This window comes from Flaviflexus ciconiae (assembly GCF_003971195.1).
GTDB lineage: Bacteria > Actinomycetota > Actinomycetes > Actinomycetales > Actinomycetaceae > Flaviflexus > Flaviflexus ciconiae.
Window position 1 is genome coordinate 1,153,002 of the sequence record NZ_CP034593.1, and the last position, 57,000, is coordinate 1,210,001.

Sequence of the window (57,000 nt, forward strand, 5' to 3'; positions counted from 1 at the left end):
TCGAGGCTCCCTGATCCTCCCCGGCAGAACGCCCGACCAGGTGAGGGACGGGGTGGACCAGCGATGGCATGCAGACGAAACCGACCGCACCCTCCAAGAAGCAGCGGTCAAGACGATCCTCACCCATGGAGCCTCCGGCGACCGACTCGCCGCCGTCTCCTTCTCCCACGAGGAAGAGATCCACCAGGTCTGCGACGGACCCGACGCCCGCTATCTGCTCGCAGTGGACGCCCTCCACCGGCCCACTTCTCTGATCGAGAACCAACCGATTGGGCTCACGTTCTCCATCATCGAACGATCAAAGGAAGGCGGCCCGGTTACCGAGGGCGAGTTCCTGCGCTCGGGGCACGACATTCTCTGTGCGGGGCTTGCCCTGTTCGGGCCCGCTACCATCCTCCTTGTCAGCACGGGTGAGGGCGTGGACGCATTTACTCTCGACCGAGAGGTAGGAAACTTCGTTCTTACGAGCGCCGACATGACGCTCCCGTCGGGTTCCGACGTTCTCGCCATAGACCTGTCGCACGCCGATACGTGGAGCCCCGCCGTACGCAGGTATGTGGATGAACGCATCCGGTCCTCGCAGACTGGCGAAGGCCGCCCCGCGATCATGCGGTGGAACAACTCGGCCGTTCTCGGGGCGTTCCGGGCAATCATGAACGGCGGCATCTTCCTTCTCCCCCGCCTTGCACCAAGGGAGCCGGGTCCAAAAGACAATCCGAGTTCGCAATCGGTACAGCACTCGGCAGATTCTCAAGGAGACCAGGGGTCTCACGAGCTGGAGAGCGCGGAGTCAATGCCAGACGTTGCCGACGCAGGGGCTTCCGAGGGCTCTGCCGATTCGCAAGCTACCAAGGACTCAGCTCCACACCGGTGGTCGCAGTCTGTGCGGAACCCGCTTGGTACACCCGAGGAGGGCGTTCCCCTGATCCACACGGCGGGTCCGATCGCCATGCTGATCGAGCAGGCGGGAGGGGCAGCGACCAACGGTGGGTCTCGGATCGCTGATCTCGTACCCCAATCGCTACACGAGCGGGTTCCGATCATGCTCGGCGCTACCGGAGACGTGTTTCTCATCGAACGGTACGCGGACGAGTACGAGAAGGGTTACGCAACCGAAGTCGAGTACCCGCTGTTTCACAATCGCACACTATTCATTCAAGGCACCTAGGAGGAACCATGTCGCGCAAGCATCCCATCATCGCGGTCACCGGATCATCCGGTGCCGGAACCAGCACAGTCACCGAGACCTTTCAGCAGATATTCCGCCGCGAAGGCATCACCTCAGCCATCGTCCCCGGTGATTCCTTCCACCGATACAATCGGGCGGAAATGAAGGCGGTCCACGAGGAAGCGGTCTCACAGGGCCGCCTGCCACCCAGCCATTTTGGCCCCGAAGCCAATGACTTCCCGAGCCTTGAGAAACTGTTCGCTCAATACGGTGAGGACGGCACCGGGCAAACCCGCACCTACGTACACGACATCGAGGAAGAAGCAATATACGGAACCCCTCCCGGGACCTTCACGCCATGGCGACAGATTGAGGAGGGCACGGACCTCCTCTATTACGAGGGCCTCCACGGGGCCGTGCACACCGAGGAGGTGGACGTGGCACGCCACGTTGATCTCTGCATCGGTGTCGTTCCCATCATTAACCTCGAGTGGATCCAAAAGATCCACCGGGACCGGTCAAGCCGCGGATACTCGGCCGAAGCGGTGACCGACATGATCCTGCGACGCATGGACGACTACGTCCACTACATCTGCCCGCAGTTCAACAACACCCACGTGAACTTTCAGCGGGTCCCCATGGTCGACACATCCAACCCCTTCACGGCCCGCTCAATCCCCACCGCCGATGAATCTATGACGGTCATTAGGTTCGCAAACCCACGTGGTATCGACTTCCCGTACCTATCGTCCATGATCGCGGGATCTTTCATGTCCCGCGCCAACTCCATCGTGGTTCCCGGCGGGAAGACCGATTTGGCCATGCAACTCATCCTCACCCCGATGATTTGGCGGCTGATCGATAAGTCAAGAAAAGCAAAGGGCCTACCCGGCCTCACGTACAAGAGCGCGTTCTAGCGGCAAACAAAAGCGGACGACTGCCTCCACCAGGAGGGGAGCCGTTCTCAACAAGTCGGGGCGGTCTTCACCGACTCCGGGGCCCTCGTCACCGGGTCAGCTCACATCTTCACCAAGTCGCGACCCGTCTTCAACCAACTAGGGACCGCGTCCACTACCTCGACACCTGCCCACGCATCTCATTCAGCAACTGTCACCGGTAGCAAGACCACCAACTCCGCCACGAACCCATCGTACTGCTGGCCCGGAAGCCCACCACCGCTTCCGGGCCGGCACATGTTCGATGCTCCATTGGGTCGATTCCCTACGCGCCTGTGTAGGTGTATTCGTAGAGGATGTGGTCGCGGCGTTCGCCGGCGATCTCCATGTAGTTCTTTGCTTCCCCGATCTTGGTGAATCCGTTCTTTTCGAGAACACGGATCGACGGGATGTTGCTGGGCAGTGTGGCTGCCATGATCCGCTTGAGGCCGAGTTCCTCGCAGGCGAAGTCGATCGCTTGTGCCACGGCTTCTGTAGCGCAACCCTTGCCGCAGGCTTCTTCGGCAATCCAGTATCCAATTTCGCAGGACTGATAGGGACCCAGTTCGATCCGGTCGAGAACAAGCTGACCGATGATCTTGTCTTGGTCCAGGACGACAAAGGGAACTTCGGATCCCTGTTCGTGGTCTGCCAGCTTGGCAGTCATGAGCTTCTTCTGGAAGTCCAGGTCGTAGTAAGAATCCTCGCGCCGTGGTTCAAACGGCGCGAGGAATTCTCGTGATGCCACGATGAGGTCCGTCAGCTCTTCGACGTCCATCGCGGTAACGACTCGTATTTTTATCATGGACTCACATTAGGTGAGTGGCGCTTCTCCATCGACGGGACGTGCCGAGACAACTTCCTCAACTGGAAGGGTCTTGACCGGCAGGGTCTTCGGCTTAAACGACGGCCGGGTCGCCTCGAACTCGGTGATCTTGTCTTCCTGACGCATGGTGAGCCCGATGTCGTCAAGGCCCTCCATGAGGCGCCAGCGCGTGTAGTCATCGATCTCGAAGGTCGTTGTGAACGAACCGGCGGTGACGGTGCGTTCGACCAGGTCAACGGTTACCTCGGTGCCGGGCTCGGTTTCGAGGATCTTCCACAGCTGCTCGCAGTCATCCTGGGTGATGATGCCGGCAACAAGGCCCTGCTTGCCGGAGTTGCCCTTGAAGATCTCCGCGAAGCGGGGCGCCAGGACGGCACGGAAGCCGTAGTCCTTGAGTGCCCACACGGCATGCTCGCGGGAGGAGCCGGTGCCAAAGTCGGTTCCGGCAATGAGAACGGAACCATTCTTGTAGTCGTCCTGGTTGAGGACGAACTCGGGATCGTTGCGCCAGGCAGCGAACAGAGCGTCTTCGAAGCCGGTGCGGGTGACGCGCTTGAGGTACACGGCCGGGATGATCTGGTCCGTGTCAACGTTGGAGCGGCGCAGCGGGACGCCGATACCGGTATGGGTGGTGATTTTCTCCATGATCGCTCCTTACAGGTCGGCGGGGGTCGAGATGGTTCCGCGGATCGCGGTGGCTGCGGCAACGAGCGGGGACACGAGGTGGGTGCGGCCACCCTTGCCCTGACGGCCCTCGAAGTTACGGTTCGAAGTGGATGCGGCCCGCTCACCCGGGGCAAGCTGATCCGGGTTCATGCCCAGGCACATGGAGCAACCGGCGTTACGCCATTCGGCGCCGAACTCCTTGAAAATCTGGTCGAGGCCCTCGGACTCCGCCTGAAGGCGGACGCGAGCGGAACCGGGAACAACCATGACGCGAACATCCGGGTCCTTCTGCTGTCCCCGAATAACGTTCGCAATGTTGCGCAGGTCCTCGATCCGGCCGTTGGTGCACGAGCCCATGAAGACCGTATCGACACGAATGTCCTTGAGCTTCGTTCCGGGAGCCAGGTCCATGTACTCAAGTGCGCGCTGAGCGGCGGCGCGCTCCGCCTCGTCGGCAAAGTCCTCCGGGTCCGGAACCTCAGCCGAGATCGGCAGGCCCTGGCCCGGGTTGGTGCCCCAGGTGACGAAGGGCTCGAGGTCGTCAGCATCCAGCTCGACAACCGCATCGAACTCGGCGTCATCATCGGTGCGCAGGGACTTCCAGTACTCAACGGCGCGATCCCACTCTTCGCCCTCGGGGGCGTGCGGGCGGCCCTTGATGTACTCAAAGGTCGTCTCATCGGGGGCAATCATGCCGGCGCGGGCGCCAGCCTCAATCGACATGTTGCAGATCGTCATGCGGGCTTCCATGGAAAGAGCCTCGATGGCCTCGCCGCGATACTCGAGCACGTAGCCGGCGCCGCCGCCGGTTCCGATCTTCGCAATGATGGCGAGGATGATGTCCTTCGACGTCGTGCCGGGACGCAGCTTACCGTTGACGTTGATCGCCATGGTTTTAAAGGGCTGTAGCGGCAGAGTCTGGGTGGCGAGCACGTGCTCAACTTCGGACGTACCAATACCCATGGCAAGAGCGCCGAAAGCGCCGTGCGTCGACGTATGGGAGTCGCCGCAGACGATCGTCATGCCGGGCTGGGTGATGCCGAGCTGTGGGCCGACGACATGAACGATGCCCTGCTCGGAGTCACCGAGCGAGTGGATACGAACACCGAAGTCCTTCACGTTCTTGCGGAGCGTATCGATCTGCTTGGCAGAAATCTTGTCCATGATCGGCAGGTCAATATCGACGGTGGGGACGTTGTGGTCCTCGGTCGCGATCGTCAGGTCGGGACGGCGTACCTCACGACCAGCCAGGCGCAGGCCCTCGAAGGCCTGGGGGCTGGTGACCTCGTGAATGAGGTGCAGGTCAATGTAGAGAAGGTCCGGAGCTCCGTCTTCGCCGCGGGCGACGATGTGCGACTTCCAAACCTTCTCGGCCAGGGTAGAGCCCATGACTTTCTCCTTTGTCTCAGATGCGAGTAACACGCGCGCCGATTCGGATTACGCGCTGTGCTTGAGGCAACTGTACACCACTTGCGTATCAAAGGGCGAGATGACAATATCACTCTATGGACACTTCACAGGGATCTGGAGTCGGCGTTCTCGACAAGGCCGCCGCAGTACTTGGCGCACTGGAATCCGGGCCGCACACGCTCGCTCAGCTCGTTACCGCAACCCATCTAGCACGGCCCACGGCGCACCGCTTGGCCGTTGCTCTCGAGTACCACCGCTTCGTTACGAGGGACATGCAGGGGCGGTTTATTCTTGGCCCCCGCATGGAAGAACTAGCGTCGGCAGCCGGTGGGGATCCGCTTCTTGCCGCGGCTAAGCCCGTTCTTATTGCACTGCGGGACCACACGGGCGAATCCGCCCAGCTGTTCCGCCGCCAGGGCGATGTCCGCATCTGCGTTGCCGCTGCCGAGCGCAACCTGGGCGGCCTGCGGGACTCCATCCCTGTCGGTGCCGCACTGTCGATGCTGGCGGGCTCCGCAGCCCAGGTTCTTCTTGCCTGGGAGGAGCCGGATCGCCTGCACCGCGGCCTCCATGGGGCGAACTTCACAGCCACCACTCTGTCGGCTGTTCGCCGCCGCCGTTGGGCACAGTCCGTGGCCGAACGGGAAGCCGGTGTCGCATCGATTTCCGCACCCGTGTGGGGCCCGAGCGGACGCGTTGTTGCAGCCGTTTCCATCTCCGGTCCAATCGAGCGCATGGGACGCCAGCCCGGCCGTCAGCACTCCGTTGCCGTTGTCGCCGCCGCTAACCGGCTCACCGAGGTCCTGAAGAGGTCCGAAGACTACTAATCTGGGAGAATAGCGGCATGAAGCCCACTCTCCTCGTGACCAACGACTTCCCTCCCCGCGCGGGAGGGATCCAGACCTACCTGGAAGGCTTCGCCCGGCAACTCGATCCCGACAAGCTCATCGTTTATGCGTCCTCTCCCCCGGACGGCGGAGCAGAGGAATATGACGCGAACGTCCCCTACGAGGTCATTCGCTATCCCGGCACCATGATGCTCCCCACCCCGAGGTGGAGAAAACAATGATGAGCATCATCAAAGAGAAGAACATTGAGAACGTGTGGTTCGGCGCCTCCACACCGCTTGGCATCATGGCGAAGGCCGCCCGCAAGGCGGGCGCCAGCCAGACCATCGCCACCACCCACGGTCACGAGATCGGCTGGTCCATGATCCCGGGAACCCGGCAGTTTCTTGCCAAGATCTTCCGGGACAACGACATCGTCACCTACCTGACCAAGGCAACCCTCGAGCGGCTCCAGCCGGTTCTTGGCGACACCGAGCTGTTGCGGATGCCGGGGGGAATCAATCCCGAAGTCTTCTCATTCGACGCTGACTTCCGGGTCGAGCTCCGCGAGCGCTACGGCATTGCCCAGGACGCTCCCGTCGTCATCTGCATCTCCCGCCTCGTGAAACGCAAGGGCCAGGACCTGCTCATCAACAATTGGCACCGAGTATCGGAGCAGTTCCCCGAGGCTCGCCTCGTCATCGTTGGTAAAGGCCCGTACCGGGAGAAGCTAGATGCCATGCACGAGGCGTCTCCGGCCAAGGACTCGATCATCTTCACGGGCGAGGTGCCATATGCGGAGCTGGCTGGCCACTACTCGCTCGGCGATATCTATGCCATGCCCTGCCGCACGCGCGGCGGCGGCCTTGATATTGAGGGCCTCGGCATTGTCTATCTCGAGGCCTACGCAGCCGGCCTCCCCGTTATTGCCGGTAACTCGGGTGGTGCGCCGGAGGCAGTGATCCCCGGGGAAACCGGCCTGGTCGTCAACGGCCGTTCGGGCAATGCCCTGGTCTCTGCCCTCACCTACCTCCTCGAGGATCCCGAGCGCGCGAAAGCCATGGGAGCCCGCGGGAAGGAATGGGTGGATGGGGAATGGCGCTGGGAGCACCTCATCAAGCAACTGAAGTCGGTTCTTTAGAGCACTCACTGGGCAAGATTCATTGCCCCAATTCGTTAACGCACCTACTAGCGCAGATCCCCAAGGTTATTAGCGCCAGCAGGTGAGTCTCACCTTCTTGCCTTTCGTAAGTCAATCCACCTAGCGAGACTTTCCGCACTACCGCACGCTTGTTGCGTACTGTGAGCCTAACCACTTGCGACGACAAAGTAGGAACACATGACTAACTGGCGTATCCGCGACTTCCAGCCAAGCGACCTCGATGGTTTTCTCCGTCTTTGGGAGCAGTACATCGCACAGGTCGATATCCCGGTCTATGCCCTCAACGAGGTCATTGCTTCTACCCGGGCCGATACTGCCGTTGTGGCCGTCATTGGGGAAGAGGTCGTTGGTGTCACGGTAGCTAGGGCCGCCCACGATCAGGCGTGGATCGTGTTCTTTGCGGTCGACGCGAAATTGCAACGCCGCGGCATTAGCCGCGCCATGCTCGCCGCTATTGAGCAGCGCCTTGCCTCCACGGGTATCAGCCAGATGTCGATCCTGGTTCCGGACGAGATCGAGAACATCGTGTCGCTCTCCCGTGCAGGCTTCGCCGATCAGCGTCACCTACGCTACTTCGAACGCACCATTCCCATCCGCCAGGAAGAGATCCTCCTGCTTCGGGAGCTGGGCGGGCGAATGTTGGGAAGGGACCGGTGGGATGCGATCGGTGGAATGACGACCGAGAAGGATCTGCTTGAGCGCAGGCTGATCCTTCCACTAGCCAACCCGTCTACAGCTGAACAGTTTGGTGTTGTCCCACCGCGTGCCATTGTCCTCTTTGGTCCGCCCGGTACCGGCAAGACCACCTTCGCTAAGGCCGTGGCTTCACGGCTCGAGTGGCCCTTTGTTGAGGTCTTCCCCTCCCGCCTTGCCGCTTCCCCGAAGGGGCTTGCTGGCGAGCTGAGAGAAGCATTCGAGCGTATTGACGATCTCGATCATGCTGTCGTGTTCATTGACGAGGTGGAAGAGATCGCCTCTCGTCGCGGCGGAGAGCCGCCCTCACCAACTCAGGCAGTCACCAACGAGTTACTCAAGGTGATCCCGAACTTCCGGGAGAAGCCCGGCAGGCTTCTCATTTGTGCCACGAACTTTATTCGGGCTCTCGACCCAGCGTTCCTACGCCATGGCCGATTTGATTACGTCATCCCGATAGGCCTGCCCGATGAGGGGGCACGCCACGCTATCTGGCAGATGTTCATTCCCCCAACCATCAGAGAGAACCTGGATATTGAGCCGCTGGTTCAGGCAACCGACGGCTTCTCCCCCGCCGATATTGAATATGCCGCGCGTAGTGCATCGCAGGTCGCTTTCGAGCGAGCACTCGCCAACGGCCACTCGGCAGAAGATCCAGCCCCGACGATCGGTACGACCGAGGGACCAAGTGTCGATGATTACCTCTCAGCTATCTCGCAGACCAGAGCCACGGTCTCCGCAGAGGTCGCCCGCGAGTTCGAGGAAGACATCGAGGCACTTGCACGGATCTGACCTTGTCAGAGTCAGCTATGCGAGTCGTTCCAGGGCGTCCCGTACCGAGCCGCGAAGGATTTTCTGGATCCTCGTGACGAGCATGTCGGGGTCTTCTTGTCCATCGGTGAGGAGCCAGCGGAGCAGGTGTCCGTGAACGATCGAGGCATAGTGGTCGACAATGAACTGCCGATCAACAGTGCTTAGGACAATGTCGCCTTCTAGTTCGGTGACGATCGCTTCCATCATGAGCTGAAACTGGCCGAGGAAGAAGGCGTCGCGCCTGCGGTGAGAAAGGGAGTTCATAACGGCCTGGGTCTGCTCCATGTTTGCATTCATGTACCGAAGCAGTTTCCGGTAGCCGTCTGCCCACTGGTCGTAGGAGGCGTGCTCCATTATGTGGTTGGCGATCTCCTGCTCAAACACCCAGGCAGCAAGATCGTAGACGTCCGCAAAATGATAGTAGAACGTCTGACGGTTGATGCCGGCCTGAGCAGTCAGGCCCGAAACCGTCACCCGGTTAAGTCGAGTGGTGAGTAGCTGTTCCTTAAGTGAGCGAGCAAGTAGCTCCTTTGTCGCCTGCGACATGGCCACCCCCTCAGAAACGTTTATACCTCCAATCATAGGACGCACGTCCCGGTTCGGCGGTAAAAGGGGCCCTGCCTGAGCTAGTAATTTCAGTGATTGCGACACCTTCGGGTTTCTGTCTATATCGCAGTGTTTAGGGCGGGTCTTAGCGTGAAAGGGAGGCGACGACGATGTCGCTAACAGTTTCAGTGACAGGACAGGAATCATGTTTCTCTTCGAATCTATCCCCTGGTATTCATGGCTCATGTGGTTCGTCGTACTCGGCGCACTCATCGGCCTCAACGAGGTAACGAGAAGATGGAAGGCCGGCGGCATCGCCTTCTTCATTATTCTCCCGATCATTCTCACAATCTTTGTATGGCCAACAACTGCAGGTGCAGATTCTTCTACCGGCACCTGGTTCCACTGGGTCAAGGTCTACTCAGCTCTCGCCGGAGCTCTTGGCTTCATGGCGATCCGTTACTTCCCCAAGCTCGCAGCTAATAAGAAGGTCCTCATCTTCCCGGCAGCTATCCTCGCCATCAATATTGCCGAGGCCTGCATCCGTGACTTCCAGGTGGGAGCCATGAACGCCGACGGCATCGTCGATGGCGTGTACATGCTGTCGGGTTCTTGGAACTGGATGAACGGCGTAGCCGGTCTTCTTAACCTCGTTGCGATTTGCGGATGGGCGGGAATCTTTATTTCCAGGGACAAGTCGAAGGACATGATCTGGCCTGACATGCTCTGGTTCTGGATCATCGCCTACGACCTGTGGAACTTCGCCTACGTCTATAACTGCGTTGGTGACCATTCGTTCTACGCCGGTGGGGCACTCCTCATCTCCTGCACTATCCCCGCATTCTTCATCAAGAAGGGCGCCTGGCTCCAACACCGGGCCAACACCCTGGCCCTCTGGATGATGTTCACTATGGCGGTGCCGACATTTGTCTCCGACTCAATGTTTGCCGTCGAAACCTCCAGGAGTCCCGTCGCCCTCTTTGTCATCTCGGCACTGGCATTGGTCGCCAACGTCGCTCTCATCATCTACCAGATCCGCACAATCCTGAAGAAGCGCCTCAACCCGCTCAAGGATGAGCTGTACACGGATCACCCCGAATACAAGGCAATCGTTGCCGCAAACACCCCGGTTGAGCCTCTGGACAGCCGAATTGCCGCCGACACGTTCGACAAGATGGCGTAACCAGAACACCTGCGGAACATACTAGGTCTCCACAGGACAAGGGAAGGCTATGTCGGACTCAGTGTCCGCCATCGGACGAGAGAATCTGCTGCGGGACCAGTCAAGCCAGTGCCAAATAAATGAATCCGTCATAGAACCCGCGGATTTACTGCGGAAAGGGCGACGCGTCTGTCAGTGTGGAGTGGCCACATACTGACAGACGCTTCGCTCATTGATCCAGGGCTAGTGAAAGAGCCCGACTTCTATGAGGTTACGAGTAGTTGATTGTCGAAGGACTGAACTACTTAGCGGTATTCTTCTCGTTCGACCATTCGATCTGTGGGGTGACCCCAGCATCCTTAATCAGGTTGTAGATGGGGCAGCGGCGCTCAGTCTCATTCACGAGGGTCCCGAACTGTTCAATATCAAGGTCAGCGGTGATCTTCACGGAACCAACAACGGTCTGGAAGTGCGGGGAAACGCCTTCCACACCTTCGAAGCCACGAAGATCCAGGGTTCCGGTGATCTCAATATCGACACCGTCGATCTCGTAGCCACGTTCGGCAGCAACGGTTTCGATGACGACAGCAATGCAACCTTCGAAAGCACCGATGAGGTACTGGAAGGGGTTCGGACCGGAGTTGTTACCGCCAAGCCCCGTGGGCTCGGAGACTCGGAAGTTGAACTCTCCAGCGGTGATATCGGTGCTTGCCTGACCGACCCAGGTTCCGGTCGTGGTGAGGGAAATGAGCTTCGGCTTGGTCTGGGTAGCGAGTGTAGTCATGATCTTTTTCCTTAAGTTCTTAGTTTTTGGGTGCGCTGACGCCCGCCCACACTTCGTGGGAGATTACGGGTACGCAAAACAGCGCCTTTTATTGATTGGCGGTGAGCAATATCGAGACTGCTCCGTTGAGCTCTGTGGCTACTGCGGCCTCACGCCGCGACGAACATTCGCATTCTGTCCTCCATCGAACCTGGCATTAGCACCCGCTCCGAATCTCGAAAGGTTGCTGCAGCGTCATAGAGCCAGGACTCTCGACTGCTCGCGATAGTGGTTCCAGATTAAGGGCGTCAACCCCTGCCGTCTACGCATTCCAAAATTTGAACAAACTGCGCAGAACAGACTTTCCGCCGTACCCAGAACAGCCGTGGACAGGTTTCTAACAACAAGAATTGCTACAGATTCCATCCACTTCCGCCGCATTTACCCCCTCGGCATTCACGTACGATTGGGCTATGAGTAATCCGTGGGCCCTGTATGACAATCTCATTGACGCGATCGATGCGTCGGCCAAGGTTTCCGACTACCAGGTCGGCAACATCTGGACCCGAGTCACAGCAGATGATGGGACAAGCGGCGTTGCGATGACAACCGATGTACGGACCCGACCATCAATCTCCACCGAGTCGCTGATTGGCCGACCGCTGAGGGAAGCCGCAATGCTGGTGCGCTCCTGGAACCTGGCGGAGGCGGGTATTGGCGTTGCCGCGATCAATGCCTGGCACAATCATCCAGGGCGCATCCCGTCCTGCGGTTATCGTTTCCCCGAGAACACCGAAGGAACCGAAGGTGCCTTCGACACCTACGCCGAACTGGTTCAGGGTAAGAAGGTCGCCACGATCGGCCACTTCCGGTTTATCGAGAACCGCTTCGAGGGAGTGGGTGAGCTTTGCATCATTGAGCGCAGACCCCGGGACAACGACTACCCGGATACGGCAAGCGAATACATTCTGCCGGAACAGGACTTCGTTTTCATCACCGGATCAACGCTCGTCAACAAGACACTCCCCCGCCTACTCGAGCTTTCCCAAGACGCCTACGTGGTCCTCACCGGACCATCATCAACCATGTCACCAATCCTCTACGACTACGGCGTGAACGGGCTATCAGGACTCGTGTGCACCAACCCGGAGCACCTCACCGAGATTCTCCGCGGCACCGGACGCGGCTTCCCGAGCGCAGCCGGAACCATGGTCGACTTCGCAAAGGTCAAACCAGAGCTGTAAACCTCGTTCGTTCTGGCAACGCCAGCAGGCATAAGTGCAAAGCAAGACTCACGTCATTGAAAAAAGCCTATGGTCGCGGACCAGTTACAGGGCGGACATAGGCTGTCGGTACTGGCTGACACTACGGAGCTAGGCGCTCCCAAGCCCACGCGCGGTCAACGACGCGGTAGCGGATCCTGTCGTGGAGCCGGTCGGGCCTGCCCTGCCAGAACTCCAGGACCTTGGGCCGTACGAGGTAGCCACCCCAGTTGTTCGGCCGGTGGGGCTCCTCACCGGATCTCTCCAGCTTCTCCACCTCATCGAGGAGCACCTGCCGACTTTCGATCACCTGAGACTGCGGGGAGGCAATGGCGCCCCGACGGGAGCCGACCGGGCGAGAGTCAAAGTACTTATCCGATTCGACATCGGTGATGCGCTCCGCCCGCCCCTCGATCCTGACCATGCGGTCGAGCGAAGCCCAGTGGAAGTTCAGGGCAACCCTCGGGTTGACCTTGATCTCAGCGGCCTTGCGGGAGTCGTAGTTCGTAAAAAAGATGATGCCCTCGGGGGTTACCTGCTTCGCGAGAACAACCCTGCTAGATGGACCACCATGCTGATCCACGGTCGAAAGCACCATCACATTCGCGTCACGCTCGTCAGACTCGACGGCTTCCGCCAGCCACTGATCAAAAAGGGGTTTCGGGGACGAAGGAAGGTCCGCCTCGTTCAGTTCCCCGGACTCGTAGCTGCGTCGCATATCTGAGATGTCCATATGAGCATCCTATGCCCCATACCCGACCCCGAAAGACCAGAATCTCGGGGAAAAATCAGCGAGGAGATCACGTGAGCGGTCTCTTTGCTGGTCGCAATCGTGACGCCACTTTTTGGCTCCCGCCCACATGGTGGATGCTGTTGCCCAAGCCGAAACAACTAACCTACGATTCAGTAACCTACTGATTCGTAACTGTGAAAGGTGGCCTGTGACCACTCCCAACATTGCCGTCGGCGTACTGTCCGACCGGATTCCGTTCTCCCGCGCCCGTGATATCGCTCTTGTCGCGGGCGGTGCGATCTTTGTCGCTATCGCCTCCCAGATCGTGATCCCTCTCGGATTCACGCCCGTGCCTCTCTCCCTTTCAACCTTTGCGGTCATCCTGACCGGCGCAGCCCTTGGCCCGGTCAAGGCCACTCTGTCGCTTTCGCTGTACATGCTAGCCGGAATGGCGGGGGCACCGATCTTTGCGGAGCAGAGTAGCGGATGGGAGTCGGCTTCCTTCGGCTACATCATCGGCTACATCCTTGCCGCGGCGGCCGCCGGCAAGCTTGCCTCCAAGGGCTTCGACCGCTCTATCGGCAAGACTGCCCTTCTGGTTATTGCCTGCTCGGTCCTGATCTACGCCGTTGGCCTCCCCTGGCTTATGGCATTCACGGGGGCAGATCTTGTTCAGGGACTGGAAATGGGAGTTGTTCCCTTCCTCATTGGTGACGCCATCAAGGGAGCCGCCGCCATGGCACTCCTGCCCGCCACCTGGCACCTGATCGGCAAGAGCAAGTAAGCATCCCCGCTCTTCGCACAGCCCTCGGATATTTGCCGGGGCTGTGTTGTTCCCGAAAGCAATCAGGGGGCACACGAGCCGGGAGGCCCGTCCCGGCAAGCATTCGCACGCCTCACCGCCCTGCCTATCCGGGCAAAGCAAAAGGCCCGAGCGCATTGCTCGGACCTTTCCTGTACCCCGTACCGGATTTGAACCGGTGTTACCGCCGTGAGAGGGCGACGTCCTGGGCCGCTAGACGAACGGGGCCCTAGATAACAACGTATGAAATTATCTGTAGACGGCTTGCGCCATCCGTACCCCGTACCGGATTTGAACCGGTGTTACCGCCGTGAGAGGGCGACGTCCTAGGCCGCTAGACGAACGGGGCCTATAAGTCTCCGAAGAAACTTGCTGGGGTACCAGGACTCGAACCTAGACTAAATGAACCAGAATCACTCGTGCTGCCAATTACACCATACCCCAAGGGTTTGCCCGCAACCTCGGTTGCGCGCAGAACTAAACTCTACCGGCTCCCTATTTTGTTGGCAAAACCGGTGGGGGTGAAGGTGGTCACGGTCCGAGAAGCACCGACAGTTTCGTACCAAAAGCCCTCCGCAGCGCCGCTCCTCCCCCGCCACCGCACAGTCGAATTCGCCCTCGTAGAACTGTCGCATTCGTTCCTATAAGAGTCGACCCGGCTAATAAACGGCCCGGCTCATTTCTGAACCGGGCCGTTTGCTTCAGCTTTATGCTCTTTGTGCGGCGTCACCGTGTGACCTCAGCTAATCGCTGTTACCGCTTCACTTACCCTGCGGAACCCAGCTGCTCGACAAGCCGCTTAAGGCGGGTGATGGATTCATCGCGTCCGAGGATCTCCATGGAGTCGAAGACCGGCAGGGAGACGTTTGTGCCGGTGATGGCGACGAAGAGCGGCGCGAAAGCCAGGCGCGGCTTTATTCCCATGCCGTCAATGACGGCGGTGGACATGGCGTCCTTGATGGACATGGCAGTGAAGTCTGCAAGGACAGACAGGTTCTCGATCGCCGCATTCAGAACCTGGGGCGCCGTCTCACCAAGCTTGTTCAGGGCCTTCTCGTTGTACTCGATTTCAGTGGAATTCTTAAAGAGGAATCCCATCATCGGGCCGGCCTCGGAGAGAACCTGGATGCGGGTCTGGGCAAGCGGTGTAGCGGCGTCAACGATCCGCTTCTCTTCAGCTGTGAGGCCGTCGTAGCTATCTGCGGAGACGGAGCCTCCGAGGAAGGGGACGAGGCGGCGGGCCAGGTCGTCGACGCCGAGGCGACGAATGTGCTCGGCGTTGATGGCGATGGCCTTCTTCTCGTCGAAGCGGGCCGGGTTCGGGTTGACGTCATTGACGTCAAAGGCTTCGATGAGTTCCTCAACGGTGAAGATGTCGTTGTCGGGTGCAATCGCCCATCCCAGCAGTGCCAGGTAGTTGACGAGGCCCTCGGGGATCATGCCGTTGTCGCGGTGCAGGAACAGGTTCGACTGCGGGTCGCGCTTGGAGAGCTTCTTGTTCCCCTCACCCATGACATACGGCAGGTGGCCGAAGGTCGGTACCTGCTTAGCGATACCGAGGTCCACGAGGGCCCGGTAGAGAACAACCTGGCGGGGGGTGGAGGACAGCAGATCCTCGCCGCGGAGCACGTGAGTGATCTCCATGAGAGCATCATCGACCGGGTTGGTGAGCGTGTAGAGGGGCTGTCCGTTGCCGCGGACAATGACGTAGTCGGGGATGGAGCTGGGGCCGAAGGTGATCTCGCCACGAACAGCATCATCAAAGGTGACGTCTTCATCTGGCATGCGAATACGGAGAACGGGTTCGCGGCCCTCGGCACGGAAGGCTGCCTTCTGCTCTTCGGACAGGTCGCGATCAAAGCCGTCGTACCCGAGTTTGGGGTCGCGTCCCGCGGCCCGGTGACGGGCCTCTACTTCTTCGGGCGTGGAGAAGGACTCGTAGGCGTAGCCGCCCGCAACGAGCTTCGCTGCGACATCCGCATAGATGTCCATGCGTTCGGACTGGCGGTAGGGTCCGTGGGGTCCGCCGACCTCGACGCCTTCATCCCAGTCCATGCCGAGCCACGTCATGGCGTCAAGCAGCTGGTGGTAGGACTCCTCCGAATCACGTTGAGCATCGGTGTCTTCGATGCGGAAGACGAAGGTGCCACCGGTGTGGCGAGCATAGGCCCAGTTGAACAGGGCGGTGCGGATGAGCCCGACGTGAGGGGTCCCCGTCGGCGAGGGGCAGAAGCGAACGCGTACATCAGTCATAGGGCAAGACTACCGCGACGAGAGTGCGGACGAATCTCCTGGGGCCGTAGAGTTGACGTATGTTCGACAACATCACACCCGAATCTCTCCGTGCCACCGCCTCCGTTAAGTGGACTACCTACCCCAACACTATTGGCATGTTCATTGCCGAATTGGACTTCGGAGTACCCCCGGTTGTCACCGAAGCGCTCACCAAGCGAGCAACGAACGGCGCCCTTGGCTACCTGACAGGTGCCCTGGCAGATGATCTTCGTGACGCGACAGCCGAGCTTGTGGAGCGGGACTACGGGTGGAGCATTAAACCCGAATCGGTTTACCTATTCCCCGATGTGCTGGCAACAATGCGGGAGACTCTCCGTCATCTCGCCACCGAGGGCCCGGTTGTTGTTCCCACACCCGCCTACATGCCGTTCCTTGGTTTGCCGGGAGAAGAGGGCCGCGAGCTCATCGAGGTACCTTCCACGATCGTGAACGGCCGCTGGGAGCTCGACTACGAGGGAATCGACAGCGCCCTGTCGGGTGGCGGACTGTTTGTTCTGTGCAATCCGTGGAACCCGGTCGGACGCGTTCTGGATCGCGATGAGCTTGAGAAGATCTGCGAGATCGTCGACATGAACAACGCTTACGTGTTCTCCGACGAGATCCACGCACCGCACGTCTTTGACGGCACCCACATCCCCTACGCCACGATTTCAACCACGGCCGCCAACCACACGGTCACGGCAACATCCACCTCGAAGGGCTGGAACACCCCGGGCCTGAAGAACGCTCAGCTGATTGTTGGCGAACCGTTCCAGGAGATCATCAAGGCACCGGCGGGCCTAATCGAACGGCAGATCTCCACCGTCGGTGTGGAATGTGCGATCGCGGTGTACCGCGATGACTCCGAGTGGACCAAGAACGTCAGGGATCAGCTCGACCAGAACCGCAAGACGGTCACCGAACGAATCAACAACATCCCAGGCCTGTCCACCATCCAGTCCGAGGGCACCTATATTGCCTGGATCGACGCTTCCGGGATCGCCGACAAGGTCGACTCCCCAGCCCAGTTCTTCCGTGAGCACGGCGTTGCCCTCACCCCCGGTGAGAGCTGCGGCAAGGGCTACGAGGACTATCTCCGCCTCGTCTACGGCACCACCACCCCAATCCTCAACGAGGCACTCGACCTCATGGCACAGGCAGTTGCCGGCCTCAACAGGTAGACCCGTAGCTGGGTGGGCTGACGAGGAAATAGTCGAGGCATGAGTACCGAAACGGGGAGGGTCGCAGTTGCGATTCCCTTCCCGTTCCAGCATGTTCAGCCGTTGTTTTATCGGCAGTTGGTTCTCTCGGCAATAGCTTCTCTCGGCAGCTGCTCGCCGTTGGCCTCTCGGTCGTGCCTGACGTGCACGGTGTCTTTTAGGCCCGGCTCAGCACGAGCTCCACATTGTCAGCTGGTGCGAAGCTGGTTGGTGAGTTCGCCGATGCCTTCAACTTCGACGGTGACGGTGTCGCCCTCGGACATGATGCCAACGCCCGCGGGGGTGCCAGTCAGGATGACGTCGCCCGGGAGGAGCGAGAAGGCGTGGGAAATGTAGGAAACGAGTTCCTTCACGCCGGTCAGCATGTCGTTGGTGTTGCCATCTTGGCGGAGCTCACCGTTGACGGTGGAACGAATGGCCTTGCCCGCCGGGTCGTAGTCAAGGTCGATGACCGGTCCGAGCGGGCACGAGGTATCGAAGCCCTTGGCGCGAGCCCACTGGGGCTCGGCACGCTGAGCATCACGAGCCGTGACATCGTTCGCTGCCGTGTAGCCGTAGATAACATCATCGACGCGGTCCACCGGAACGTCCTTGCAGGGCCGACCAATAACCACGGCAAGCTCGGCTTCGTAGGAGATTTCCTTCGCCCATGACGGAGCAACGATCGGGTCGCCGGGTCCGATCACCGACGTGTTCGGCTTGAAGAAGAGAACGGGAATTTCGGGGGCGTCCCCTCCCATTTCCTTGATGTGGTCCATGTAGTTCTTGCCCACGCCGATGACCTTGGAGCGGGGAATGATTGGGGACAGCAGGCGGGTGCCCTTGCGGGGCAGGCGCTGGCCGGTGGTATCCAGTCCCTGGAAGATCGGGTCGCCAGCAAGGACGATGTATTCGTCCGTGTCGTGGTCGACGATGGCGTAGCGGGGGCCGGACTCTAGTGAAATTCGAGCGATCTGCATGAGGTAAGCCTAGCGTGGCAAGATGGCTTCGATGCTGATCTTGTCTGTAGAAACCTGGTGGGCCCTGTGTCAAAGGCACGAGGCCCGTGCCCGTGCACGCTCAGCGGCCCATGAGCAGCGCAGGAAGAAGCACGAACGGCACGCGGTTGAGGACTTCCTGTGGGAGTATTATCCGCTCCGCCCCGGCATTCTTGCCCGCTGGAACCCCGGCGCCACCGTTGCCATCCAGCGTCCACCCGACGGTCATCCCGCTCTTCCCGAATATGAAGCAAGGTTGGAGTGGCGCTGGCACCGCGAAGAAGACGGGCACCTGTTCCTCGATCTGGAACAGTTTCGAGACGCTCGTGCGCGCGGCATTCGGTTCGTTCACGATCTTGCCAGAGCAATCCTTGGCCGCACTCCAAAGTTTTCCTGCTTTGGTTGGCACGAATGGTGCATGGTTTATGGCGGGGATAAACGGCACGACATTCCGTTGCGCCTCGGACAGGAAGGAACCGATCAAGCGGTCGAAGCCGCAGCGGTTGCCTGTACTCATTACGATGCATTCCGGTTCTTCACCGATGAGGCAGTCCCCCACAACACGCTCTATCCCACCCGGGAGAAGGCTCTTGAGTTGGAGCAGGGCGGGTGCCTGCACGCGAACATGGATGTTCTCAAATGGTGCCTCCAACTCGGTCCCGCAATCCCCGGCGATCTGCTCCTCGATGCTTACGATTTGGCGCGGGATATTCGGTGGATGGACATGGCGGCGGCAGCCTACGATCTCTCCAATCTGGGTGTTGAACCGATCCGGATCGAAACCCCGCAGGGCAGAAGCCAGTATGCGGCGCTGCAGAAGAACTTTGCCGCCAGGGCAAAGCCGCTCCGCGAGCGCCTTCTTGCCCTCACCTCCCATATCGGGGCCGAGGATTTGCCGCCCGCCGAGCCATGGGCCGTGAAGCCGACGTCGATGGCGCCTGCCTGATTCGTTTTTGATGCATACCAAGGGGCCGGGCTCGAGGGTTGATTCCCCCGGGCCCGGCCCTTGCTTGTTATGTGTACGTGTTGGCCCTTCTACCGCCTGAGCGGTGAAGGTGGTGCCCCGGGCCGGCTCGGCTCACTCAGGTGGCCGTGGCCGAGCCGACCGCGGTGCGGTGTGGCGTTTACTCTTCCTTGCGGCGGTTGGTGCCGAGGATGAGGACGCCTCCTGCGAGGGCCGCCATTCCGCCCACGGCTAGCAGCCATGCGGAGTTGGCGCCCGTGAGGGGCAGCTGCGGTGCCGGCGGCTTGGGAGCCGGCGGCTGTACGGGAACGGTTGCTTGCTTGCCGGTTACGTCAACGGTCACGGAGTCGGACTGTTCGGTTTCCTTGATCCAAGCGGTGTTCGTGTATTCGATGGTCTGGCCGGCGCGCGCTTCGAGTTCGAGGGCGTAGGTGAACTCTGTCGCTATGCCCTCCTCGTTCCACATTGCCGTGCCGATGATGACCGGGTCGGCGGTGGTGCGGGTCTTGTCATCCAGAACCGTGATCTCCATGTTCGTCTCTTCGTCGAGTTCGTAGTCGACGGCGTTGACGACCTGAGCGGTCTTCGTTTCGAGACGGGAGTTCAGGTATTCGATAGCTGCGGTGGTCGAGCCCGTGTAGGAGTCGGGTTCGCCGCCACATGCGTAGTCGACGTAGGCGATTCCGTTGACGCCGTCCGCTGCCGCGGGGACGTGAACCTGGAAGCCCGGGGTGTCGAGGTCGACATCTTCGGTGAGGATCTCACAGGTGAGTCCTTCGAAGCTGACGGTCTGTTCGACGGTCACGTAAGCATCGGTGAACTCGTTACGGTTCTCGATCTTGACGCTGCCGAGCAGTTCGTGGTTCGAGTCTTCGAAACCATCGGGGGTCACGGCGACCACGTAGAGGAGAAGGGCATTGCCTCCGCCGTCAACGGTCGCTTCGGACTTGCTGGCTGACTTGTCGATGTCCCAGAGGTATTCGCGGTCGTAGGAGGCCGCGTTCACCGCATCGAGATTAACGCCAACGCTCAGCTCGGCTTCTGTACAGAGCTCGGTGGAGACGCTGCTTGATGCTTCAGCCAGGGCTACTGCTTCGGCGAGCGGGCTGAGCAGGCTGGTCGGGCTGATGACGTCAACCTCGCCGTCACCATCAGCGCCTGCCATTGCGAAGTCGAGCCACGCAGTGTTTTCGATGACGATACACTGTCCGGCTACTCCCTCGTGGGTGAGGGTGTAGGGGAACTCGATGGGCGTGCCATCTTCGTTCCATTCGGCGTCGCCGAGGACAACCGGGTTGGCCGGGTCGGTCTTGTCATCCATGACGGTGACGGTCTTGTCGGTCTCAACGTCGACAACGAAGTCCACGAGGACAAGGTCGGTGAAGAGCTCGCCCTTCGACGTCACCTGTGCCACGTTCGAGGCCTCGTACCAGGGTTCCTCATCGAAGGAACACTCGTAGGAGAAGACCATTGTCGAATCGGCATCGACCATCGCGTCGCCGTCCGTTACCACGCAGGTGGCGCCGGGAATGTCGGTGACGTCAACGACCGAGACGGGAACCGCATGGTAGAGGTTCGGGTTCGTCACGCTGATTTCTCCGAACATTTCCCATCCGTGATCCGTGAAGCCGTCGGGGATGGCCTGGACGAGGTAGTCGAACTCTGCTGAGCCATCTTCCTCATCGATGGTTAACTCCTCCAGGTCAACCGACTTGGCGATATCCCAGTGGAAGTCGCGGTCGTAGGTTGCGAGAACGGTCTTTTCCACGTCGAGGTCGAGGCTGACGCAGAGCGTCGTGTCGAGGCTCGTTTCGGGGTACTCACCTTCGATGTCGATCCAGGCGGTGTTCGTGTAGTCCACGCACTCGCCAGGGATTCCGGTCATGGTGAGATCGTACGTGAACGGGATAGCAAGGCCATCCGCATTCCAGTCCGCTGTTCCGAGGTTCACGGGAGCAGTCGGGTCGGTCTTGTCATCCATGACATCGACCGACTTGTCGAATTCTCCATCGAGCATGAATTCAACGTCCGCGGTATCCGTGAAATCTCCGATCTCGGTGCTGACAGTTGCCGTGTTGACACCGTCGTACTCGGGCTGCGTGGCAAACACACAGTCGTAGTCGAGGGTGACGGAGCCACTGGCTTCGACCACAACGCCTTCGCCGTCAACGACGGTACAGACAGCATCGTCGGAGACATTCACGCTATCGGTGACGTCGACGGTGATGTCCTCAAAGTCGTTCGGGTTGGTGACGGTGATCGTTCCGGACATGGCCCAGTTCGAATCCGTGTAGCCACCCGGGATTGCTTCCACCGTGTAGTGGAAGGTTCCTTGGCCCGTTGCGGAGTCGACATCGAGTTCGGTCTCGTCGGCCGACTTCTCGATATCCCACTCGTAGGTGCGGTCGTAGGAAGCATCGACGGACTTCTCAACGTCGAGCGGTGCATGCATGCAGACCGTCGTCATCGAGGAGTCTTCGGCTCCAGCGCCCTCAATCCAGGCGTTGTTGGTGTAGTCGACGCAGGTTCCGGCAGTGCCCTCGAGTTCAAGGGTGTAGGTGAAGACACCGGGGGTGCCGTCCTCATTCCAGGTGGCCGTACTAAGCAGGTTCGACTCGCCGGCAACGGTCTGGTCGTCGTAGACGTTCACGACGTCGTTGATCGGGGCCTGGCCCCAGTCATCAACATCGATGTCGGCCGTGCCGGTTGCCGAGATGCTCGGCGTCGAGTAAGTATCAGCCCAGGTCACGGTCGCCGTGTTGACGCCGTCGTAGTCGGGCTGGCTGTCGAACGTACACGAGTACGGCAGGGTCACCTCACCGGACTGCGGAACGACGACACTTGTGCCGCCAGCAACCGTACAGGTTGCCCCGCCGCCGATATCGACCGTGTCTGTCACGGTGGCCGTGACATCCATCCACTCGTTCGGGTTGGTGACGGTGATCTCGCCAGACATCTGCCATCCGGAGTCAGTCCAACCATCGGGTGCCGAACGCGGCGTTGCCACGATCGTGTAGGTCACGCTTGCGAGCCCGGTATCGGGATCGGCAAGGATCTCGGTGGCGTCAGCATCCTTCTCAATGTCCCACAGGTAGGTGCGGTCGAAGGAGTGGATGACGTTCTTGGAGACCTCAAGGTCGGCTCCGGCGCAGGCAACCACGGACTCGGTGTCCTCGGATTCCGTCTGAACGACGGTGCCCGTGTTGTCGTAGGTGATGCACTGGCCAGCTACCGCCGCCAGCTCCTCGCTGTACGTGAAGGTCTTCGGGGACTCGGCTACCGTGGCGGTGCCAAGATCCTTCACCTCCGGGGTACGTCCGGTCATCGTGTCGGTCACGTCAACGGTGTCGTTGGTGACACTGTTCGCGGTGAACGTGAAGTCCTCGGTGTAAACCAGTTCTTCCTCACCCCACGACATTGTCATCGTGTTCTCGTACGTACCCTCAACATCTGTTCCCGAAGGAATGGTGCAGGTGTAGTCGAGCTCAACAATGTCCCCGTTATCGAGAGTGATCTGCAGGCCGTCGGCCGTCGTATCCTCGTCGAGTGATGCTTCGTCATCGAATGAACAGACGGCTCCAGCGATGGAGATCTCCCCGTCGACCGTCGCCTGGATTGGGGCGGCCTCCGTGTTCGGGTTCGTGATTCTGACCGTGCCGGTCAGTGCCTTGTTCGTGTCGATCGGGTCCGAAGCGGTTGCAACAACCTCGTAGTCGGCCGTCACGGTGCCGTCACCGGCAACATCAAACCGGGTCTGATCGGCGGTCTTCTCAATATCCCAGTCGTAGTCGCGATCGTATGATGCATCCACGGTCTCGATAAGAGTCAGATCGCTGCGGTCACAGACGTAGATCTCGAACTCGGCTGTCGGATCATCGTCGCCAAGCACCTCCACCCAAGCGGTGTTGGTGTAGTCAACACATTCGCCCGGGGTTGCATCGAAGGTCACCGAGTACTCGAAAGTCATCGGAGCGTCCGCAACCGTTACGTCACCGAGGTAGACCGGGTTGGGCGGATCGGTCTTGTCGTCGTAGACGCTGACCGTTGTGTTGGGTTCGGAATCTACCATGAAGTCAACGTCAACCGGGGCACTCGAAATGGTCGAGCCATCACCGAGAGTAACGGTCGCCGTGTTCGTGTGACCGGTGTAGTCAGCTTCGGCGAGCGACGTGATGTCACAGTCGTAGCCGACAACCGTTGAACCGGAAGCCGGTACGGAAACCTGAACGCCTGCCACCGAGGAATCAATGTCGGCGGTCGGATCGACCACACAGGTGAGCCCACTGATGGAAGTCGCGTCAGAAACGGTGACAACAACGGGAGCGAAGTTGTTCGGGTTCGTCACGGTGATGTCACCGGACAGGCTCCAGTTACTGTCCGTGTAACCGTCGTAGTCAACGGCCACGATGTAGTCGAATGTTGCGGTGCCATCATCACCAACTACCTGACCCCAGTGGTCGCCCGTCGGGAGGTACTTGTCGATCGCCCAGTGGTGTTCGCGGTCATAAGCGGCGGTCGCCGTCTTCGACACGGTCACATCGGCTTCGCGACATCCGGAGATGGTCTCGGAATCGCTGCCAAGGACAACATCGTCGTCACCGATCATTGTCGCCGTGTTGGTGAAGGGCTGGCAGAGGCCGGCCGTACCGACATTCCAAATCACCTCATAGTCGCGATACTGCTCACCCTGGCCCACGCTGACGTTCCACGGCGCCAGGAAGGTGTAGTGGGAGTCCGTGATCTGAATGGTTTCGTTGACCGGGGTCATATCCCAATCAGCATCGACCACGGTCACAACGTCCGAGGTCGAATCAGAGGGCGTGGAGGCCGCATCACTATCCCAGTTCATGACAGCGGTGTTCGTTCCCGTGTAGTTCGGCTGCTGCGAGAACGAGCAGTTGTACTGGAACGTCCACGTCGTATCGCTCGGGATCGTCGTCTGGAATCCGGCCATGACCGGGTCAGCATCAACGATGGCAGTGTTGCCCTGAACGCCTGTGACGGTGCACTGGGCTCCCGGGCCGAAGTCGGCATTGTCGAGAACGGTGACGGGAATGTCCTGCCAGTCGTTCGGGTTGGTGACAACAATCGTGCCGTTCATCATCCACGAGCTATCGAGGTAACCATTGGGAGTGACGGTCACGCGGTAACCAACCGTGACATCACCGGTGTCCGGGTCTGCCATGTACGGGCCAGCACCAATAGCGGACTTGTCGATCTCCCAGTCGTAGGAGCGCCCGAAGCTCTGAGCGGTGGTCTTGTCGATCGTCAGATCGGCACCGGCACAAATATCCAGGCTTTCCGTATCAAACCACGGGGTTCCGCCAATAACGGCCCGGTTTGAGTACGTCGTACAGGTCCCGGAAGGCGGGGTCACCGTCTCCGAGTAGGTGATCGGACGGACCTTGCCGACTCCGGCAGCACCGTCCTCCCAGACAAGATCCCAGTTACCGACCGATTCGCCATTCAAGGCGTCGTGAACGGTGATGCCCTTGTTGACTTCCGTCACGTCGTACGTGAAGGTCACCGGGTCCTCTGCGGATCCGGTGCCGGCAGAACCGGGATTATTGAACTGATCCTCGGTTTGAGGATAGGTCGCACGATCCCATTCAACCGTTACCGTGTTCGTGTCGGTTGCCGTGGTCGGCTCGGTCGTGAGCGCACAGCTGTAGTCGTAATCGCTGGAGCTACCTGCCGCCACCTCGATTTGAATTCCGGCCGTGGCAGGATCAATGTCGGTGAGCCCCATGATCGTACACTGATTGCCGCTCGCGAGAGTGTCGCTCACCGTTGCAACCATGGGACGGTCGTTCGGGTTAGTGATCGTAATCGCGCCGCTGACCGAACCTGAGGTCATGGTGCGGGCTTCCTGAGTCACGTTCAACGTGTAGTTCAGATCAACAGACGTCCCATCGGGAACATTGTGATCCGACTTGTCAACAGACTTGTCAATATCCCACGTGTGGTCGACCGTGTAACTGCCGGCTGCCGTCTTTGAGACGGTAAGCGGCTCGTACAGCGTGACTTCCTCATTGAGGACGTTACAAGAAATAGCCTGGGTTCGACCGGCAGTGAAACTGAAGCCAGTATCGCCCACATTCGTCACCGGTATCGCAGCCTGCGTCGTGTTATCTCGACAGATAGCGTTCTTACCGTTCTGTTGAAGGAGCTGATAGCCAGGTTTCTGTGTTTCTTGAATCTGGACATTCACGGTATCTTCGGTCGGGTGGATCACGTCAAAGTTGACGGCACCATTCGACGCAGCAGTAATTCCTGATGCTGGGTCGAAAGTAGTACCGGAGGTTGACGACGAAGCTGAGAACTCCCATCCACCGGCCGGAGCAGTAACGCCAGCAGCGTTCTTGACTTCCTTAACGACCGATACGGTTCCACGGCAGTCCTCTTCAGCAAGATTCTTCAGGAAGTCCGTCAGATCGCCGTAGTTTGCAACCGTGTAGTAGTAACCGTCACCAGAAATCGCACGAATATTGTTGGCGTCGATACCGAATCCGACACCGACACCAAGAATCGTCGTGCCAGCGGCTTTGAGGTTATTGGCGGCAGTGATTGCCCGGTTAAGCGGCGAGTTATCGCCGGACCCGTTCGGCCGGTTTGGGTAACCGTCAGTAATAAAGAGTGCAATATCGTAATCGGCGTTTTCCTCACGGACGAGCCGCAGCGGATGCTCCCAGTTAGTCAAGTCACCGGGATAGGGAACGTTGGCGATGGTTGTCCGCACGCCTTCCGCACCGGCCGCAGTCGCAACCTCGCGCTTGGCGGCATTTCGATAGCCATTTGTGGAGAACGAATAGACACCTACCGCTGACGGAGTGCCCTCAAGGGCCGTCACAACAGCACTTGCTGCAAGCCTTGAATTACTCACATCCGAAGAAGACAGTGACCCCGACATATCAAGAACGATCGCTACGTCCACGCCACAGCGGTCCGGAAGCGGAGGGTTCGGGGCCGGATTTACCTGCGGTGCCAGGTCGTTGATATTGAGGGGTATCCCCTCGGAATCAAGCGGTCCAAGCACTTCGCGATCATTCAAAGGCTCGCGGTCCTCCCCCTCGTCCTCCACCGGTGGAGTCCCCGGGTTAATTGGAACACGAGTGTCACGAGCTACCACCGGAGCGGGTTCTTCCACCACGGGCTCCGCGGGCTCTTCAACTTCATCAGCAGGTTCCGGGGCAACCGGTTCTGCTGGTTCGGCAGGTTCGGCCGGCTCCGCTGGTTCTTCTACTGGTTCTTCAACGACGACTTCGTCGTCCATGAGTTCATCGAGGAGACTGACTTCGGCCTCCTCGCCGGTGAGGGGCTCTTCGACGTCCCTCGAGTCGTTCAAACTAATATTCTCAACATCGAGAAGGTCATCGGGAAACCCATCGTCGGCCGACGCCGGGATGTAGCCTCCACCAAAGGTTAGGGACGCGACAAGCATTCCGGACATCATTGCCCCGAATGTTGTTTTCACCGCCTTCTTTTTCATTGCGCGAGTCAACATTTGGTGATCGCGCGGCCTCCTTGTCCCACGCGGTCTGCGCGGGGGACTTTCTTCTGATCGTCTATTCAACACGGGATCTCCCCAAGATTTAGGAGTGTATAAATGATAAAAGTGGGCATGCTTGCGCGCACCCAGCTTTATGAGATGGAGCCAAATGTAAAATGCGCTCCACAACGAACCCCGACACGTACCGATCGTCACGTCAATACGGTGCCGTTGCCAAAACATTACTCAGAATCACGACATCCAGACAGCATCCAGACTAAATGTGATGCACTTCACACCTATTTCGCTAGACATCCAATTGTCACTAAGCTATGCGCTGGGGGATAGGCATAACGGTACCCACAAGCAAACTAGCTGAGACGTTTTGGCCGCAATGTGCGAACAATACGCGAGGTCCTGCCCTGTCGTGCAGGTGTGCCCCGGGCATATGCATAGAGCATCCTCCGGCTTCTTTACGCCCACCAGCAAGCAAAGGGAACATAGTTCGACCGGAATATTCCCGTGGCGGAGCCGGTTTTTGGTCGGTGTTGACTGTGCGGAAACCTACGTCAACCCAGGATTCCCCACCGGATTCTCAGGCGGGTCGCAGGATTCGCTTGGGCGGGGACGGATTGTCTCGTTACGGAAACACACATGTCTCGTTCATTCTGCTACTGCGTCGGCTGGAGGTTAGCAGCAGGGATCCATGCCTGCAGGTGCCACTTACCGGCGTTAGCGCCTGGGAGTATCCTCGACTTAATCGACAGTACCGGTATAGAGATATACGCCGAGGGTTTCGCGGTGACTCCCCGGGTCAAGGACAAGGTTCAAGCCCTCACTGGACGCCCGTGTCATGCCTTGCTTGTCGTAGAAGCCGAAAGAGCAGAAAGAGTCGGTATAAAGGTAGAAGTCAGTCCTGCCAAGGCTGCGCAGGTGTTCCACGTAATCGGAGTAGAGTTGCGTGCCAACGCCAAAGCCCCTCATTGTCGACCTAACGGCAAAGAGAGCGTGAGTTCATCCGTGAGGGGACTACGAGCCTTCTTTCGGAGCTTCCGGTAAACGGGCCCGAAGGCAAAGTATTGGCGGATCGAGTTCCACGGCGATAGGCCGGCGATACTGGCGCGAAGCACCTTCTTACCCACAATGAGGCGATTCTTTCCACGGCCGCCCAGGAACGGCCGCCCAGCAACCTGTCCCATGATGGCACCCACAACGTGACCGTCCCTCACGGCAACCCCCTCACGGCAACCCTGGTCCAGGTGCTCGCCAAGAGGCGTTCGCGCAGATATAGCTCAAGGGCAGCATCGAGGAGGAGTTCACCGGTAACATAGCGGTGAATGTGGAACGCGTCGTTGATGATCTGTTTCAGGTCCGCGGCGTCTGCTTCCCGAAAGGGACGGTAAACGATCTCGCTCACAGCACACCCCCTTTCTCCTCGTGACGCGCGGCTCGCAGTGAAGCATCGAGCCAAGATGTCTAAAGCTCTAGAACTCCCTGCCGGTCATCGTCGACGAAATCTTACTCGCGTCGGACCAGGCAAGGATCCATTCGGGCACCTGGCGGTCCGATGGGAAGCCGCCGGCTGCTGCCTCAAGCTCATCGTGCTCAACGCTTCCACCGCTCTTTTTCAGGAACCGGGTGCGGATAATTGCTCGAGCATAAACCGTGTCGCCGCTGGTAAAGGTCTGTTCGAGGAATCCCCACTTGTCATCAAAGCCGATAACGCGGGTGTGAACATCAAACTTCTGACCGAGCTTCAGGGACCTGCGGTAGCTGATCGTCTGTCCTGCGACAACCGGGTACCACCCGCGTTCGCTCAGGACATCCCAGAATCCCGACCTGATCATGAGGTCCATGCGGGCCAGGTCCAGGATCGACAGGTACTTGCCGTTGTTCATGTGGAACAAGATATCCAGGTCCGAAGGAGCGACACGGAACGGTGTTACCGCCGTATCCCACAGCGACAGCCGCGACCTTCGTGGGGATTGGATTCGCAGAGCCAACAGACGTAGCAGCAGGTTCATAGCACCGGGGTCCTTCGCGGCAGGGAACTAATCGTTTCCCTAATCTATCGCCATCTCCACCCGAACGGGCAACCACCACAGTCTGAACCGGGAGTTACTGGTTACGGATGTTTCACTGTCCCCAAAATGTCCCCAACTGTTTCAAACTGGTTGCACGCTTGGTGAAAAACTGTTCCCCCGGTATCACTTTGCCGTGATATTCCGGGGGAAACGTATGGTGCGCGAGGTGGGACTTGAACCCACACGTCCGAGGACACTGGAACCTAAATCCAGCGCGTCTGCCAATTCCGCCACTCGCGCGCGACTATAAGAATAGGCCAAAGCCCTTCGAATAGCCGAACTGGATCAGCCGATAATGTTCCTTGTCACGCGAGCCACGTGTCCCGTCGCCTTCACGTTGTACATTGCTTCAGCGATCGTGCCGTCCGGATTCACGACGAACGTGGAACGAATGACACCGACGGTGGTGCGTCCGTAGTTCTTCTTCTCGCCCCAGGTTCCATAGGCTTCCATGACCTCGTGGTTAACGTCGGAGCCAAGCGGAAAGTCGAGGAGCTCAGCGTCGGCGAATGACTGCAGCTTCGTTACGGGGTCGGGCGAGATACCAATGACCTCGTAGCCAGCGTCGCCGAGTCGAGCATCCCTGAAGTCACAGGCCTCGGTGGTGCAGCCCGGGGTCATAGCCTTCGGGTAGAAGTAGACAATAACTCCCTTCTCGCTCTTCTCAAGGAGCTCGGTCAGGGAGAGTTTGCCCTTCGGTGTCTCAATTTCGAACAGGGGTGCTTTGTCGCCTACGTCAAGTCGTGCCATGGCCACGATCTTATCTGCCACGGTCATATCTCCAAGAACTTCCGCGCACGGCTGAGCACCTGCCCGGTCACGGCTACCATGAGGGAACTATGACAGCCCAACATCTTGCTGCCGACGAGCCGTTCTACCGGCAGTGGTCTCGGCGCGGCACCATGCCCCGCACGCTTACTTCCTCCCGGCGCCTCCTCAACCTGCTCGGCTTCACGGCACCACCGTCCCTCGCCGTGGTTGGTTCCAAAGGCAAGGGAACCGCGACAGCAGCTGCCACCATGGCACTGGTTGATTCGGGGCTCACGACCGTCTCCGTTACGTCACCGGCCTTTCGCACCAACCGCGAGCGCATTCGCATCAACGGCGCAGCGTTGACCCTCGAGGCTTACGAGCTTGTGTCAGAGAAACTCGCGGAGCTTCTCCCCCTGCTGCCGACCGATCACTATCTTTCCCCAACCGGTGCTTACACGATCATGGGTGCCTGGTATGCGTCCCGCATCGGTGCCGATGTCCTCGTCCTTGAGGAGGGCATGGGTGGCTCCACCGACGAAGTGTCGTTCTTCGACCACACGGCTTTAGCGGTCACTCCGATCTTCCTGGAGCACGCCGGAATCCTCGGCAATACAAAACCCGAGATCGCCGAGAATCTTCTCGGTGCCGGATCTGCCTCGGTCCGGCTCATTGCCTCCGCCCCGCAGTCACCCGAGATCACCGCTCTCGTAGAGAACCGCGCAACCGAGTGGGGCGCAACCCTCGTTCCCACATCTCCCGCACATCACCGCAATCCTCTCGTCGGCGAGAGCATGGGTCTTGGTAGGGCAATGGGCTCAGTATTTGCGAAGCTCCTCTTATCGGAGCCACGTCACTCCTGCTCGGAGCCAAGCCGCCCTTTGACAGTGCCGGACAGCTTCCCGTTGCAGCCGAGCCACAACAGTTTAGGCAAGACAAGCGGGGCCGCCCCGCCCGCGGAGTCCGGCGCGCAGCGTACCTCCTTCTCGTCAGACACCGGTGCACAAGGCTCGGCCGCTGATTCGGGGTCAAGCACCCGGCATTCCACCAGCCTCCCCGGCAATTCGGTCAATCTTCCCGTCGATTCACTCAATTTCCCACACGATCCGGTCACCGCACCAGACCGGTCCCTTAACCTCCCGGGCCGTTCTTCCATCCACGAGACCGCGTCGGGCACGTGGTTTGTTGATGCTGCGATTGCTCCTGCTGCTGTGGAAGCGGCTCTGCGTGCGAGTGAGATGAGTAAACCGGTTGTGATTGCGTCGTGGCCACTGTCCAAGGATCACGAGGGCTGTTTTGAGATTGTTCCGGACGCGATTCTGGTTCGCTCGGGTGTGGGACTGGCGTTCCCACCGGGGCTTCCATCACTTGCCGATGTGGCACCGGGACTGTCCGGGGATGTGATTGCGTTGGGAACAATTTCGTTTATTGCCGAGGTTCTTGATTATCTCGGCGCTAGTACAGAGTCCTGGTAGGCCATAGTACCTAGGTCCCAGGGTGACAACCGGATATTCTGGACACGACTGTGTCTACTTTCGAAGGGAATGACAGTGCGTATAGGTGTACCGGCAGAATCCGGCCAAGCCCTGGTCGCTGCAACTCCTGACACGGTCGCCCAGCTCATCAAACTCGGATATGACGTCGGAATTGAGTCCGGCGCGGGCGACCACGCCCAGTTCCCTGATGAGCAGTATGTGGCGGCCGGTGCCAGGATCGTTGATGGAGAGGACGTGTGGACGTCCGATATCGTGACAACGATCAGGCCCCCTGCGGATCTCCATCAGATCAGGCGAGGCTCGATTCTTATCTCCAAGCTGTCACCCGGGGCTAATCCCCAGCTTTTCGAGTCGCTCGCCGAATCCGGGGTTACCGCCATGGCGATGGATGCGATTCCGAGGATCTCCCGTGCGCAGTCCATGGACGTGCTGTCGAGCCAGGCAAACGTTGCCGGTTACCGCGCCGTCATTGAGGCAGCTCATGCTTTCGGTCGTCTCTTTACCGGTCAGGTCACCGCGGCCGGCAAGGTTCCGCCCGCCACGATCTACGTGATCGGTGCCGGCGTGGCCGGCCTTGCCGCTATTGGCACCGCCGGTTCCATGGGCGCGATCGTGAAGGCAACGGACGTGCGTGCCGAGGTGGGCGAGCAGGTTGAGTCGATGGGTGCGGAGTTCATTCCGATCTCGGCTCCTGCCCAGGAGTCAACGGATGGCTACGCGAAGGAGATGACGGACGCGCAGGCCGTTGCCGCCGAGAAGCTGTACTCCGAGCAGTCCGCCGCCGCGGACATTGTTATCACGACGGCTTCGATTCCGGGCCGCCGCTCCCCCGTTCTGATCACGCGTGACATGGTGGGGAAGATGAAGCCGGGCTCTGTCATTGTTGACATGGCTGCGGCCGGTGGCGGTAACTGCGAGATGACAGAGCCTGGCCAGACGATTGTCACCGACAACGGCGTCACCATCATCGGCATTGAGGACCTGGCGGCACGCCTGCCAGCCCAGTCCTCCCAGCTGTACGCGCAGAACATCGTCAACTACCTAAAGCTTCTCACCCCGAGAAGGACGGCCGTACGAAGATTGACTTCGACGATGTCATCATCCGCACCGTCACGGTAGCGGATGCTGGGCAGGTGCTGTGGCCGCCGCCCCCGATCCAGGTTTCCGCCGCACCAACTCCATCGGCTGAAGCCGAGGCTCCGGCGGCCGCACCCTCCCAGCCGGAACCGGCACCATCGAGATTCAAGAAGTCGACGCTGTGGATGGCACTGGCTGCGGTTCTTGCCGCCGCTCTTGTTCTCGTCACCCCGCTTCAGTTGACCGGCCACTACATTGTGCTCGCCCTGTCCGTGATCGTTGGCTTCTACGTCATCACGAATGTCACTCACGCGCTCCACACGCCTCTCATGTCGGTGACGAACGCGATCTCCGGCATCATCATTGTCGGCGCAATACTTCTTATCGGCAGCGAAAACTGGTGGGTGACGATCTTCAGCTTCATTGCGATCGTCATCGCCTCCATCAACATTTTCGGCGGTTTCGCCGTCACTCACCGCATGCTCGGCATGTTTAGGAGGGCATAACCATGGAAGCTCAGAACTTCGTAGCACTCGCCTACATTGTCGCGGCGCTCCTTTTCATTAACGCCCTGCGCGGCCTGTCCAAGCACGACTCCGCCCAGTCCGGCAACACCTCCGGCGCCATCGGCATGGGTATTGCCCTGGTCGCCACGATCTGGCTGGCTCTGGATTCCGATCCGGGCCGCGGCGTAGCCGTCACCCTGATTCTCATCCTCCTTGCCCTCGCGGTCGGCGCCGTTATCGGCCTGCGCATGGCACAGAAGGTGGGTATGACGGAGATGCCTCAGCTCATTGCGCTTCTCCACTCCTTCGTGGGTCTGGCCGCCGTTCTCGTCGGCTTCAACACGTTCCTCACCTCCGCGGGTGGCTATGGATCAACCCATACGTTCCTCATGGGTGAGATCTTCCTCGGCGTCTTTATCGGTGCCGTGACCTTCACCGGCTCGATCATTGCCTACCTGAAGCTGTCGGCCAAGATGAAGTCCGCGGCGCTCACCCTGCCGGGCAGGAACTGGCTGAACCTCGTAGCCGTTGTGGTTTCTGTCGTCCTCATGGTGTGGTTCATGAACACCGACTCGGTTGGCATCGGACTCATCCCGCTGATCATCATGACGATCATTGCCCTCGCCCTCGGCCTCCACCTCGTTGCCGCCATCGGCGGCGGCGACATGCCGGTGGTTGTTTCCATGCTTAACTCCTACTCGGGTTGGGCCGCAGCAGCTGCTGGCTTCATGCTCCAGAACGACCTGCTCATCATCACCGGTGCGCTCGTCGGCTCGTCGGGTGCCTACCTGTCCTACATCATGTGCAAGGCCATGAACCGCTCGTTCATCTCCGTGATCCTGGGTGGCTTCGGCCAGCCCACCGCCACGGCAGAGGCACGGGACTACGGCACCCACACCGAGACCTCGGCAGAAGAAGTATCCACGATGCTATCGACCGCCAAGAAAGTCGTCATCACCCCGGGATACGGCATGGCGGTGGCGCAGGCACAGTACCCGGTTGCCGACCTGACAAAGCGCCTACGAGAATCAGGTGTCGACGTTTCCTTCGGCATCCACCCCGTGGCCGGCCGACTCCCGGGCCACATGAACGTGCTCCTCGCCGAAGCCAAGGTCCCCTACGATGTCGTCTACGAACTCGACGAAGTGAACGACGAGTTCTCCGATGTCGACGTGGTCCTCGTCATCGGCGCCAACGACACCGTCAACCCCGCCGCTGAGGAGCCCGGCTCCCCCATCGAGGGCATGCCGGTGCTGAAGGTGTGGGAAGCCAAGAACGTCATCGTGTTCAAGCGTTCCATGGGCAACGCCGGCTACGCCGGCGTGGAAAACCCCTGTTCTTCGCAGAAAACACGAAGATGCTTCTGGGGGATGCGAAGGCATCGGTTGATTCCATCAACGCAGAGCTGACAGTCCCCGCAAACTAACGGGATAACAGCGCTAGCACCGCAACCGCACGTGGGGTGGGACGGTTCTCCGTCCTGCCCCACGTCATTTATTTGGTCTTAGTAGACATCCAATGGCCCGGCCTTCATGAAGCACCATTGGCCTAGTCTTCATGAAGCACCATTTGCCCGGTCTTCATAGAGCACCGCATGCTCGGTCTAAATGGAGCTCAATGGTTGCTAGTGGATCTCAAACCCAGAGATCGGGCCGGGGTTCTCAAGGTCGGTCACGACAACATCTTCAATCCGAGCGTGAGCCGGTCCGTTCCGGCACCAGTCGATCATTGACTGTACGGCGGAATCCTCACCAAAGAATCGGGCCTCAACGGACCCGTCGAGCACGTTCCGCACCCAGCCTTGCACTCCCGCTTCCACGGCAGCGCGTTGGCAGTTCCAGCGGAAACCCACGGCCTGGGCCCTCCCGGTGACGACAACATCAACGCATCGCATGGTTCCTCCTTATCGGGTAGCTCCACGACACCCGGTAGCTCTGCCTCGTGGTTTCGTCTTTTTGCTAGCTCTGTGGTCTCAACTCTCGCTACCGGGTGGGTGCGAATCCCTCAAGAAACTGCTTCGGGCTCACTCCACCGATGGCAAGCGCGCTATCCCCCAGCACGTTTGCTTGGCGACAAGGTTACCCGCCGAGGAGAACATGCGCGAGGAATTTATCTGCTTACCTCTCCGACTTTCGTACCTTCCATCTCCGTCATTTCCTGGGATGATGGAAGAACCAGGAAGGAGAACACATGCCGTTCACTCGCAATGAGATCCATGTTGCCATGGAGCGCCGGAATCGGCGCGACTTCCTGCCGAGGAATGCTCAGCATGCTGCCTCCATTGACCGCCCGATCCTCATTGGCCACGGACAAACCAACTCCCAGCCGAGAACGGTTGCGGACATGATCGAGCTTCTCGAACTCGAAGAAGGCCACAGGGTTCTCGACGTCGGTTCGGGTTCGGGATGGTCGACGGCGATCCTTGCCGATTTGGTTGGGGAAACCGGAAGCGTGACCGCAACAGAGCTTATTCCCGAGCTTGCCGACAAGGCTCGGATAGCCCTTGCAAAGCAGAACCTCCCCTGGGCCACGATCTACGATGCTGATCCGGAGGTGCTGGGATGGCCGGAGGGCGCCCCCTACGACCGCATCCTCGTCTCGGCACAGGCACAGCAACTACCCGAATCACTCATCGACCAGTTGGCGCCATCTGGGCTCATGGTTATCCCCGTTGCCACGCACATGCTCCGGGTTGCGAAAACCGGGGGCGAGCCGGACATTTCAAGGCACGGACGCTACTCCTTCGTTCCGCTCATCGAAGGCTGACGCCAAGACCTTCAAAGCCACCCCGTGCTACGCGCCTGTGGTTGCTGCACCTGTGTAGGGTCGCCGAACGTTTGTAGTGTCGCGAACATCAGTTCACCGACTATTGAGCTGTACTATCGGCACTATCGTCCCTTTTTCGTTTCGGTCCAAAGCATCCAGGCCACGACGAGAACGTAGAGGAGGGCGATGATCATGGGGATGAAGCCCCACACGGTTGGCGTAATAAAGCCAGCCACGAGGAAACCCGCGGCCCACCAGGCGATGTCGGCTTTCTTTGCTCCGTAGAAGGCTGCGACTACGCCGGTGATGGAGAAGACGCAGGCCATGATCAGCATCGGATCTGCACCGGCAAGCACTGTCGCCACGATTCCCGATACGCAGTAGAGGGCGGCAATGAGTGCACCGATCAAGTAGGCCCGCTTTATGTTCTCCATGCGCTGAGAATCTCATAGATTTCTGGGAAGCCTGGCACAATCAGACTGTGAGCGAAATTGCATCAGAAGACATGGGGCCGTGGCTATCGCCCGAGGAGCTTGAGTTCGTGCGCCGCAAGGTGCCGATGGTGTACGTCGACATCGTGCCCGTCCGCACCGACGAATCCGGCCAAGTTGAATCCATCGGGCTTCTCCTGGAGGCTCAGGATGATGGGATCTCCCGTGCACTCGTCACCGGACGGGTGCTCTTTCACGAGACGGTCCGAGAGGCTATTGTCCGCCACCTCGAGAAGGATCTGGGACCGGTAGCCCTCCCCCAGCTGTCCCCCTCGATACAGCCCTTCACGATTGCCGAATACTTCCCCACGCCAGGTTCGGGTAAGTACGACGAGCGTCAGCACGCCGTCTCCCTCTGCTACATCGTTCCCGTCATGGGCGAATGCGGGCCCGCCGCCGATACGCTCGAGGTCACCTGGTTCACGCCCGGCGAGGTGCGTACGCCCGAGTTGCAGGCCGAGATGAACGAGTCTCACGCACAGATTCTGCGCCAGGCCCTTGGCCAGATGGGTGAACTGTGACCGCCTTTATCATCGACATTATTTTGACCGGGGGTTTCGTCGCATACGGCATGAACACCCACGACTCCCCGTGGTCCGATTTCCCGGTGACCGCCGCACCCTTCGTCATTGCCCTCGTCATCGCCTGGCTCATCATCCCCCGCGTGCGGGAGCAGCCTTTCTCTCTCGTCTCCGGTGCCATCGTTGCGCTCCTGACCGCGGGGATCGGCTTGGCCCTGCGAGCAGGCTTCGGTCAGGGAGTCTCGGGGGCTTTCCCGATTGTCGCCACCGCCATGATCGCCGCGCTCTTCCTCGGGTGGCGACTCATTGCCCTTCTCATTAAGCAGGTACGACAGAAGCAGCAGTCAGCCTGATCCATCGACCGTGATCATCGGGCTCCAGAACACAGTGTCAGATGGAGCCCGATGAACAACCTAAGTAGAGCCCGTCAGCAGTGGAGCTGGCGGGCCTTCTCTGTGCAGGAGTTATCGGTCTTGCACGAATCGCTTATTGGTCTCGCCAGTAAAGACGAACCAGACTATTCAGGCGGCTGTTCACTTGCGCCGATAACCTGATCTCTCAGGAGGCTCGATGTCCATTCATACCTATCTTGCACAGCTCGGAAACCGTCGCGATCCAGAGACCGGTGCTATCAGCATGCCGATCCACCTGTCGACGACGTTCGCACACCCCGAACTCGGTCGCAGCACCGGATACGACTACACCCGTACCAAGAACCCGACTCGCACGGTTCTTGAAGAGGGTCTCGCTGAACTCGAAGGCGGCACGCATGCGGTTGCCACGTCCTCAGGTATGTCGGCCGTGCAGCTCGTCTTTGGCCTGTACCCGGCCCGGTCAAAGTTCCTCGTCACTCGAGATGTTTACGGTGGCTCGTACCGTTACTTCAACGACCTGGAAGACAAGGGCCATGCTTCCTTCGAGTTCTTCGACACCGAGGAAGAACTCGCGGGTCTCATGAGCGACGAAATTGCGGCCGTGTTCTTGGAAACTCCCACGAACCCGCTCATGAAGGAACTCACCATTCGCGTAATCTCCGACATTGCCAACCCCCACGGGGCTCATGTCATTGTCGACAACACGTTCCTGACACCGCTTCGTCAGCGCCCGCTCGACGATGGAGCAACGATCTCCATTCACTCCGGTACGAAGTACCTGAGTGGGCACAACGACATCCTGGCCGGCGCCGTGATCACGAACGACCCGGCTATTGGCGAGAAGTTGCAGTGGCTGGCGAATACGACCGGTCCCACCCTGTCACCGTTCGATTCCTGGCTTTTCATTCGTTCTCTCAAGACCCTGCCGATCCGTATCGACCGTCAGGAGGCAACGGCCCGCGAGGTTGCACACGCACTGGAGAACCACCCCGAGATCGAGGAAGTTCTCTACCCGGGTAAGAGTGCGATGATTTCCATCAAGGTCAGGGATGTCTCGAAGATCAACAAGGTCCTCACATCCCTGAAGATCTTCACATACGCAGAAAGCCTGGGCGGAGTGGAAAGCCTGATCACCCACCCGGTCACCCAAACCCACGCCGACATTCCAGTTGAGGTCCGGGAATCCTACGGCCTCACCGACAGCCTGTTGCGCCTGTCGATCGGTCTTGAAGATCCCCAATGTCTGATCGAGGATTTGAACCAGGCACTCGGCGACTAGTCGGCAAACATCACGCAACAAACCTGGGCTTTCATGACGTAGCAAGCTTCGGCTTTCAAACAGCTAAACAGTAGACAGGAGGGGAGCAGTTCATTTCGAACTGGTCGCCTCCTGTCTACGGACTTCTGGTTACGTGCCTGATTAACTCGCGGCGGTGCCGCTCAACTCGCTGAGGCACCGCTTGCTTTTATTCGATCCCGAACCTTGTCATCTCGGCCTTCAGTGCCCGGAAGGCTTGTCCGCGGTGGGAGATTGAGTTCTTCTCCCGGCTCGTCAGTTCTGCCGCGGTCTGTTCGTATCCGTCGGGTACGAAGATCGGGTCGTAGCCGAAACCGCCCTCGCCACGGCGTTCCCGGATGAGCCTACCCGGCATGATACCCGTGGCAATGATGTCGGGCTGGCCGGGGCTCACGTAGACGGCGGCACACACGAACTTTGCCTGACGGAGGTCGTCCCCAACGTCGTTGAGCTGACCGAGAAGCAGATCCGTGTTCTCATCATCTGCTCCGTGGCGCCCGCACCAGCGGGCCGAGAAGACGCCCGGTGACCCGCCCAGCACGTCGACGCACAGGCCCGAGTCGTCGGCGATAACGGCCTCGCCGGTGCGTTCTGCAACATAGCGGGCCTTGATGAGGGCATTGCCTGCGAAGGTCACGTCATCTTCCACCGGATCACCGAGATTACCCGGTGACAGGTCAATGTCTTCACGCCCGAGGATCTGCCGGACTTCGACAAGCTTGTGGGCGTTGCGGGAAGCGAGAATCATGCCAGGGCGCCTTTCTGAAGCTCGGTGAGTTCGCCGGCTCCCTTGACTGCGAGGTCAAGAAGCTCGTTCAATTCATCGCGGTTAAACGTACCATCCTCCGCGGTTCCCTGGATCTCGACAAAGTTGCCCGAGCCGGTGATGACAACGTTCATGTCGGTTTCCGCCCGAACGTCTTCCTCGTAGGGCAGGTCAAGCATCGGGGTGCCATCCACAATTCCGACGGAGACAGCGGCAACGGAGTCCTTCAGCGGGGAGGACGTGATGATCTTGTTCTCCAGTGCCCACTCGACAGCGAGCGACAGTGCCACGTAAGCGCCGGTGATCGATGCTGTGCGGGTCCCGCCATCGGCTTGCAGCACGTCGCAGTCGAGAACGATGGAGTTCTCCCCCAGCTTGCTCATGTCCACAACGGCCCTGAGGGATCGCCCAATGAGGCGGGAGATTTCGTGGGTACGTCCGCCGATCTTGCCCTTGACGGATTCGCGGGGACTGCGGGAATCGGTCGCCCTGGGGAGCATGGCGTACTCGGCTGTTACCCAGCCTTCCCCAGATCCCTGCTTCCAGCGCGGGACACCTTCGGTGAAGGATGCGGTGCAGAGCACTCTGGTTTTGCCGAATTCGACGAGGCAACTGCCTTCACCGGCCTCCTGCCAACTCGGTGTGATAGTTACGTTTCTCAGTTCATCGAGGCTGCGAAGATCTTTGCGTGTCGTCATGCACCCATTCTAGAAGGGTTTGCGACATGAAAGGTACCACCGGGGTTGGCAACGGCAATGGGGCCCGAATAGGTCGCCCTGGCCTCCTGGCAAACGACGTCGGGATCGGTCCAGGGTTGCAGGTGGGTGAGGAGGAGGTTCTTCACGCCCGCCTCCGTCGCAATCTGGCCTGCCCTGCCGCCCGTCAGGTGAATGTCGCGGACCGTGTCGCGGGAAGCCTCAAAGGCTGCTTCGCACAGGTACATGTCGGCGTCCTTGGCTGCCGCGACCTGGCCTTCGCAGTAGTCGGTGTCGCCCGAGTAGGTGAGCACTTCGCCGCCGGGGCCGGTCAGCCTGATCGCAAGCGCCGGTACGGGGTGCACGGCATGGAAGAACTCGAGATCGATGTCCCCGACCGTCACGGAATCCCCCTGGGCGACGGTGTGGAACGTGAACTCGCCTTCGTAGTTCTCCTCGGGGCCGTCGCCGCCAATTTGGCGGGTGCGGAACAGACCATCGCCGGGGCTATAAACGTCAACGGGTCCGAGAGGTCCGCCGGGGAACCAGCGCCGATACACCTGCATGCCAATAATGTCGGCCACGTGGTCGGTGTGCAGGTGGGAGAGGACGATTGCGTCGACCTCGGCCGGGTCAATGTAGTTCATGAGCTGACCCATGGTGCCCGGCCCAAGATCGAGGATGATTGTTGTCGTATCGGTCTTGACCAGATAGGCCGAGGCTGCGCCCTTCGGGCCGGACATCGAACCCGAGCATCCGATAACTGTGAGTTTCATTGGACCTCCACGCGGCGGACTGTGCCCACTTCGGGGCCCAGGAAGCGACGGGCAAGAACCTGGAACGATTCCGCGTCGCCGGTTGACAGGAAACGGTGTGTGGGCGGTGCGGTTTCTGTGCGCTCGAGGCCGCCCGCCACGAGAGCCCGGTAAGTATCTTTCGCGGTCTCTTCCGCCGAGGACACAAGCGTCACTGAATGCCCCATGACGTAGGAGATAACACCGGTGAGAAGAGGATAGTGGGTGCACCCAAGAACGAGAGTATCGACCCGGGCTGCCTTGATCGGCTCCAGGTACTCCTGGGCCACATTGAGCAGATCCGGCCCGCCGGTCTGCCCCGATTCAACATACTCAACGAACAGCGGCGCAGCCGCGATCGTGACCTCGATGTTGGGAGCCGCAGCAAAGGCGTCCGGGTAGGCACCGGAGTTCACGGTCGCATTGGTACCGATCACGCCGACCTTGCCGTTGCGGGTGGCGGCCGCAGCCCTGCGAACTGCTGGCTGGATCACTTCGATGACGGGGATTCCCATGCCGACCTCGTAGCGTTCACGAGCGTCGTGAAGGGCAGCGGCCGAAGCTGAGTTGCAGGCCATGACAATCATCTTGACCCCGGACTCAACCAGGAGGTCGAGAGCGTCAAGGGAGAGCTGGCGCACGTCCGCGATAGGACGGGGGCCGTAGGGCGTGTGGGCGGTGTCGCCCACGTAGGTGACCGCTTCATTCGGTAGCTGGTCAAGGATTGCGCGCGCGACGGTCAGGCCTCCCACTCCGGAGTCAAAAATGCCAATCGGCGCGTCACTCATGGGTCGACTTTATCCGCGCGGACGTCGCAGGCGCACCGCATCGATGAGTGAATCCTGCCACCAGGTGATCATGGCAAAAACAAGGATGAGCTGGTTTTCCACCTCTTGCTCTTCATCCTCGGGGTCTTGCGGGTGGAGACCGTCGGCGATCTCTCCGGCCCTGTGTGCGATCTCATCGGCACGCTCGGAGGAGTCAATATCGAGGCGGGTGGCAAGAACGAGGCGCAGGTCATTAAGCGCCGCCATCCACACCGGAATATCGTCCTCGGCCACAAAGATCCTGCCGGTGGAGGCGGACAGCACTCGGTACACGGTCGTCAGGTTTGAGATCTTCGTGGACCGCACGGAAGACTCGGTGAGCTGGCGTAGCTCTCGTGCTTCTTCCGGATCCTCGCTCATGTCCGGCAGCAGCCGATACAGTGCCGGATCCGAGCTTGGCTCCTGGGCCGGGGCGAGCTCACGTTCAAGAACGGCAAGGGGATCGTCGGTGACGTCAACGACCGCAACGTCCTCACCGAGGACGGAGACGACGTCACGCATAAGGGAAGCAATGACTTCGAGTTCAAAAATGTCGCCACCGGAGCTGACTCCGCCCCGGACTCTGCGGAAACCAAACATGCTATGCGTCCTTCTCGATCGTGGCGTGCAGGCCGTAGGAGTGCATTGCCTGGACATCGGTTTCCATGGCCTCCCGTGAACCGGAGGAGACAACGGCCCTGCCGTTGGAATGCACCTCCATCATCAGCCTGTTGGCGGTGAGTGCATCGAACCCGAAATAGGATTCAAAAACCCAGGCCACGTAGCTCATGAGGTTGATCGGATCGTCATGCACGACTGTGCGCCACGAAGGGGCGGCTTCGCGCTCCTCCGTCGGGGTCGGCGAAGGCATTGAAGAAGGAGTTGGTTGAGTCATTACCCGCTATTCTACGCAACAGCGGGGAAATTGGGCTGTGAGGTTGTCTGGGCCACTAGAGTGGGACCCATGCATAAGTCCACTGCACTGCTCACCGACATGTATGAGCTGACCATGGTCGACTCAACCCTCGCCTCCGGGACTGCCGATCGGCAGTCCGTCTTCGAAGTGTTCTCCCGGCGATTGCCGTCCGGAAGACGGTACGGAGTTGTGGCCGGGACGGGGCGAATCCTTGACGAGATTGCCTCGTTCACGTTCTCCGACGAGGAACTTACTTACCTCAAAGACACGAAGATTGTGTCCCCCGAGACCGTTGACTGGCTCGCCAACTACAAGTTCTCCGGCGACATCTACGGCTATGCGGAGGGCGAGTGCTTCTTCCCGCAGTCCCCGATCCTCACCGTGACCGGAACGTTCGCCGAAGCCGTTATCCTCGAAACTCTTGTCCTCTCGATCCTCAACCACGATGCCGCTGTGGCAGCGGCCGCCTCCCGCATGACAATCGCCGCCCACGGGCGCCCCTGCTTGGAGATGGGAGCGCGGCGCACCCACGAGCGTGCCGCCGTCTCCGCGGCCCGCGCCGCCGCCGTTGGTGGCTTCGCTGGCACGTCGGTTCTCGAGGCAGGCCGCACCTACGGCATCCCCGCCATCGGAACCGCCGCCCACTCCTTCACGCTCGTGCACGATACGGAGGAGCAGGCCTTTGCTGCACAGGTGGCAACCATGGGACCGGACACGACCCTCCTGGTCGACACTTACGACGTGGAACGCGGCGTAGCCCGGGCCGTCCAGGCCGCCCGCGAAGCGGGAGGCGAGCTCGGGGCGGTCCGTCTCGACTCGGGCGACCTTGTTGCCCAGGCCTTCACGGTCCGCAAGCAGCTCGACGATCTGGGTGCCACCTCCACGAAGATCACGGTGACCTCCGATCTTGACGAGTACGCCATTGCCGCGCTCGGTGCCGCACCGGTCGACTCCTACGGCGTGGGCACGAAGCTCGTCACCGGTTCGGGCTTCCCCACGGCCGAGCTGGTCTACAAGCTTGTTGCCCGCGAAGACGCGAACGGCAACATGAAGGAAGTTGCCAAGAAGTCGGCCTCCAAGAAGTCCTATGGCGGACTCAAGGTCGCGGGCCGGCTCGCCGACGAGGACGGTGTGGCCCGCGAAGAAGTCATCGTCTCCGCAGAGTCCTGGGAGCAGGGCCGGGCAGAGCTGGAGGAGATGGGGGCACGCCCCCTCCAGGTCCCGCTCGTTCTCGGCGGCTCCATCCAGCCCCACCACTCGGTGGCCGAAGCAAGCGAACATCACATCTCGTCCCGCAACCAGCTGCCGTACCAGGCATGGCGTCTCTCTGCGGGCGAGCCCGCTCTCCCCTCCCGCATGCTCGACATCTTCGAAGGCGACAACAACCCCTACGAGGGGTAGGAGAAGCTGGTTGTCCCTCCTTCGGGCACTCCCCTAGACGGGACCTGCCTGGAAGAGCCTCGACCAGACAGCCCAGACCAGCAAATCCAGACCGAAAGACATGGGGTAAGGCTTGGGGCCACGGATCGTCTCCGTGGCCCCAAGCCTTACCGTTTCTCAGCCCGGCTTACCGCACGAGATGTGTTGCCCTCGCCATGGTGCGCAACCGGTTGGGCGATCGCAGGTAGGCGCTACTTGTCGCCTTCTCCCCCACTGCCTCCGCCTCGCATCTGCGAGTAGATTTCCTTGCATGCTGGGCACACCGGGAACGCCTCCGGGTTGCGGACGGGAATCCAGACCTTGCCGCACAGGGCGATCACAGCCTTGCCGGTCACGTTCGATTCGGTCAGCTTGTTCTTACGCACATAGTGCGCATAGCGCTCGTTGTCGCCCGGCTTAAGCTTTTGCTCTTCGCGGGTCTGAGTTACGGAATCACTTGACGGGGTCGCTTGGCTCATGGGGATTATCCTAGTTCGCTCTGGTCCAACAAGACAGTGCACGTTCACGAGAGCGCTACTGAAGGAAGTGCGGTCGATAACGAGTTTTAATCGGTAGAGCACTGTCTTTAAAGACAGTGCTGGCCGCCTTTCGGCGGCCAGCACTAAGTCACAGGGTGAAGACTAGTTGGAGACAGCCTTCTTCAGGGCCGAGCCGGCCGACAGCTTGACGCCGTAGCCTGCGGGGATCTCGATCTCCTCGCCGGTACGGGGGTTGCGGCCCTTGCGGGCGGCGCGCTCGGTGCGCTCAATCGACATAAGTCCGGTGATCTTGACGGCCTCGCCAGCAGCGAGGGACTCAACGAGAACCTCCTGGAGTGCGGAGATTGCCGAATCGGCATCGGTCTTGGTTAGGTTCGCACGCTCAGCGATCTTGGCAATGAGCTCGGTACGGTTCAGGGACATATTGCCCACCTCTCCTCAGTTGGAAATTTGGACCCGGTTAGGTCACTAGGTCGAATGTAGCGGAATATCGGCGAAGACGCGCGATTTAACGCGGTAATTCACCGAATTCTCAGAATTCTCTCATCTTTGATCAAGCCCAAAATGTTCTGCTTTGATGCATTTTGACCGATATAGACTTTAATGCGCCTCACATGTCACGGGCGCCGTCTCGCTCATGGCGAAAGCGGCGGCGCCACGCCAAAACGCTCCGGCACTCGCTTCCCTTGCATCTTCAGCTCGCTAGAACGACAAAATTAGGTGGACGAGAAGGATCTTGACGAGAATGCCGAGGGCAAAAAGCGCGGCGTAGCCGCTCTCGATTCGTTCGTCGTCCTTCCTGCTTGTTGCGTAGGAGAGGATTGCGGGTTGGCCGATCATGCCGGCGATGGCGCCGGCGGTGCGAGCACTCGACAGGCCCGACGCACGGCATGCCACCAGCAGGCCGAAAGACGACGCGAGGACAACGACGGCGGCAATGACGATTGCTGAGAGTCCCTGGCTCGTGAAGGCGGTGTCCATGAAGGCTGGGCCGGCGGCAATGCCGACGGCTGCGAGGAAGATGAGGAGACCCAGCTGACGGATGGTCAGGTTCGCGGCCTGCGGGATCTGCCAAATGATTGGTCCGGTGCGGTGGAGGGCGCCGAGGATCATGCCAACAATCAGTGGCCCGGCAGCCGCTCCGAGGGAGAACGTGGAGTTACCGGGAAGGGAAATCTCGATCATGCCCAGGAGCAGGCCGAGCGCCATGCCAATGCCGACGGACAGCGCGGAGAAGGTGGAGACGTTACGGACCGAGTCACCAAAGAAGTCGGAGACCTCCGAGAGGGACTCTCTCGGTACGACGACGAGGGCGCGGTCACCCAGCTCGAGGATGAGGTCGTCGCGAGCCAGCATCTCCAGGTCGCCGCGATTCACGCGGGTGACAACGCCACCGAAGCGGGCTGCAAGATTGAGCTCGGCAATCGTTCGGCCGGCAAGACTGTCGTTGGAGACAACGAAATGACGGAAGTCGACCTGTGCGCGGTCGTTGGCAAGATGCTCGGGGATTCGCTCCCCCACCTGTTCGATAGCAGCATCGACAACGGGACCGGATCCGACGAAGAGGACTTCGTCGCCCTCGATGAGTTCTTCACCGGGCGAGATCACGCGGGTGCGGCCCTCGCGGCGCAGGTAGCTCATGCGGAGCTCCTGCTCAGAAAAGCCCGTGACCCTGCGAACCGGCATGGGATTGCGCACGTGAACGGAGACGGCCTCAATGTCCTCACCGGCCAGCGAATCCGTATCCTTCTTGCCTTCCCAGTCCCTGCCAACAATCCAGGCGACAACGAGGATCGCGAGGATCACGCCCGCGGGGTAACCGATGGCGTAGCCAACGGACGGTTCACCGGACGTCGTGACGGCATTCGCTGCCGCGAGCGCCGGGGTGGAGGTAAGGGAGCCGGAGAAGATACCGGAAACCATGTCGGGGCTGAGATTCATGACCTTGCCCAGTGCAATGGCACCGCCCGCGGCAACGATGAGGAACAGCGTCGCCCATCCCATCATGGGGGCTTGTCGTTTGAGGTCCGCGAAGAAGGTTTGCCCGGCGGATAGCCCAACCATGTAGACGAAGAGAGCCAGCCCGAGCGACTGGATGAGGCCGAGAGAGGCACCGATGTCGGGGGCAAGCGAGCCGATGACGAGGCCGACGAACAGTGCTCCTGCGGCACCGAGCCGGAGCGGCCCAAACGGCACCGCACCGAGGGCGGCACCGAGGGCGACAACGATAAAGATGGTGAGCAGGGGTGAGCTCGAAAGCAGTTCGGTCACAGCCGTATTCCTCCAAAGGGTTCTACAGCTACGGTATCCCGTTCCGCCCACAAGTCGACATAAAGTGGCCGTTTTATCTCGTCCCAGGTTCTCCCACGAGTGGTTTCCGCGAGTTCCTACGGAGCATCATTCGCACCCCGCGAGCCGACGCCTAAGAGAGCGTGCCCCCGCTGGCGCGCTAGGAGATGCAGATAGCGCTAAGCACCTATCTGCCGGAACGATATGCTCCAACTGATCTATTCCCCAGTATTCATTCCCCAGTATATTCATTCCCCAGTGTTCGTTCCCCAGTGTTCGTTTCCCAGTGACCGTTGCCCCGTCTCGTTAGCGGATGTTCTCGTCGAATTCTTTCGTGACGCGGTAGGCCTTGTAGTAGGGCGTGGCGTCCTCGTTTTGTTCGAACCATTCGAGTAGCCACGTCTCGTGCGTGTCGCCTTCTTCGAAGTCGTACTCGTAGACGGCGAAGGGCAGTCCCTCGCTATCGAGGTCAGTGGCCTCGTGAAGGTAACCAGAGTCCGGGCCGAGGCAGATCATGACGGAGGAGTTCATGAGGACACCGCGGTCGTAGCTGTTGGCGATAACGTTCGGTGCCTGGTCCATACGGGTGTAAAGGCCGTCGATGGTGTCGTAGTTGCACACCCCGTCAGTTGTATATATAAGGAGATGGATGGGGACGCCGAGCGGCCTAGTTTCGAGGATGTTCCGCAGTTCATCGGAGACCGGTTCACCGTCTTCGATGTAGGAAACCGACAGGGCGGGGCTACTGCCTCGTACTTCGACGGGAACTCGGGTGCGACCGTCCCCGATGATGTAGTTGACGACCTGGACACCGCTAAGGATCAGGACAATTGCTATCACCCAGGCCGCAATAGATGTAATGACTTCGCTAGCGGTCTTCTCGTGGTAGCCCTGGAAGTAGCCGGAAATGTTTGTGAAGACGGCACGCAACCACCGGGTTGCCGATGTGTCGATGGAGAAGAAGGCCTGAGTGGCATCCTTTTCTCGGTGGATCTGCTGCACTGACTCCCCCGCGACAACGCTCGGCGCTCCGGCGACACCGACCCCGATGTCGTCCGTGCGAGCAAGTGAGAACACGGGAGTATCGGCTAGTGTGCGTGCGTCCTCCAACATCACCGCCCGAGCATCCGCGGTTCTCAGCGAGTTCATTTCCTCGTGAGCATCGGCTTCCGCCTTTGCCAGACGATCATCACGCTGGTCCTTGGCGAGGGCCTTGGTCTTGGTAGAATCCGCTATCTCAGACCGCTCCTCTGTCTCCGTGAGATCTGCTGTAGCGGACGGGGTCAGGGAGCGCAGGCGGGCTGTCTCGCTGCGCTCCCTTGCTATGGTGTCCAGAGCGCTGAGGGCCTTGGTGGGTGTGATCGTTCCTGCTGAGAGCTTGGGAGCGAGGGCAGAGATCTGTTCGACGGCTTCCTGCGAGTTGTCTCCAAGGGCAGCATAGAGAACTGCCCCTTCGTTTTCCCATGCTTGCGCCCACGTCCCCTCCATCCCCAGCACGGGCCTGATGCGCCACAGGGATTCGGCCTGCTCGCGTACCGTGCGAACGAGGGCGACTCGGGTTTCGATGGATAGCTCTTCACCGATGCCATCACCGAGGCGGTGGAGGTTCAGGTAGTCCGATTCCCAGGCGGCAAGGCGGGAGCTCGAATCGTAGGTCGGATGGTTGGCTGCCACCATGGAGATCTCGAGGGTGAGGGCCTCTTCCGCGAGTGTCATCGCGGTCAGGGAAGTCTTGACTTCCTTCTCCCAGCCTTTCTTCCTGCGGCTGATAACAAATGGCCTCATGGCAAGCGGGAGAAGAACGGTGACGGCGGCGAACGTGATGAGGGCAGTCACGAGTGCGCCGGTCACGTTGGAGGAACCGGAGGTGATTGTTGATTCGCTCTCCTCAAAACCAACTCCTCGCAGGCCGTTCGAGTATCCGGCAAAACCATCCCAGACCTGTGCCTCGATCGACGGATAGGTAGCGTTCATGGCGTCATAGAACTCGCCCCTGCCAGCGGAGTCCTCATCGACATCGATGGAGAGTTCGTACGACGTGTCGAAGCCCGACTGTTCACCCGAGTCCGCGTACCAGATGGCAACCGTCTTCTCGTCGATTAGGCCCGCGTATTCATCGCCAATGGGTTCGAAGTACTCGGGGAAGATCTCAATGAGCCCCCTCTCATCAGGATATTCGTATTCGTCAAGCGGAAGCTCCTCCGGGGTTGTGAGCACAAGGTAGTCGGCGGGAGACAGCAGTGGAATAGTCGACAGAGCATCCGCGAGAGCCTCCTCATCGTCAATGATGTTGGCGTCGTCGATGATCGTCACGCTGTCGGGAAGGTGGAGGACCTCATCGCCGTCGGGAATGCTGACGGCGTTGTTCCGCTCTGTTTCGCTCGACACCAGCTCATAGGGGATCGTGATAGCAGGCTCGCCAGCGTCCGAGATCACGCCCTCCTCAACCGGATTGAGCCACACGTAGACACCGCCCGCACCCATGGCAACCGCCGCCGCAATCATGATGACGATTGGGGATACCGGGATCTTTAGGGAGTTTGCCCCCTGCGCGACCTTCGCCTCGGCGATGCGTTCGGCGAGCTGCTGTTTCACCTTCTGGCTTGTCAGCTTCTCGGAGGCCCTGGTCGCATTGGCCCTGCGGCTGGTGCGTCGCTTCGTCACGGTCCCGCCGGCGGCGGCAATCTCGAGCGTCCGGTAGCGGAACGGATCCTCAATCTCCGTCCTGCGGTCAAACTCTTTCCCATGCTCGGATTCGTAGGCCACATAAACGTGGTCGGCCACGGTCGCCAATTCGGTGGCAATCGCGTCCAGCCCAACAAGTCCCTCGGCCGAGGCATTCTTGCTCGCAACCTCAAGCTCACCGGCAAGTACCGGCAGTCGCTTCGCGAGCCTCTTATCCCCGTTTCCTGAGCCAAAACGGTGGCTGCGTCAATCGCTGTTCGTAGCGAGGCAACGGAAGGGTGAAGAGACATGTCCCCGCGCTCTTACCCCGGCGGAGGCTTTTCTTTGTCGGCTCGCTTCGGAGCACGTTCTCATCGGCTTGAAGAGTTGCCTCGGCTTCTCTCACGACCGTGGCAATCCGATCGAGTCGGACAAGCGATGGGAGGTTGACCGGCTTGATCAGCTCCTCCCGGTCGAGGTGCTGGACCTCAAAGACGACGCGCGCAAGGTCAATGTACCGGTGCCGGTACTGATCTACCCTCGCCTCCATGGTCTTCCCGTAGGAACCGGTCGTTGCGACACCGATGAGCTCCATGCCGTCCAGGGACTCGGTTGCCTCCCGGTAGGTATCGAAGACCCGATCGACGACTTCTTTGAGCTCGCGGCCGGACAGTCCGGCCAGGTGCGAAGCGTTCTTCTTCTGGTCAGAACGCTGTCTCGCGGCGTGCAAAACCAGTCCCACAAGCAGGCCGGCAATCAGACCGGCCACGGTCGCAAGGAGATAGTCGGAGAAGGTTCTGCCGCTCGTTACTTCGGCTTCCTGATCGGCAAAGACCTGCAGACCATCGGCAACCGTGCCGGGAGTCAGTTCCCCTTGAGAGAGGCGATAGGTCAGCGAATCGGCCACGTCGAAACGGAGGTGCCAGAAGTCCTCGGGCTCGTACCTGGGATGGACTCCCATGGAGACGTTCACGATTTCTCGCTCGGGCTCCACCCAGAGGACGACGGCATCATCGTCGACGCGGACGGTCGGGAAATAGGCGGGGTAGGTATCTTGTAGGCAGCTAACGTTATCGACCTGGCAGTCCTCGGTGACCTGGAGCTCGTCCGTTGTTCCAACAACGATGAGGACTCTGATAGGGCGGCCCCACGTCACGTCATCGATCGCCGTGCGGAGCTCTTCCTCGTTGAAGAATCCATTCGGGTCGTCTATCGTCACCTGGCTGGACCGGACACCCGTCCGGCTCTCCTGGGAAGCCAGAGCTAACGCCCCGAGACCAACCCCGACACCAACAAGGATTGCGATCCAGGCCCGCCACGAAGGCAGAAACGATCGGAGGAAAGCAACAAATCTCCGACGGTCAGTTTTCTCTTCTTTCCCACGCGGCATGGGTCGATTATGGCATGGCAAAACGGACTAACAGGCTCAATACCGAGCCCGCGGGGACTAGGACCCAAACAGACAGGTTTACGAGCTCGAGTCCAAAATTCAGCAAGCAAAAGCCCAAGGCCGACAGAAATACAGACAGTTCGACCCAGGAGGAACGGAAACGAAGCAGGAGCCCGGCTCGGCAACCAGACCAAAGATCTGACTACCGAGCACCCCACGATCCCAGCGGTTCGAGGTACTTGAGTTAGCGTTTCATTCGAGCTAGCGCTCGATTCGCACAGGCTACTGTTCGGTTCGTGGGGGTGAATGTTTGATTCGTCTGAGTTACCGTTCGATTCCGTACACGCTAGCGTTCGATGCCGTAAGAACGCATGGCCTTCTTGGCGCGCTTCGTTCCCTCTTCCTGAAGGGCAAGGAGCTCGGCGTAGATACCACCGGAGACGGCAAGCTCGGCAGGGCTACCGATCTCGTCAACGACACCATCGCGGAGGGTGACGATGCGATCAACGCTCGAGATGGTGGACAGCCTATGGGCGATGATCAGTGATGTCCTGTTTTCCATGAGAGTCTCCAGGCCCTCCTGCACAAGGCGCTCGGAGCGAGTATCGAGTGCCGACGTCGCCTCATCCAGAACGAGAATTGACGGATCCTTGAGGATTGCGCGAGCCACGGAAATACGTTGCTTTTGACCGCCTGAGAGTTTCAGGCCGCGCTCACCAATAACGGTGTCGAGACCATTCGGGAAGTCCTCAATGAACCGCCACGCATTCGCCTTCTTCGCGGCCTCAATGATTTCTGCCTCGGAGGCAGCCTCATTGGCGTAGCCAATGTTCTCCCGGATCGTTCCCGAGAACAGGCTGGAGTCCTGGAAAACCACGCCGATCTGAGAGCGAAGTTCAAGGAGGGAAAGGGAATGAACGTCGGTGCCGGCAACGGCGATCGTGCCTCCGCGGAGACGATAGAGCCCGAGGAGCAGGCTGATGATCGTGGTCTTGCCACCGCCGGATTCACCAACGATGGCGATCTTCTCCCCCGTCCTCACGGAGAACGACACGCCCTTCAGAACATCCGGGTCGTCGTCGTAACCAAAGGTCACGTCTTCAAACGCAACGGCCGGACCGTCGTGAACCAGCGTGGCAGCAAGATCGTCCTGAGCGGGCGTGAGGGCCGCACCGTCGATCGCCGAGCCCGACCTGGCCGCGGGACCAGTAACTGTCGAGGAAGCGGATGCTTCTGCTCGCTTCTTTTGCTCGGCGAGAGTGGGTGCTCGATCGACCTCGATTTCCATGACCTCGAAGTAGTCGCGGGAGCCCGCGATCGCGTGCTGGGCGGAGTCCACCAGGAACGACATCGAACCAACCGGCTGGCGTGCCATGGCAACCAACTGGACGAGAAGGACCATGTCGCCAACAGAGAAGCGGCCCTGGACCGTGTACGTAAAGATGATGGCGTAAATACCAAAGAAGATCACCGCCATGATCCCCGCCGCAGAGCATCCATACCGTGCCAGTGCTGGGACTGCTTGCGGGTGGTTTGGATCGTGCGGTCGTATCGCTTTGTAAAGGACTTCAGCTCGCGGAGCTCGGAAACGAAAGACTTAACAACCTTGATTTGGCCGACAACTTCGTTGAAGCGCCCGCCAGCAACATCGATATCTTCGTTCTTCTCACCCTCGTACTTCTGCCACTTCTTCGACGTCAACGTCGTCAGCCACATGTAGACCGGGAAGATAATCGCAAGGAGAAGAGCCAGCGGCCACGCATACCAGGCGGTGATCACAAGTACGGCGACGGTCGTGATGATCATCGTGAAGAAGCTGTTCGAAAACATCTTCGCGAAGTTCGTGACCTCGGTGATCGAACGGTTGAGCCGAGACACGATCGTTCCGGTCAGCTCATTATCGAAATAGCGTTGCGGCAGAGATAGGAGCTTCTCGAAGTACCGAACCGACAGGATCGACCTCATCCGCGCACTCATGACGTCACCGACGTAACCACCAATCGACGACACAGCGGTTGAAGCCAACTCAATGATGAGGAAGGCACCAGCAAGCCACAGGACGGTCCTGATCGCGGAACTCTCAGTCCGGTCACCAGAGTTTGCTTCCACAACCACATCGGTCGCCCCGGCAATGATAAACGGGATGACGAGAGCGGCTACTGCCGTCAAAACCGACGCCAGAATAATGACTGCAAAGTGGACCCGCAGCTCCTTCGTGAAGCGCACAATCCTCAGCAATGATTTCACTGAACCTCCCAGATTCTCCATGAACCACAACGGCAAAAACGGGCCAATTAGTCCGAGAGTTCCCTCATAACCCTCACACCTTCCGTCCAGGCCGACGCATCGGACACCACCGGGTTAGTTAAGCCAGCCCGAAGCCTCACGTTACCCAAATCTGAACGAACACCAACCTGAACGAGAGAGAATCTGAGCACGAAGCAACCTGATCGAGTCGGAGCTTGAACGAGCACAAGCCAGAACCAGATCGAGTAGGAACTGAATCAAGCACAAGCCGGAACAAGCTAGAGCCGGATCGAGGCAGATCGGGAACTTAAATACCCACACTCCGACGCTTCCTTCCTCTCCGACCTTGATTCGGGGTCTGATTGATCCGAGTTCGGGACCTTCACACCTTCCGCTCGCGCCGTTGTGCTGGGAGGATATTGGCTAAGTGCCAACGTGGGCCGAGGAGGAGTCATGTCACGCTCATGGAAAACCGCCGCCACACTGCTCGGGGCTGCCGCTGCGGGAACAATTGTTTTTGACCGGGCGATTGAACTCGACATTGGGATGCTCCCTGGCGAACGCCACAAGCCCCTGCCCGGTGACGACATTCTTCCTGGCGCTACGGTCTCGTTTGACCGTGCCATCACGATCCAGGCACCCCTGGAAAAAGTATGGCCGTGGTTGATTCAGCTCGGACAGGACAGAGCGGGGTTCTATTCCTTCACCTCACTTGAGAACCTCGTCGGGTGCAACGTAACCGACAGCCATAACATCATGCCAGCATGGCAGGAACGCCGCATCGGCGATGAGGTTCCGTTTCACCCCGATATTGCCCTATCGGTTGCTGATATCGATCCCGCTAGCTCGCTTGTCCTGTCGTCAGATGGTGGGCGAGCACCGCGCACGATGGACTTCGCGTTCACCTGGTCGTTCGCGCTCTTCCCGGTAGGCGAAGCCACCCGCATACACGTCCGCGAGCGCTACGAGCCGCACACGGATGCTGCGGCGACGATGGTCACGAGGGCTGGTGTCATGAGCCGAATCATGACGTGGCGGATGCTGACCACTATCAGGAAACTCGTTGAAGCACGGGACTGAGAACGCTCGCGGGCCTGGGCACGCCGACGCGTCTAGACCCATCCCGTTGACTACCTCCCAGGGAACTACGACGAGGCACGTCGATCTCAAGTCGATGAGTGCCCAGGGTGCTTTCTGAGGCCTCCCTGGGAGGCGTTGCCGGACTTGCGCTGAGCAGTTTCACCCAGGTGACTGCCCTGGTAGCGTGTGACTTACCTGACCGAAGGGAGAACCCTATGTCGATCCGCACCTCCGCCTACATTACCTTTACCGGAAACGCCGAAGAGGCTCTCACGTTCTACCACTCCGTCTTTGGCGGAAACCTTGAGATCGACAAGTACGGCGACATGCCGGACACGGAATTCCCATTCGAACCAGAACCGGAATGGGTCGCCCACGGCGATCTCACCGGCCCCGTCAACATCAGCGGCGGCGACGGCGGCGATCAGCCACTGAAGTCCCACGTCTACTCATTCCTCGTCTACTCCGACAGTATCGAGGAGGGCCGGGCTCTTCTCGAGAAGCTGTCTGCCAATGGTGGAGAAGAAGCCATGGCGTACGAAGAGGCGCCCTGGGGCGATCACTACGGCCAGGTTCGCGACCGTTTCGGTGTCCTCTGGGCCGTCGAAGCAAACGAGAACTAGCAGTTCTTATTTCATAGCAAGAAGTCAATAATTAACTCATACCGCACGTACGGTTGCAGGAAGTATTCACGACTGTTTGCGTCGTTGTGTCGAGGAACCGAACTCATTCGCCAAACAACAATAGATGTGGTGAGGGGCGCCCATGGCGCCCCTCACTCGTGAGACCAGGCAGGCTCGTGACGAACCACCTGCCGGGCTCGGGCTGCGAAGTGATACGCAGAAACTCGAAGTTATTGATCGTCACCAATTTCTTACGTTTTTATTGTAGATATATGGAAGCCGAAGCGATCCGGACTTTCGTCGCATATCGTAAATATTGGAGAAAGCACCGCGCGCCGTCAGCCTGACGTGGAGATCAGTTGCCGGCAAGGCCGTGACAGATATTCGAGCTGGCTCTACCAGCCCGGCAGAACCGCATTCCAGTCCGGTGGAACCTCATTGAGTGCCGTGAAATAGGAGTTTAAACAGGCATGTGGCCGCCAGAGGCCTTACGATGGTGCGCGAGCACGCGGAGGAACACTATGAATATCTCACTGACCCGCATGGATCCAGCCGGATCGGATCGAGAAGCACTCATGAGCTTTATGACAGCGAATGAGTTCCCGTTTCACATGCGCCCACGGCCCTCGGCCTCCCAGGTTGCAAGCTCTATCGAAGACGGTTCTTTCGATGATGAGGACACGACAACGTACTGGATTGAGCATTCTGAGCTGGGTCGAATTGGGACACTTGCCCTTGAGGACCTCACCGACCCCACTCCCCTTTTCGACCTTCGGCTCGACTCAAAGTTCCGCGGCCGCGGGCTCGGAACCGGCGTTCTCCGTGCCGCAACCGATCATGTCTTTAAGACAATGGACGTCAACCGCTTCGAGGGACAGACTCGGGAGGACAACATTGCCATGAGGGCGGTGTTCCTCAAGTCGGGTTGGGTGAAGGAAGCCCACTACCGGGAGGGCTGGCCCGTTGACGGTGGCACACCCGTTGCTTCCGTTGCCTACGCGATCTTGAGGCGTGACTGGGAGAACGGCACCTTAACTCCCGTGCCGTGGGATGACTTCACGATTGACAGGGCACCCTAGCTTTTCACTGCGGGGCTAGGGTGGTGTCAATGACTATCGAGATCCCACCCTCTTTTGCAGAGCTGCTTTCTAACAGGCACGCTGATCCTCTTCTCACGCGCGAATTTCCACGTCATGGGACGAGCGGGACGGAGTGGCTCGAAGCGTTACCGAGGCTCCTCACGAAGGCTCTCAACCGTTGGGAGCTGACAGTCGATGACGCAGATCCCGGCTATATCCGCACCGGCAACACCGCCGTTGTCATCGACGTTCTGAAAGGCAAAAAGCCCGCGGTATTGAAGTTAAGTTGGCCGTTCATGGAGGGAGCTTTCGAGCACCTGGCGCTACGCGAGTGGGACGGCGTGGGAGCGGTTCGTCTCGAGGCCGCCGAGCCACGCGACTATGCGTTGCTTTTGGAACGCCTCGATCATCGGCGGAGCCTTGCCGGGGAATCGATTCTTGACGCCTGCGAGGTGATAGGAACGCTGATCAACACTCTCGACCGGCCCGCCTCCCCGAAGTTCCAGACCATCGCGGGGCGCTCAAAGCGATGGGAGGATGAGTTCGCGGGCGAACATCCTCGGGTGCCGAGAAGGCTCCTCACCCAGGCAGGCTCTCACCTGAAGGACCTTGTTGCGGACCTCAAGGATGAAACGGTCGATGGAACGAGACTCATCCACACCGACCTGCACGACACGAATGTTCTTACCCCTCTGGAGCCAGGTCGCGGGAACTGGCTAGCCATTGATCCTCAAGCGGTTGCGGGGGAACCGGCCTTCGCCGTCGCACCCATGGTGTGGAACCGAGCGGAGGAAACGGCTCACTCCTACAATGCACGCAACCACGTTCGCATGCGAGCCGACATTATTTCGGACGTCGCCGGGCTCGACGAAGAACGCGTGCGGGTATGGACGTTTGTGCGCCTCGTTCAGAACGCGGTGTGGGCGGCGAATGAGAATGACGAGGATGGGCTGACCCGCTACATTTTCCTCGCGAAAATGTTTGCGCAGTAATTGGGCAAGAGCCCCAGGACTAACAGGGGAACCCGAAACCACGCAAGGAAGCTGAGGCCCACCGAGCGTGCCACGCGACCATGGGAACTCCCAACTTGACCGACTTGAGTAAATTCCGTGGATCTTTATGCAGGTCGTGAGGTTACACCGGTGCGTTTGGCGTTTATGCTGTGACTATGAATACGCCTTCGGGAAAGAAGACTGTCAATCACGTTACCGGTACCGCGCGCGGCGCCGCGTCCGAAGCAAAGAACAGCAAGTGGTTCGAGTACGTAGCCCGGATTGGGTACGTCATGACCGGCCTTATCCACGCAATGATCGGATGGATCTGCCTGCGGCTCGGGCTGACGGGCGACTCGGGTGAGTCCGCGGACCAGTCGGGCGCAATCGGGGCTTTTGCCGACGCTCCCGGTGGTGCGGCGCTTCTCTTTATCGGCGGTGTTGCCATGGCAGCACTGGCACTTACCCACGTGCTGGATGTTTTCTACGGAAGCGGCCGCCGCTCAAAGAAAAAGGCCTCCGGAATCATCAAGGCCATCTCCAAAGCAGTCATGTACGCGGTGCTCGCCTACACCTCGATCCAGTTTGCTCTGGGCGACTCTTCGGACTCGGGTGACTCGGCGGAGAGCGCTGCCGAGCCATTCCTCAGTAGCCCAACCGGCAAGGCAATCGTCATTAGCGTTGGT

The 57,000-nt window shown here is 59.7% G+C and carries 51 protein-coding genes, 4 tRNA genes, 2 pseudogenes and 1 riboswitch (2 of these 58 running past the window's edge); of the genes and pseudogenes, 25 read left to right on the forward strand and 32 right to left on the reverse strand.

From position 1 onward, the window contains the following. Window positions 1-1,168 carry the 3' portion of an FIG domain-containing protein gene (locus EJ997_RS05200; RefSeq protein WP_126703636.1) on the forward strand. 122 nt of this gene lie to the left of the window's left edge, so 1,168 of the gene's 1,290 nt are visible here — the last part of the coding sequence; its start codon lies beyond the left edge, outside the window; its stop codon occupies window positions 1,166-1,168. Window positions 1,169-1,176: 8 nt separating this feature from the next. Beyond that, window positions 1,177-2,085, forward strand: coding sequence for a phosphoribulokinase (locus EJ997_RS05205; protein WP_126703637.1), 909 nt, complete (start codon window positions 1,177-1,179; stop codon window positions 2,083-2,085). Between the two features lie 304 nt (window positions 2,086-2,389). On the opposite strand, the gene EJ997_RS05210 is transcribed toward EJ997_RS05205, so the two are convergent. The 3 genes from EJ997_RS05210 to leuC are packed head-to-tail and all read right to left on the reverse strand — an operon-like array spanning window position 2,390 to window position 4,984. After that, entirely contained in the window at window positions 2,390-2,908 is a 519-nt protein-coding gene (locus EJ997_RS05210; RefSeq protein ID WP_126703638.1) for a GNAT family N-acetyltransferase, read from the reverse strand. A 9-nt stretch (window positions 2,909-2,917) separates the two neighbouring features. Then, window positions 2,918-3,574, reverse strand: coding sequence for a 3-isopropylmalate dehydratase small subunit (gene leuD / locus EJ997_RS05215; protein ID WP_126703639.1), 657 nt, complete (start codon window positions 3,572-3,574; stop codon window positions 2,918-2,920). Window positions 3,575-3,583: 9 nt separating this feature from the next. Continuing rightward, entirely contained in the window at window positions 3,584-4,984 is a 1,401-nt protein-coding gene (gene leuC / locus EJ997_RS05220; RefSeq protein ID WP_126703640.1) for a 3-isopropylmalate dehydratase large subunit, read from the reverse strand. A gap of 116 nt (window positions 4,985-5,100) precedes the next feature. On the opposite strand from leuC, the gene EJ997_RS05225 reads away from it, so the two are divergent. The 4 genes from EJ997_RS05225 (at window position 5,101) to EJ997_RS05235 (ending at window position 8,479) form a co-directional block, all read left to right on the forward strand. Continuing rightward, window positions 5,101-5,832, forward strand: a complete 732-nt coding sequence (locus EJ997_RS05225; RefSeq protein WP_126703641.1) for an IclR family transcriptional regulator — start codon at window positions 5,101-5,103, stop codon at window positions 5,830-5,832. Window positions 5,833-5,849: 17 nt separating this feature from the next. Next, window positions 5,850-6,074: a hypothetical protein gene (locus tag EJ997_RS13405; RefSeq protein ID WP_228201590.1), complete on the forward strand. Its 225-nt coding sequence runs from the start codon at window positions 5,850-5,852 to the stop codon at window positions 6,072-6,074. Beyond that, on the forward strand, window positions 6,071-6,973 hold the full coding sequence (locus EJ997_RS05230; protein ID WP_228201591.1) for a glycosyltransferase family 4 protein: 903 nt from the start codon (window positions 6,071-6,073) through the stop codon (window positions 6,971-6,973). Before EJ997_RS13405 ends, EJ997_RS05230 begins: the two co-directional genes overlap by 4 nt. A gap of 198 nt (window positions 6,974-7,171) precedes the next feature. Beyond that, window positions 7,172-8,479, forward strand: a complete 1,308-nt coding sequence (locus EJ997_RS05235) for an ATP-binding protein (RefSeq protein ID WP_126703642.1) — start codon at window positions 7,172-7,174, stop codon at window positions 8,477-8,479. Window positions 8,480-8,494: 15 nt separating this feature from the next. Here EJ997_RS05235 and EJ997_RS05240 read toward each other — a convergent pair whose 3' ends face one another. Further along, complete coding sequence (locus EJ997_RS05240; protein WP_126703643.1) at window positions 8,495-9,046, reverse strand: TetR/AcrR family transcriptional regulator C-terminal domain-containing protein; 552 nt, start codon at window positions 9,044-9,046, stop codon at window positions 8,495-8,497. A 205-nt stretch (window positions 9,047-9,251) separates the two neighbouring features. Between EJ997_RS05240 and EJ997_RS05245 the strand changes: the two genes are divergently transcribed. Further along, a complete protein-coding gene (locus EJ997_RS05245) occupies window positions 9,252-10,229 on the forward strand; it encodes a DUF5692 family protein (RefSeq protein ID WP_126703644.1) in 978 nt (325 codons plus the stop codon). 280 nt (window positions 10,230-10,509) lie between these two features. Here the strand turns inward: EJ997_RS05245 and EJ997_RS05250 are convergent, their stop codons facing one another. Further along, window positions 10,510-10,992: an OsmC family protein gene (locus EJ997_RS05250; protein ID WP_126703645.1), complete on the reverse strand. Its 483-nt coding sequence runs from the start codon at window positions 10,990-10,992 to the stop codon at window positions 10,510-10,512. Window positions 10,993-11,170: 178 nt separating this feature from the next. Beyond that, window positions 11,171-11,263: riboswitch (SAM riboswitch) on the reverse strand. A 181-nt stretch (window positions 11,264-11,444) separates the two neighbouring features. Here EJ997_RS05250 and EJ997_RS05255 point away from each other — a divergent pair. Beyond that, window positions 11,445-12,215 carry a DUF364 domain-containing protein gene (locus EJ997_RS05255; RefSeq protein ID WP_126703646.1) on the forward strand — a complete coding sequence of 257 codons (771 nt, stop codon included), beginning with the start codon at window positions 11,445-11,447 and terminating at the stop codon, window positions 12,213-12,215. Window positions 12,216-12,336: 121 nt separating this feature from the next. Here EJ997_RS05255 and pdxH read toward each other — a convergent pair whose 3' ends face one another. Continuing rightward, window positions 12,337-12,966, reverse strand: a complete 630-nt coding sequence (gene pdxH / locus EJ997_RS05260; RefSeq protein ID WP_126703647.1) for a pyridoxamine 5'-phosphate oxidase — start codon at window positions 12,964-12,966, stop codon at window positions 12,337-12,339. A gap of 208 nt (window positions 12,967-13,174) precedes the next feature. On the opposite strand from pdxH, the gene EJ997_RS05265 reads away from it, so the two are divergent. Beyond that, window positions 13,175-13,750: a biotin transporter BioY gene (locus tag EJ997_RS05265; protein WP_228201592.1), complete on the forward strand. Its 576-nt coding sequence runs from the start codon at window positions 13,175-13,177 to the stop codon at window positions 13,748-13,750. Window positions 13,751-13,923: 173 nt separating this feature from the next. Here the strand turns inward: EJ997_RS05265 and EJ997_RS05270 are convergent. From EJ997_RS05270 to gltX, 4 genes are all read right to left on the reverse strand, one after another. Next, a tRNA-Glu gene (locus EJ997_RS05270) sits at window positions 13,924-13,996 on the reverse strand. 48 nt (window positions 13,997-14,044) lie between these two features. Then, window positions 14,045-14,117: transfer RNA gene (locus tag EJ997_RS05275), tRNA-Glu, on the reverse strand. 23 nt (window positions 14,118-14,140) lie between these two features. After that, window positions 14,141-14,212: transfer RNA gene (locus tag EJ997_RS05280), tRNA-Gln, on the reverse strand. A gap of 321 nt (window positions 14,213-14,533) precedes the next feature. Continuing rightward, on the reverse strand, window positions 14,534-16,021 hold the full coding sequence (gene gltX / locus EJ997_RS05285; RefSeq protein ID WP_126703648.1) for a glutamate--tRNA ligase: 1,488 nt from the start codon (window positions 16,019-16,021) through the stop codon (window positions 14,534-14,536). A gap of 59 nt (window positions 16,022-16,080) precedes the next feature. On the opposite strand from gltX, the gene EJ997_RS05290 reads away from it, so the two are divergent. Continuing rightward, window positions 16,081-17,223 (forward strand): MalY/PatB family protein, encoded by a 1,143-nt coding sequence (locus EJ997_RS05290; protein ID WP_126703649.1) that lies wholly within the window; start codon window positions 16,081-16,083, stop codon window positions 17,221-17,223. A 227-nt stretch (window positions 17,224-17,450) separates the two neighbouring features. Here EJ997_RS05290 and EJ997_RS05295 read toward each other — a convergent pair whose 3' ends face one another. Further along, window positions 17,451-18,221 carry a fumarylacetoacetate hydrolase family protein gene (locus EJ997_RS05295; RefSeq protein WP_126703650.1) on the reverse strand — a complete coding sequence of 257 codons (771 nt, stop codon included), beginning with the start codon at window positions 18,219-18,221 and terminating at the stop codon, window positions 17,451-17,453. A gap of 22 nt (window positions 18,222-18,243) precedes the next feature. Here EJ997_RS05295 and EJ997_RS05300 point away from each other — a divergent pair, with 22 nt between their 5' ends. Beyond that, the gene (locus EJ997_RS05300; protein ID WP_206501831.1) at window positions 18,244-19,185 is read left to right on the forward strand and encodes a 3-methyladenine DNA glycosylase; all 942 of its coding nucleotides are present in this window, start codon (window positions 18,244-18,246) and stop codon (window positions 19,183-19,185) included. Between the two features lie 178 nt (window positions 19,186-19,363). On the opposite strand, the gene EJ997_RS05305 is transcribed toward EJ997_RS05300, so the two are convergent. The 6 genes from EJ997_RS05305 to EJ997_RS05325 all read right to left on the reverse strand — a co-directional run bounded on the left by EJ997_RS05305 (window position 19,364) and on the right by EJ997_RS05325 (window position 29,526). Continuing rightward, complete coding sequence (locus EJ997_RS05305) at window positions 19,364-26,692, reverse strand: vWA domain-containing protein (protein WP_164719813.1); 7,329 nt, start codon at window positions 26,690-26,692, stop codon at window positions 19,364-19,366. 980 nt (window positions 26,693-27,672) lie between these two features. Beyond that, window positions 27,673-27,921: a hypothetical protein gene (locus EJ997_RS13120; protein WP_206501835.1), complete on the reverse strand. Its 249-nt coding sequence runs from the start codon at window positions 27,919-27,921 to the stop codon at window positions 27,673-27,675. Further along, window positions 27,918-28,109 (reverse strand): hypothetical protein, encoded by a 192-nt coding sequence (locus EJ997_RS13125; protein WP_206501836.1) that lies wholly within the window; start codon window positions 28,107-28,109, stop codon window positions 27,918-27,920. Before EJ997_RS13125 ends, EJ997_RS13120 begins: the two co-directional genes overlap by 4 nt. A 67-nt stretch (window positions 28,110-28,176) precedes the next feature. Next, window positions 28,177-28,716 carry an acyl-CoA thioesterase gene (locus EJ997_RS05315; RefSeq protein WP_126703651.1) on the reverse strand — a complete coding sequence of 180 codons (540 nt, stop codon included), beginning with the start codon at window positions 28,714-28,716 and terminating at the stop codon, window positions 28,177-28,179. A 215-nt stretch (window positions 28,717-28,931) separates the two neighbouring features. Beyond that, window positions 28,932-29,016, reverse strand: a tRNA-Leu gene (locus EJ997_RS05320). Between the two features lie 45 nt (window positions 29,017-29,061). Beyond that, window positions 29,062-29,526: a peroxiredoxin gene (locus EJ997_RS05325; RefSeq protein WP_126704954.1), complete on the reverse strand. Its 465-nt coding sequence runs from the start codon at window positions 29,524-29,526 to the stop codon at window positions 29,062-29,064. Between the two features lie 89 nt (window positions 29,527-29,615). On the opposite strand from EJ997_RS05325, the gene EJ997_RS05330 reads away from it, so the two are divergent. From EJ997_RS05330 to pntB, 3 genes and pseudogenes are all read left to right on the forward strand, one after another. Further along, window positions 29,616-31,001 carry a folylpolyglutamate synthase/dihydrofolate synthase family protein gene (locus EJ997_RS05330; protein WP_126703652.1) on the forward strand — a complete coding sequence of 462 codons (1,386 nt, stop codon included), beginning with the start codon at window positions 29,616-29,618 and terminating at the stop codon, window positions 30,999-31,001. Window positions 31,002-31,076: 75 nt separating this feature from the next. Next, window positions 31,077-32,605, forward strand: a pseudogene (locus EJ997_RS05335) (Re/Si-specific NAD(P)(+) transhydrogenase subunit alpha). Window positions 32,606-32,607: 2 nt separating this feature from the next. Beyond that, window positions 32,608-34,031 (forward strand): annotated as a pseudogene (gene pntB, locus EJ997_RS05340) (Re/Si-specific NAD(P)(+) transhydrogenase subunit beta). Between the two features lie 198 nt (window positions 34,032-34,229). Here the strand turns inward: pntB and EJ997_RS05345 are convergent. After that, the gene (locus EJ997_RS05345; protein WP_126703653.1) at window positions 34,230-34,499 is read right to left on the reverse strand and encodes an acylphosphatase; all 270 of its coding nucleotides are present in this window, start codon (window positions 34,497-34,499) and stop codon (window positions 34,230-34,232) included. Between the two features lie 296 nt (window positions 34,500-34,795). Between EJ997_RS05345 and EJ997_RS05350 the strand changes: the two genes are divergently transcribed. Continuing rightward, the gene (locus tag EJ997_RS05350; RefSeq protein WP_126703654.1) at window positions 34,796-35,371 is read left to right on the forward strand and encodes a protein-L-isoaspartate O-methyltransferase family protein; all 576 of its coding nucleotides are present in this window, start codon (window positions 34,796-34,798) and stop codon (window positions 35,369-35,371) included. Window positions 35,372-35,493: 122 nt separating this feature from the next. Here the strand turns inward: EJ997_RS05350 and EJ997_RS05355 are convergent, their stop codons facing one another. After that, on the reverse strand, window positions 35,494-35,805 hold the full coding sequence (locus EJ997_RS05355) for a hypothetical protein (protein WP_126703655.1): 312 nt from the start codon (window positions 35,803-35,805) through the stop codon (window positions 35,494-35,496). 47 nt (window positions 35,806-35,852) lie between these two features. On the opposite strand from EJ997_RS05355, the gene EJ997_RS05360 reads away from it, so the two are divergent. The 3 genes from EJ997_RS05360 (at window position 35,853) to EJ997_RS05370 (ending at window position 38,036) form a co-directional block, all read left to right on the forward strand. Next, the gene (locus tag EJ997_RS05360) at window positions 35,853-36,383 is read left to right on the forward strand and encodes a DUF4916 domain-containing protein (RefSeq protein WP_228201593.1); all 531 of its coding nucleotides are present in this window, start codon (window positions 35,853-35,855) and stop codon (window positions 36,381-36,383) included. Further along, complete coding sequence (locus EJ997_RS05365) at window positions 36,380-36,736, forward strand: DUF3054 domain-containing protein (RefSeq protein WP_126703656.1); 357 nt, start codon at window positions 36,380-36,382, stop codon at window positions 36,734-36,736. Before EJ997_RS05360 ends, EJ997_RS05365 begins: the two co-directional genes overlap by 4 nt. 217 nt (window positions 36,737-36,953) lie before the next feature. Next, window positions 36,954-38,036 carry a PLP-dependent transferase gene (locus EJ997_RS05370; RefSeq protein WP_126703657.1) on the forward strand — a complete coding sequence of 361 codons (1,083 nt, stop codon included), beginning with the start codon at window positions 36,954-36,956 and terminating at the stop codon, window positions 38,034-38,036. Between the two features lie 187 nt (window positions 38,037-38,223). Here the strand turns inward: EJ997_RS05370 and rdgB are convergent, their stop codons facing one another. The 6 genes from rdgB to clpS are packed head-to-tail and all read right to left on the reverse strand — an operon-like array spanning window position 38,224 to window position 41,986. After that, on the reverse strand, window positions 38,224-38,802 hold the full coding sequence (gene rdgB / locus EJ997_RS05375) for an RdgB/HAM1 family non-canonical purine NTP pyrophosphatase (RefSeq protein WP_126703658.1): 579 nt from the start codon (window positions 38,800-38,802) through the stop codon (window positions 38,224-38,226). Beyond that, on the reverse strand, window positions 38,799-39,518 hold the full coding sequence (rph, locus tag EJ997_RS05380) for a ribonuclease PH (RefSeq protein WP_126703659.1): 720 nt from the start codon (window positions 39,516-39,518) through the stop codon (window positions 38,799-38,801). The genes rdgB and rph overlap by 4 nt, the downstream gene beginning before the upstream one ends. After that, complete coding sequence (locus EJ997_RS05385; RefSeq protein ID WP_126703660.1) at window positions 39,515-40,291, reverse strand: MBL fold metallo-hydrolase; 777 nt, start codon at window positions 40,289-40,291, stop codon at window positions 39,515-39,517. The genes rph and EJ997_RS05385 overlap by 4 nt, the downstream gene beginning before the upstream one ends. Then, on the reverse strand, window positions 40,288-41,097 hold the full coding sequence (gene murI / locus EJ997_RS05390) for a glutamate racemase (RefSeq protein ID WP_126703661.1): 810 nt from the start codon (window positions 41,095-41,097) through the stop codon (window positions 40,288-40,290). The genes EJ997_RS05385 and murI overlap by 4 nt, the downstream gene beginning before the upstream one ends. Before the next feature lie 9 nt (window positions 41,098-41,106). After that, window positions 41,107-41,715: a DUF2017 family protein gene (locus tag EJ997_RS05395; protein ID WP_164719815.1), complete on the reverse strand. Its 609-nt coding sequence runs from the start codon at window positions 41,713-41,715 to the stop codon at window positions 41,107-41,109. Window position 41,716: 1 nt separating this feature from the next. After that, window positions 41,717-41,986 carry an ATP-dependent Clp protease adapter ClpS gene (gene clpS, locus EJ997_RS05400; protein WP_206501888.1) on the reverse strand — a complete coding sequence of 90 codons (270 nt, stop codon included), beginning with the start codon at window positions 41,984-41,986 and terminating at the stop codon, window positions 41,717-41,719. Between the two features lie 93 nt (window positions 41,987-42,079). On the opposite strand from clpS, the gene EJ997_RS05405 reads away from it, so the two are divergent. Beyond that, window positions 42,080-43,432 (forward strand): nicotinate phosphoribosyltransferase, encoded by a 1,353-nt coding sequence (locus EJ997_RS05405; RefSeq protein WP_126703664.1) that lies wholly within the window; start codon window positions 42,080-42,082, stop codon window positions 43,430-43,432. Window positions 43,433-43,662: 230 nt separating this feature from the next. On the opposite strand, the gene EJ997_RS05410 is transcribed toward EJ997_RS05405, so the two are convergent. From EJ997_RS05410 to EJ997_RS05425, 4 genes are all read right to left on the reverse strand, one after another. Beyond that, window positions 43,663-43,929: a DUF3039 domain-containing protein gene (locus EJ997_RS05410; protein ID WP_126703665.1), complete on the reverse strand. Its 267-nt coding sequence runs from the start codon at window positions 43,927-43,929 to the stop codon at window positions 43,663-43,665. A 162-nt stretch (window positions 43,930-44,091) separates the two neighbouring features. Further along, the gene (locus EJ997_RS05415) at window positions 44,092-44,373 is read right to left on the reverse strand and encodes an HU family DNA-binding protein (protein ID WP_126703666.1); all 282 of its coding nucleotides are present in this window, start codon (window positions 44,371-44,373) and stop codon (window positions 44,092-44,094) included. Window positions 44,374-44,652: 279 nt separating this feature from the next. Then, window positions 44,653-46,221, reverse strand: a complete 1,569-nt coding sequence (locus EJ997_RS05420) for an aspartate:alanine exchanger family transporter (protein WP_126703667.1) — start codon at window positions 46,219-46,221, stop codon at window positions 44,653-44,655. A 324-nt stretch (window positions 46,222-46,545) separates the two neighbouring features. Beyond that, window positions 46,546-49,005, reverse strand: a complete 2,460-nt coding sequence (locus tag EJ997_RS05425; protein ID WP_206501840.1) for a hypothetical protein — start codon at window positions 49,003-49,005, stop codon at window positions 46,546-46,548. On the opposite strand from EJ997_RS05425, the gene EJ997_RS12885 reads away from it, so the two are divergent. Beyond that, on the forward strand, window positions 48,985-49,152 hold the full coding sequence (locus tag EJ997_RS12885; protein WP_206501841.1) for a hypothetical protein: 168 nt from the start codon (window positions 48,985-48,987) through the stop codon (window positions 49,150-49,152). The two genes, EJ997_RS05425 and EJ997_RS12885, sit on opposite strands and share 21 nt — an antisense overlap. Here the strand turns inward: EJ997_RS12885 and EJ997_RS05430 are convergent. The 3 genes from EJ997_RS05430 to EJ997_RS13135 all read right to left on the reverse strand — a co-directional run bounded on the left by EJ997_RS05430 (window position 49,136) and on the right by EJ997_RS13135 (window position 52,540). Beyond that, window positions 49,136-50,293: a hypothetical protein gene (locus EJ997_RS05430; protein WP_126703669.1), complete on the reverse strand. Its 1,158-nt coding sequence runs from the start codon at window positions 50,291-50,293 to the stop codon at window positions 49,136-49,138. The genes EJ997_RS12885 and EJ997_RS05430 overlap by 17 nt on opposite strands. A 346-nt stretch (window positions 50,294-50,639) precedes the next feature. Continuing rightward, a complete protein-coding gene (locus tag EJ997_RS13130; protein ID WP_206501843.1) occupies window positions 50,640-51,770 on the reverse strand; it encodes an ABC transporter ATP-binding protein in 1,131 nt (376 codons plus the stop codon). Then, entirely contained in the window at window positions 51,761-52,540 is a 780-nt protein-coding gene (locus tag EJ997_RS13135) for an ABC transporter transmembrane domain-containing protein (RefSeq protein ID WP_206501844.1), read from the reverse strand. The genes EJ997_RS13130 and EJ997_RS13135 overlap by 10 nt, the downstream gene beginning before the upstream one ends. 453 nt (window positions 52,541-52,993) lie before the next feature. On the opposite strand from EJ997_RS13135, the gene EJ997_RS05440 reads away from it, so the two are divergent. The 5 genes from EJ997_RS05440 to EJ997_RS05460 all read left to right on the forward strand — a co-directional run. Further along, on the forward strand, window positions 52,994-53,620 hold the full coding sequence (locus EJ997_RS05440; protein WP_126703670.1) for a hypothetical protein: 627 nt from the start codon (window positions 52,994-52,996) through the stop codon (window positions 53,618-53,620). Between the two features lie 215 nt (window positions 53,621-53,835). After that, window positions 53,836-54,243, forward strand: coding sequence for a VOC family protein (locus EJ997_RS05445; protein ID WP_126703671.1), 408 nt, complete (start codon window positions 53,836-53,838; stop codon window positions 54,241-54,243). Between the two features lie 521 nt (window positions 54,244-54,764). Further along, complete coding sequence (locus EJ997_RS05450) at window positions 54,765-55,322, forward strand: GNAT family N-acetyltransferase (RefSeq protein ID WP_126703672.1); 558 nt, start codon at window positions 54,765-54,767, stop codon at window positions 55,320-55,322. 29 nt (window positions 55,323-55,351) lie between these two features. Continuing rightward, window positions 55,352-56,314, forward strand: a complete 963-nt coding sequence (locus tag EJ997_RS05455) for an aminoglycoside phosphotransferase family protein (protein WP_126703673.1) — start codon at window positions 55,352-55,354, stop codon at window positions 56,312-56,314. A gap of 176 nt (window positions 56,315-56,490) precedes the next feature. Beyond that, window positions 56,491-57,000 carry the 5' portion of a DUF1206 domain-containing protein gene (locus tag EJ997_RS05460; protein ID WP_126703674.1) on the forward strand. 339 nt of this gene lie beyond the right edge of the window, so the window shows 510 of its 849 coding nt (coding positions 1-510); it begins with the start codon at window positions 56,491-56,493; the stop codon falls past the right edge of the window.

Bases quoted from the DNA above. Each gene is read 5' to 3' on its own strand.
- EJ997_RS05205 (WP_126703637.1), top strand. From the start codon at position 1,177: ATGTCGCGCAAGCATCCCATCATCGCGGTCACCGGATCATCCGGTGCC.
- EJ997_RS05210 (WP_126703638.1), bottom strand. From the start codon at position 2,908: ATGATAAAAATACGAGTCGTTACCGCGATGGACGTCGAAGAGCTGACG.
- leuD (WP_126703639.1), bottom strand. From the start codon at position 3,574: ATGGAGAAAATCACCACCCATACCGGTATCGGCGTCCCGCTGCGCCGC.
- leuC (WP_126703640.1), bottom strand. From the start codon at position 4,984: ATGGGCTCTACCCTGGCCGAGAAGGTTTGGAAGTCGCACATCGTCGCC.
- EJ997_RS05225 (WP_126703641.1), top strand. From the start codon at position 5,101: ATGGACACTTCACAGGGATCTGGAGTCGGCGTTCTCGACAAGGCCGCC.
- EJ997_RS13405 (WP_228201590.1), top strand. From the start codon at position 5,850: ATGAAGCCCACTCTCCTCGTGACCAACGACTTCCCTCCCCGCGCGGGA.
- EJ997_RS05230 (WP_228201591.1), top strand. From the start codon at position 6,071: ATGATGAGCATCATCAAAGAGAAGAACATTGAGAACGTGTGGTTCGGC.
- EJ997_RS05235 (WP_126703642.1), top strand. From the start codon at position 7,172: ATGACTAACTGGCGTATCCGCGACTTCCAGCCAAGCGACCTCGATGGT.
- EJ997_RS05240 (WP_126703643.1), bottom strand. From the start codon at position 9,046: ATGTCGCAGGCGACAAAGGAGCTACTTGCTCGCTCACTTAAGGAACAG.
- EJ997_RS05245 (WP_126703644.1), top strand. From the start codon at position 9,252: ATGTTTCTCTTCGAATCTATCCCCTGGTATTCATGGCTCATGTGGTTC.
- EJ997_RS05250 (WP_126703645.1), bottom strand. From the start codon at position 10,992: ATGACTACACTCGCTACCCAGACCAAGCCGAAGCTCATTTCCCTCACC.
- EJ997_RS05255 (WP_126703646.1), top strand. From the start codon at position 11,445: ATGAGTAATCCGTGGGCCCTGTATGACAATCTCATTGACGCGATCGAT.
- pdxH (WP_126703647.1), bottom strand. From the start codon at position 12,966: ATGGACATCTCAGATATGCGACGCAGCTACGAGTCCGGGGAACTGAAC.
- gltX (WP_126703648.1), bottom strand. From the start codon at position 16,021: ATGACTGATGTACGCGTTCGCTTCTGCCCCTCGCCGACGGGGACCCCT.
- EJ997_RS05290 (WP_126703649.1), top strand. From the start codon at position 16,081: ATGTTCGACAACATCACACCCGAATCTCTCCGTGCCACCGCCTCCGTT.
- EJ997_RS05295 (WP_126703650.1), bottom strand. From the start codon at position 18,221: ATGCAGATCGCTCGAATTTCACTAGAGTCCGGCCCCCGCTACGCCATC.
- EJ997_RS05300 (WP_206501831.1), top strand. From the start codon at position 18,244: ATGGCTTCGATGCTGATCTTGTCTGTAGAAACCTGGTGGGCCCTGTGT.
- EJ997_RS05305 (WP_164719813.1), bottom strand. From the start codon at position 26,692: ATGAAAAAGAAGGCGGTGAAAACAACATTCGGGGCAATGATGTCCGGA.
- EJ997_RS05315 (WP_126703651.1), bottom strand. From the start codon at position 28,716: ATGAACCTGCTGCTACGTCTGTTGGCTCTGCGAATCCAATCCCCACGA.
- EJ997_RS05325 (WP_126704954.1), bottom strand. From the start codon at position 29,526: ATGGCACGACTTGACGTAGGCGACAAAGCACCCCTGTTCGAAATTGAG.
- EJ997_RS05330 (WP_126703652.1), top strand. From the start codon at position 29,616: ATGACAGCCCAACATCTTGCTGCCGACGAGCCGTTCTACCGGCAGTGG.
- EJ997_RS05345 (WP_126703653.1), bottom strand. From the start codon at position 34,499: ATGCGATGCGTTGATGTTGTCGTCACCGGGAGGGCCCAGGCCGTGGGT.
- EJ997_RS05350 (WP_126703654.1), top strand. From the start codon at position 34,796: ATGCCGTTCACTCGCAATGAGATCCATGTTGCCATGGAGCGCCGGAAT.
- EJ997_RS05355 (WP_126703655.1), bottom strand. From the start codon at position 35,805: ATGGAGAACATAAAGCGGGCCTACTTGATCGGTGCACTCATTGCCGCC.
- EJ997_RS05370 (WP_126703657.1), top strand. From the start codon at position 36,954: ATGTCCATTCATACCTATCTTGCACAGCTCGGAAACCGTCGCGATCCA.
- rdgB (WP_126703658.1), bottom strand. From the start codon at position 38,802: ATGATTCTCGCTTCCCGCAACGCCCACAAGCTTGTCGAAGTCCGGCAG.
- rph (WP_126703659.1), bottom strand. From the start codon at position 39,518: ATGACGACACGCAAAGATCTTCGCAGCCTCGATGAACTGAGAAACGTA.
- EJ997_RS05385 (WP_126703660.1), bottom strand. From the start codon at position 40,291: ATGAAACTCACAGTTATCGGATGCTCGGGTTCGATGTCCGGCCCGAAG.
- murI (WP_126703661.1), bottom strand. From the start codon at position 41,097: ATGAGTGACGCGCCGATTGGCATTTTTGACTCCGGAGTGGGAGGCCTG.
- EJ997_RS05395 (WP_164719815.1), bottom strand. From the start codon at position 41,715: ATGTTTGGTTTCCGCAGAGTCCGGGGCGGAGTCAGCTCCGGTGGCGAC.
- clpS (WP_206501888.1), bottom strand. From the start codon at position 41,986: ATGCCTTCGCCGACCCCGACGGAGGAGCGCGAAGCCGCCCCTTCGTGG.
- EJ997_RS05405 (WP_126703664.1), top strand. From the start codon at position 42,080: ATGCATAAGTCCACTGCACTGCTCACCGACATGTATGAGCTGACCATG.
- EJ997_RS05410 (WP_126703665.1), bottom strand. From the start codon at position 43,929: ATGAGCCAAGCGACCCCGTCAAGTGATTCCGTAACTCAGACCCGCGAA.
- EJ997_RS05415 (WP_126703666.1), bottom strand. From the start codon at position 44,373: ATGTCCCTGAACCGTACCGAGCTCATTGCCAAGATCGCTGAGCGTGCG.
- EJ997_RS12885 (WP_206501841.1), top strand. From the start codon at position 48,985: ATGCTCGGATTCGTAGGCCACATAAACGTGGTCGGCCACGGTCGCCAA.
- EJ997_RS05430 (WP_126703669.1), bottom strand. From the start codon at position 50,293: ATGCCGCGTGGGAAAGAAGAGAAAACTGACCGTCGGAGATTTGTTGCT.
- EJ997_RS13130 (WP_206501843.1), bottom strand. From the start codon at position 51,770: ATGGCGGTGATCTTCTTTGGTATTTACGCCATCATCTTTACGTACACG.
- EJ997_RS05440 (WP_126703670.1), top strand. From the start codon at position 52,994: ATGTCACGCTCATGGAAAACCGCCGCCACACTGCTCGGGGCTGCCGCT.
- EJ997_RS05445 (WP_126703671.1), top strand. From the start codon at position 53,836: ATGTCGATCCGCACCTCCGCCTACATTACCTTTACCGGAAACGCCGAA.
- EJ997_RS05450 (WP_126703672.1), top strand. From the start codon at position 54,765: ATGAATATCTCACTGACCCGCATGGATCCAGCCGGATCGGATCGAGAA.
- EJ997_RS05455 (WP_126703673.1), top strand. From the start codon at position 55,352: ATGACTATCGAGATCCCACCCTCTTTTGCAGAGCTGCTTTCTAACAGG.